The following is a 57671-nucleotide window of genomic DNA, read 5'->3' as shown; positions in this document are numbered from 1 at the left end:
ATTTTGGCCAATTTGGATTTTGTTTTTGCAAAATCCCGCTATGGGCGAAAGATAAAAGCGTCAATGCCGGCGATGAACAATGAGGGCAGAATCTCTTTATATAAGGCAAGACACCCTTTAATTCCAATCGATGAAGTGGTCGCGAACGATATTATGCTTGGCAAAGATTATACGACCATTGTCATTACCGGTCCAAACACCGGGGGAAAAACGGTTACCTTAAAAACACTCGGCCTATGTACCTTGATGGCACAGGCGGGCCTGCAGGTACCAGCCCTAGATGGCTCAGAGCTTGCCGTGTTTGGGGCTGTTTACGCGGATATTGGCGATGAACAGTCGATTGAACAGAGTTTGAGTACGTTTTCTTCACATATGGTCAATATTGTTGACATCTTAAATCGGGTTGATTATAACAGTCTTGTTCTGTTTGATGAATTGGGGGCCGGTACGGACCCGCAGGAGGGGGCCGCATTGGCCATTTCCATTCTGGACGAGGTTCATAATAGAGGAGCGAGGGTTGTAGCCACAACCCACTATCCGGAATTAAAAGCATACGGCTATAACCGTGAAGGTGTGTTAAATGCAAGTGTGGAGTTTGATGTAGAAACATTAAGCCCAACCTATAAGCTGCTCTTAGGCGTCCCAGGCCGGAGCAATGCATTTGAAATCTCGAAACGGCTCGGCCTGAATGAGCGGGTCATCGGGGCCGCGCGCTCCCATGTTAGCGAGGATACAAATCAAATTGATCAGATGATTGCCTACCTTGAAGAAAGCAGACGTCAAGCTGAAAGCGACCGTGATGAGGCACTTGATTATTTAAAGCAGGCCGAGAAGCTGCACAAAGACTTGCAAAAACAAATGATAGAGTTTTATGAGAAGAAAGACTCAATGCTTGAGAAAGCTGCGGAAAAGGCGGAGGAAATCGTCATAGAGGCGAAAAGAGAAGCGGAGCAAGTGATTCGTGACCTTCGCAAGATGCGGACCGAAAAGCATGCAGATATCAAAGAACACGAATTAATTGAAGCAAAAAGGCGCCTAGAGGGCGCGGCACCGGAGATTAAGAAATCCGATAAGCTACTCAATAAAAAAACGAAAAAGCAACCATTCACAGCTGGGGATGAAGTAAAAGTACTCACCTTTAACCAAAACGGCATATTGGTGGATAAAGTCTCGGATGACGAATGGCAGGTTCAGATCGGCATCTTAAAAATGAAGGTAAGAGAAAAGGATTTGGAATATATCGGTACCTCTCAAACAAAACAAACAGAAATGAAGCCGCTGGCGATTGTGAGAGGGCGGGATTCTAATGTGAAGCTTGAATTGGACCTAAGGGGAGAACGGTATGAGGATGCTCTTTTAAAAGTGGAAAAATATATTGATGATGCCCTGCTCGCCAATTATCCGCGTGTTTCCATCATTCACGGGAAAGGAACTGGAGCATTAAGACAAGGGGTACAGGAGTATTTACGAAACCATCGCTCCGTCAAGAAAATCCGCTTTGGAGAAGCCGGTGAAGGCGGTTCAGGTGTCACCGTTGTTGAATTTAAATGATAACTCGCCGATTGACAAGTCCGTTAAGATGAAGGCAGAGGAGTAATTGAATTTATGCGTTCGGAATTTGAAAAAATTTCGATTTGCAAAATAGATTCAGGGGAGAGTAGGCAATGGACCAGTTCTGGGAAAACGAATATATTCAAATAGCGGCCTATTACAGTGTAGTCATTTTATGTATGATTGTATTTTTAGCCGTTTTCGAAATGGTTACGAAATACAAAAATTGGGATGAAATAAAGAAGGGAAATTTGGCTGTGGCAATGGCAACTGGTGGAAAAATTTTTGGCGTTGCCAACATTTTTAGGCATACCATTGAAGACCACAGTTCATTGCTTTCCATGATTGGCTGGGGTATATACGGCTTTGTATTACTACTGGCTGGTTACTTTATCTTTGAATTTTTAACTCCAAAGTTTAAAATTGATGAGGAAATTCAAAATGATAATCGGGCTGTAGGCTTGATTTCGATGATTATTTCCATTGGGCTATCCTATGTCATCGGGGCAGGAATATCATAAGGGGAGAGAGTTTGTGGAAACATTAGCAAAAGTACTAATAGGATTATGCGGACTATTCGTGGTGCTGGGCGTTATCTATCTCTTATTTTAAATTAAGGAAAATCACCGTGTGAATTATTTCACGGTGATTTTTTATTTTATAAACATAATGATTACGAAAAAAATTAGGAATGTGAAACGTGAATAAACTAGATAAACTATTGCTAATTTAGTTGATAGACAAAAGGCAGTAATTATATCAAGATATGGAAATAGCAATTGTTTATTGTCATAATTTGTTCTATAATAGGCTTAGATGTTGGAATTTTCATAATTTAATAAACGTAAGGAGGCTTAGTATGTCGGAGTTAAAACCGTGGTTGAAAAATTATCCTAATGAGGTACCTGCCACACTGGAATACTCCACAGATCCAGTACACAAATACTTGGAAGTAACAGCCAAGAAGTTTCCGGATAAAGTATCACTTCACTTTATGGGGAAGGAGCTTACCTTTAAACAGCTCTATGAAGATGCCCAAAGTTTTGCCGGCTATCTGCAGGCGAATCTTGGAGTTCAAAAGGGTGACCGCGTTGCAATTATGCTTCCGAATAGTCCGCAAAATGTTATCTGCTTCTTCGGAATTCTGATCGCCGGCGGGGTAGTCGTGGAAACCAATCCACTATACACAGAACGAGAGCTTGAACACCAAATGAATGATTCTGGCGCAAAGGTCATTGTTACGATGGATATCCTTTACCCGCGCGTCGCAAAAGTAATGCCGCACACTGATTTAAAACACATCATTGTTACCGCTATCAAAGATTTCCTCCCATTTCCTAAAAACTTAGTTTACCCTTACATGCAGAAAAAACAATACGGAATTGTTGTAAATGTAAAACATGAGGGCAGCACCCACTTGCTGACAGAAGTTTTAAAACAAAAAAAGAAAAAATTAATGGAATATGACATCAATATTGATGAAGATATTGCCCTGCTTCAATATACCGGTGGAACGACTGGCGTGGCAAAAGGTGTCATGCTAACCCATAAAAATGTGAATGCCAATACCACTATGAACCAGGCCTGGGTCTTTAAAGCTCAGCCAGCAAAAGAAGTCATTTTGGGAATATTGCCATTCTTCCATGTCTTTGGCTTAACCACGGTTATGATTCTGTCCGTAAAGATGGCCGCTAAATTGATTTTAATGCCTAAATTTGATGCGCTTGAGACGTTGAAAACGATTCAAAAGCACCGAGTAACACTTTTTCCAGGAGCACCAACTATTTTTATCGGTCTGTTAAAACATCCAGATTTGAAAAAATATGATTTATCATCAATTGAGGCATGTATCAGCGGTTCAGCACCGCTTCCGCATGAAGTCCAGGAAAAATTTGAGGCAATTACAGGCGGTAAGCTTGTCGAAGGCTATGGTCTTTCAGAAGCATCACCAGTTACTCATTCCAACTTCTTATGGGGGGCAGTAAGAGTTAAGGGCAGTATAGGCGTTCCGTATCCTGATACAGATTCCAAAATTGTATCTTCTGAAACGGGAGAAGAGATGCCTGCTGGAGAAATTGGTGAAATTATCATTAAAGGTCCACAGGTAATAAAAAGGGCTACTGGAATCGGCCTGAGGAGACAGCGCAAACAATAAAAGACGGCTGGCTGTATACAGGTGATCTAGGATACATGGATGAAAACGGATATTTTTATGTAGTTGACCGGAAGAAAGACATGATTATTGCAGGCGGATTTAATATTTATCCGCGCGAAATAGAAGAAGTTTTATATCAGCATCCCGATGTTGTCGAAGCAGTCGTTGCGGGTGTGCCTGACCCTTATCGGGGTGAAACAGTTAAGGCATACATTGTCTTAAAAGAAGGTGTAACAGTTACAGCAGAGGAAATGAACACGTACGTCAGAAAATTTCTTACTGCTTATAAAGTGCCAAGACTTTACGAATTCAGAAGTGAACTTCCGAAAACCGCTGTAGGGAAAATACTGCGAAGAATGCTAGTCGATGAGGAAATCCAAAAATTGGAGGACGAGGCTAAAAAGCACGCGTAACTTGTCAAATATAAATTTTTAAAATATTATGAAGAAAATAGCTTGTCTTTCTTGACAGAAAGTTATATAAAAACTATTATTAAAATATGAATGATGATTCATTCATATTTTTCTTTTTAACTAATAAGAAAGTATAAACTATCTTAACACATAAATTCAATTGCGCCTCTGTCTTCGTCCTATCGGACTCGTTAATCGGCGAGTTTCCATTTAATTTTCTTGGTTTGTAAATTTTTCTTCAAAGGGGGGAATGTATGTGAAAAAAATGAAACCAAAATATATGCAAATCATCGATGCTGCGGTAGTTGTGATTGCTGAAAACGGTTACCACCAGGCTCAGGTTTCCAAGATTGCCAAACAGGCTGGAGTGGCTGACGGCACGATTTATTTGTATTTTAAAAATAAAGAAGACATCCTTATCTCACTCTTTGAAGAAAAAATGGGAAGCTTCATAGAAAAAATAGATGAAGAAATTGCAGGAAAAGAGACGGCGGCAGAGAAATTATTAGTGTTGGTTGAAACTCATTTTCAGCTTCTTTCAGAAGACTATCGATATGCAGTCGTCACACAGTTGGAATTGCGGCAATCTAACAAAGAGCTGCGCATGAGAATAAATAATGTTCTAAAGGGCTATCTTCAGGTGATTGATAAGATTATAATGGAAGGTAAAGAAACTGGTGAGTTTTCTGACGGCCTCGATGTTCGGCTTGCCCGTCAAATGGTCTTTGGTACCATTGATGAGATTGTCACATCCTGGGTTTTAAAAGAGGAGAAATTCAACTTGACAGCACTTGCACCCAAAGTCCATCGCCTTTTGATTAACGGGTTTGCAGGCTGCTAGATTACAAACTAGGGGAGGGATACATAAAATGGACTATTTAAAATGTTCAGTGGAGGGCTCCATCGCAACCATAACGTTGCAGCGACCTCCGGCAAACGCGCTTTCATCAGGCCTGTTGCGCGAACTGTCAGCCACGCTTGATGAAATAGAACCTAACCGTGAGATTAGGGTTGTCGTAATCAATGGTGAAGGGCGCTTTTTCTCAGCAGGTGCTGATATTAAAGAATTTACGACAGTAGAAAGTTCTGAAGGTTTTTCTAACTTAGGCAAATTCGGACAAGATCTAATGGAAAGAGTGGAAAAGTTTCCGAAGCCGATTATTGCGGCTATTCACGGCGCTGCCCTTGGCGGCGGGCTGGAACTGGCAATGGCATGCCATATCCGTCTTGTCAGCGAAACCGCGAAACTAGGACTTCCTGAATTACAGCTAGGCATTATTCCGGGCTTTGCTGGTACCCAGCGTCTGCCAAGATATGTGGGAACGGCAAGAGCAGCAGAAATAATGTTAACTTCCGAGCCAATCACCGGATTGGAAGCGGTTCAATATGGGTTGGCTAACCATGCTTATCCAGAAAATGAAGTCTTGGAACATGCTTATAAGCTTGCAGGGAAAATTGCCAAGAAGAGCCCTGTCTCTGTCAAAGCTGCTATTGAACTATTAAACTATGCAAAAACGAAGGAATTTAATGAAGGTGTTAAGCGGGAAGCGGAATTATTTGGCGAGGTTTTTGTTTCCAAAGATGCAAAAGAAGGCATTCAAGCTTTTATTGAAAAAAGAGAACCTCATTTTAAAGGTGAATAAACTTTCCTAGTCATCGAGCGAGTGCTCGCTAGGAAGCTTATTATATTTTTTATAAAAAATTTTCTCAATCTTTCAAACTAAACAAATGTTTGAATATTTAGGAGGGTAACCATGAACATTTTTGTGTTAATGAAAAGAACCTTTGATACAGAGGAAAAGATTGCAATTTCCGGCGGCAAAATCAACGAAGATGGTGCTGAATTCATCATTAACCCTTATGATGAATACGCGATCGAAGAAGCGATTCAGGTCCGTGATGCAAACGGCGGCGAAGTAACCGTTATTTCTGTCGGCAGCGAAGAAGCTGAAAAGCAATTGCGTACTGCGCTTGCTATGGGTGCTGATAAGGCTGTTCTAATCAATACGGAAGACGATGTAGAAAATGGCGACCAATTTACAACTGCCAAAATTCTTGCTGAATATTTAAAGGACAAAGATGCTGATTTAATCCTTGGGGGGAACGTAGCGATTGATGGCGGTTCAGGACAGGTTGGACCACGTGTTGCTGAACTTCTAAACATTCCTTACGTAACCACGATTACTAAGCTTGAAATTGACGGAACTAAGGCAACTGTTACTCGTGACGTTGAAGGGGATTCTGAAGTAATCGAAACAAGCCTTCCGCTTTTAGTAACTGCTCAGCAAGGCTTGAACGAGCCGCGCTACCCATCATTGCCAGGTATCATGAAGGCAAAGAAAAAGCCTCTTGATGAGTTGGAATTAGATGATCTGGATCTTGAAGAAGATGATGTGGAAGCAAAAACAAAAACAATTGAAATTTACCTGCCGCCAAAGAAAGAAGCAGGCAAGGTTTTATCTGGCGATTTAGCTGATCAAGTAAAAGAACTTGTTCAACTGCTCCACACTGAAGCAAAAGTAGTCTAATCGGTTTATCATAAAAATTGATTTGCAGGAGGTAAACACTAATGTCTAGAAAAGTATTAGTTTTAGGAGAAGTTCGAGACGGATCCTTACGTAATGTATCTTTTGAAGCAGTTGCTGCAGCTAAAACTGTTGCTGAAGGCGGAGAAGTAGTAGGAGTATTGCTTGGAGAAGCAGTACAAAGCCTTGGTGCAGAATTAATTCAATCCGGTGCAGACCGCGTTGTTGTTGTTGAAAATGAAAAATTAAAGCAGTATACATCAGACGGCTACTCTCAAGCACTTTTAGCAGTCATTGACCAAGAAAAGCCTGAAGGCCTTGTTTTCGGTCATACAGCACTTGGAAAAGACCTTTCCCCAAGAGTTGCTGCTAAGCTATCATCAGGTCTAATTTCTGATGCTACAGCTGTTGAAGTGGCTGGCGGTAACGTTGTCTTTACAAGACCAATCTATTCCGGTAAAGCATTCGAAAAGAAAATTGTGACTGACGGTTTAATCTTTGCAACCGTTCGTCCAAATAACATTGCTCCACTTGAGAAAGATGAATCAAGAAGCGGAGAAGTTTCTTCCCTTTCTGTAGAAATCAAAGACCTTCGCGCCATCGTTAAAGAGGTAGTCAGAAAAGCTACTGAAGGTGTAGACCTGAGCGAAGCAAAAGTCGTTATTTCTGGCGGACGAGGCGTGAAGAGTGCAGAAGGCTTTGCACCTTTAAAAGAATTGGCTGCTGTATTAGGCGGAGCAATTGGGGCTTCCCGCGGTGCATGTGACGCTGAATATTGCGATTACTCCCTGCAAATCGGCCAAACTGGTAAGGTTGTAACTCCAGACCTATATATTGCCTGCGGTATTTCCGGAGCTATCCAACACCTTGCAGGTATGTCAAACTCTAAAGTTATTGTGGCCATTAACAAAGATCCTGAAGCAAACATCTTCAAAGTGGCAGACTACGGTATCGTTGGTGACTTGTTTGAGGTTGTTCCACTTTTAACTGAAGAGTTTAAAAAACTTAAAGTTCATTCATAATAAAAGATGAGGGCGAGCGGGATGTTCCGCTCGCCTTTATCATGAGTTTGCATAGAATACTTACTAGGCAAAAAGGGAAAATTACCTGCGAAACAGATTATTAGCGTGATTTTCCAAACGATGTTATACTTTCGTTAGATTTAAGTATTAATTAGGGAGGCAATGAAAAATGGCTATTGCACACGTAACAGATCAAAACTTTGCGGCTGAAACAGGTTCAGGCCTTGTTCTTGTAGATTTCTGGGCACCATGGTGCGGACCTTGCAAAATGATTGCGCCAGTTTTAGAAGAACTTGATGCTGAAATGGGAGATAAAGTCAAAATTGCGAAACTTGACGTGGATGAAAATCCGCAGACAGCTTCTAATTTTGGAGTAATGAGCATTCCAACTTTACTAGTGTTGAAAAACGGTGAAGTTGTTGACAAAACTGTCGGCTTCCAGCCAAAAGAAGCTTTAGCTGGCTTACTTCAAAAGCACATTTAAGCTTGAAAAGAGCATCTAATAGAACCATACTAGTAATAAATCCGGACATATATGCTGCTAGCAATAGCAGCATATATGTCCGTTTTTTTGTGGGCTTTATAAAACCTGGCTCTTTTCTCAGAGATTGTTGCTTTTAACTATATTGAAAACACCGAGTGGATTGGAGCGAAAGGCGCTTGACTCCTGCGGGAAATAGAGGAAAGGTCGAGACCCCGCAGACGGAACGTCGAGGAGGCTCGACTTCCTCCCCGCGGGTTTGCTGAGCGCCTGTAGCGGAAAGGAACGGACAGTGTTATTCCCAAAAACAACAAACTTTACGAAAAGAGCCTAAAACTTTTAGCAAAGCTTTAAAGGTTTTTCATGTAGTTGTCGATGGAAATTTGTAAAAATCCGGAGATTAAGGTAAATGTAGTGTCAAACCCAGAAAAGTCAGTTAAGAATCAATTGTTTCGCAAATGAACGATGGCATAAAAAAACAGACGAAGGAGGAAGAACATTATGGATAAACAACCCATATTTACTTTTTTTGTTTTAAGTGATATTCAATTAACATTAAAAAATGAGCTTTCCCATAAAAAACTTGCAGATGCTTTGGAGGATCTTTATGTTATTGACCCGGATGCATCAGCATTGATCATTAATGGGGATTTGGTTAATGATGGAGGAGAAGAAAGTTATGGAAAATTCAAAGAAATAATAGAGCAGCACTCTCTTCCTAAGGAAGTGTGCTACACCATTGGAAATCATGAGTTTTTTAATAATGATGGTATTGAGCCATCAATTAATCGTTTTTTAGCATTTAGTCAGCTTGAAAAGGTTTATTATGAAAAGGAAATTCATGGCTATCCTTTTCTATTTTTAGGCACAGAAAGCTGGGGGCCAATCGGATCTCCGACGAAAGATTCTGCTGTGTTAAGTCACGAACAGCTAAAATGGCTGGAAAATAAGTTAGAACATTTAAAGCAAGCCACAAATCCAATTTTTGTTTTTCTGCATCATCCAATCCCCTTCACCTTAAATGGGACAGACTTGCCTTATTATAAGGATGCTGTTATTCGGGCTCGAGAATTAGTAAAAGTTTTAGCAAACGCGGAAAATGTATTCTTTTTTTCCGGACATTCACATTGGGATTTACACTTTCCAAACATGTATGTGGAGCATCCTTTTCATATGGTTAATAGCGGGGCTGTCTATGACATTTGGGGACCCGACGGAAAGGGCGGTGATGATGTCATCGATCAGGCCGGAAGCCAGGGATTGTATGTGCAGGTATTTGAAAAACATGTACTTGTTAAGGGGCGCGATTTCACTAACAGGCAGTGGATTCCGGAATTTCAATTCAGCATTGGATTAAAATAATCATTTCTGTTTTATAAATGTGATTGTTTTATAGGTAGGTAAAAATTTTGCACATTATAGTCAGAATCGTGAATCACCGCATAACTACATTTCTATTATAGTGAAAATAAAGATAAAAAAGGAGGTATCAGCCATGGAGAATAAAGTAGTTAAATCAGGTGTATCTGTGAATGCGAAACCAATTCCGGAAAAAAAGTTCTGGACAAATGGAAGAAAAGAAGGATTAGTAGGCTGGCTATTTTTATTACCAGAAGTGATTGGAATTCTATTGCTCTATATTTTTCCGCTTATTTTTTCACTAGTACTATGTTTCTCAGATTGGAATATGGTCGGTGGACTTTCAACTATCCATTTTGCCGGGTTTGATACCATTTTTACTGTTCCGATTGGGATGTTCCTTGCAATCGTTCTTGCCGTCATTATTCATACAAAAGTATATATGTCCAGTTATTTTAAGATTGCATTTTTTATCCCTTGTATATCTTCAATTATTGCTATTGGTGCTGTATGGAGTGCACTTTTCCATCCATCCCTCGGGCCAATTAATCAATTTTTAGCGAGTATGGGGATAGAGAATACACCAATGTGGCTGGCAAGCCCGAAAACCTCATTAATTTCAATTATAATCATTTCGATTTGGGCGGGCATTGGTTATCAAATTATTATTTATCTTTCTTCCCTATCAAGTATTCCGGAGGAATTATATGAAGCAGCAAGTATAGATAGAGCATCTTCGCTTCAGCAGTTTTTTAAAATCACCTTGCCATTACTTGGACCAACAAATGCTTTTCTATTTATTACACTCCTAATTGGTTCATTTAAGGTGTTTGATTTAATCGCATTTTTAACACAAGGTGGTCCAAACAATTCCTCGAATTGGATCCTATTTATTACTAAGAAAAAACCGGACAACTCCGGTTTTTCTTTTTTTCTAGAGACTCCCACTTTCCTTTATCGACGGATTGCATTAAAATTTTAAAAGACAATGATTCTAAAAAAGGCGGAGAGGAGCGGCCGGAATGAATGAGACGATAAAACAAAAGCTTACATTGCTGCCGGATCAGCCCGGCTGCTACTTGATGAAGGATCGTCAGGGCACGATTATTTATGTGGGGAAAGCAAAGGTATTAAAGAACCGAGTACGGTCATATTTTACCGGTTCCCATGATGGAAAAACATTAAGACTTGTCAATGAAATTGAAGACTTCGAATATATTGTCACCTCATCTAATATTGAGGCACTTCTGCTTGAATTAAATTTAATAAAAAAATATGACCCGAAATATAATGTCATGCTTAGGGATGATAAGACCTATCCATTTATTAAGCTGACTGCGGAAAGACATCCCAAGCTAATTATTACAAGAAAAGTAAAAAAGGATAAAGGTAAGTATTTTGGTCCATATCCCAACGTAGGGGCAGCAAACGAAACAAAGAAACTGCTTGATCGGATTTACCCGCTCCGCAAATGTTCCACGCTTCCTGACCGGGTCTGCCTGTATTATCACTTGGGTCAGTGCCTGGCGCCCTGCGTAAATGAGGTTTCAGAAGAACAGTATAAACAAATGACTGATGAAATTACCCGCTTTTTAAATGGCGGCTATAAGGAAATAAAAAAGGATTTGACAGAAAAAATGCAGGCTGCTTCGGAAGAGCTTGATTTTGAAAGAGCAAAGGAGTTCCGTGACAAAATTATTCATATTGAAACGATCATGGAAAAACAAAAGATCACGATGACTGATTTTACTGACCGTGATGTATTCGGCTATGCGGTTGACAAAGGCTGGATGTGTGTTCAAGTGTTTTTTGTGCGCCAAGGGAAGCTGATTGAACGAGACGTTTCGATGTTCCCTATCTATAATGAGCCGGAAGAAGAAATTCTCACCTTCCTTGGCCAATTTTATCAAAAGACGAACCATTTTAAACCCAAGGAAATTCTCATCCAAGACGATGTGGATTTGTACATGGCTGAGCAGTTATTGGAAGTAAAAGTCATCAAGCCGCAGCGGGGTCAGAAAAAGGACCTTGTCAAAATGGCAATTAAAAATGCGAAAATCGCCTTGAATGAAAAGTTCTCTCTTATTGAAAAAGATGAGGAAAGAACAATTAAAGCTGTTGAAAACCTCGGAGAAATGCTTGGCATATATACGCCACACCGAATTGAGGCCTTTGATAACTCTAACATTCAAGGAACAGACCCTGTTTCAGCGATGATTGTTTTTACAGATGGAAAGGCAAACAAGCGGGAATACCGGAAATATAAAATAAAGTCTGTTGAAGGCCCGGATGATTATGAATCAATGAGAGAGGTAACAAGACGAAGATACTCGAGAGCTCTAAAGGAAGAGCTTCCGCTGCCTGACTTGATCATCATTGACGGTGGAAAGGGACATGTGGAAGCTGTCCGCGATGTGCTAGAAAATGAATTGGGACTGGACATTCCTCTCGCTGGACTGGTGAAGGATGAGAAGCACCGCACATCACAGCTTATGTATGGGAATCCATTAGAAATTGTACCGCTTGCCCGGAATAGCCAGGAATTTTATTTGCTCCAGCGAATCCAGGATGAAGTGCACCGTTTTGCGATTACCTTCCACCGGCAGACACGGGGTAAAACTGCATTCCAATCCTTACTTGACGATATTCCTGGGATTGGCGAAAAACGCAAAAAACAGCTATTAAAGGAATTTGGCTCCGTTAAGAAAATGAAAGAGGCAACCCTTGAAGAATTTAGAGGAATTGGAATTCCCCAACATGTGGCAGTAGAATTAATAAAAAAACTTCAATCACAATAATTGTCACTCTAATATTACTATGCTATAATGAATAAAAATTTAATAGACTATCACTTTTATAAGTAAAGTGAAGGTAGAGGTGCGAGCTTCAATAGTAAAGGCTTGGAGAAGGATGAGCTTCAACGATGGGCTTTGAAAGGGAATGTTCGCCGAAGTAGGGAAACTCTCATTATTTTCTCCGCTGGTTCGTCATTGAAAAAATGCCGGATTGTCAAGACCGTTGTCTTGGAGCGCTATCTTTCATTGTCTACTAACGCGAAAATCTTAATTTTGTGTTTTCAAAGCAATGGGATGTGTTCCCATTGCTTTTTATTTTTTTACAAGAATGACTGAGAGAAGGGGAAGACATGGGTTTAATAGTACAGAAGTTTGGCGGGACCTCCGTTGGCAGCATTGAAAAAATTCTAAATGTCGCAGAATGTGTGCGGGAGGAAATGGAACGCGGAAACCAAGTAGTGGTGGTTGTTTCGGCGATGGGAAAATCGACGGACCAGCTGGTAAATATGGCAAAAGAAATATCCGAGCAGCCGAATAAGCGGGAAATGGATATGCTGCTCTCAACAGGTGAGCAGGTGACAATCGCCTTGCTTTCGATGGCCTTAAACCAAAAGGGGCTAGAGGCTGTTTCCTTTACTGGATGGCAAGCTGGAATTATGACAGAGCCTGTTCACGGAAAGGCAAGGATTTCGAAAATAAACACTGAAGTTGTTCAAAAACAGCTTCAGGCAGGAAAAGTCGTCATTGTTGCCGGATTCCAAGGGGTTACAGAAGAAGGGGAAATCACTACGCTCGGCCGAGGCGGTTCGGATACAACTGCTGTTGCACTTGCGGCTGCCCTAAATGCGGATAAATGTGATATCTATACTGATGTAACCGGGGTATTTACAACAGATCCCCGTTACGTCAAGAACGCTCGGAAATTATTATCTGTGTCGTATGATGAAATGCTTGAACTGGCCAATCTGGGTGCGGGAGTTCTTCATCCAAGAGCGGTCGAGTTTGCAAAAAATTATCAAGTAAGGCTGGAGGTTCGCTCTAGCATGGAGAAGGTTGAAGGAACTGTAATTGAGGAGGAAGCAACGATGGAACAAAATTTAGTCGTACGCGGTGTCGCGTTTGAGGATGGCATTACACGGGTTACTGTTTTAGGGCTTAGAAATTCATTAACAAGTTTATCTACTATTTTTACAACATTGGCCAAAAATCATATTAACGTGGATATTATTATTCAAAGCACAACAGAAGAGGGTGCTGCTAATCTATCCTTTTCTATTCATACCGATGATTGGATCCCAACCTTAAATGTACTTGAAAACAATAAAGAAGTACTTGCCTATGACCAGCTTGATGCTGAAAATAAACTGGCAAAGGTATCAATTGTTGGTTCCGGAATGATCTCTAATCCTGGTGTGGCTGCCAAAATGTTTGAGGTTCTGGCCAACAGCAATATTCCTGTAAAGATGGTCAGCACCTCAGAGATCAAAGTATCGGCTGTAGTAGAAGAAAAAAATATGCTCAAAGCAGTAGAAGCCCTGCACGAGGCCTTTGAACTTGGGCAAAACTAAGAAAAGGGGGCCTGCCCCCTTTCTTTTAGTCTTTATCCCATTTTACGGTGAAGCAAACTTTGTTTGATTTTTTGACTGGGTGTTCGAAGGTTTCAGCGATGGCCCCTTTTAGGACTTCGATTTGCTGAGCAAGAAAACCGGCTTCAAGTTGAAAGAAGTTCTCCGCTTTTGATTTAACGCGCGATACAATCATTGGACTTGCCAGCTCGAATTCCAGCTCATTTTTTGCTTCCTTTTTAATTTCTAACTCACCCCAAGAAGCTTTTGCAAAAAAATCAATTACACTTTCATAACTTTCCAAAGGAAATTTTCGGGCAAGACGTTTCCCTGCCCAGTAAAGAATTTCAGGAGTGTCCTTGCCAAAAAGCTCAGGTATAAGAACTTCTCTAATTAATTCATAGCCAAATATAGAGATTGTCCTTGGTTCCGGCATTTGTAGGTCTTGGTCCATTACTGCACTATCTTTCATTTACTTCCCCTCTTTCTATCATTCTATTATATACAAATCGAGTGCTGTTTCAGTACAGTTTTCTAATAATGTAAAGAAGTCGCAAAAAAATTATTATTTTACAATATTTGTTCTTATTTCTTATCATAATTATCGTATCCGATGCAGGAAAAAAATTCTCCCGTAAGATGTTGGTAATTACAAGCAAAAATAAAGCGCTTACAAATTAGAAGCATGCCGAAAATCATATCTGTCATAATATCAATATATTATAAAAATTTTAGTTTTCATCGCTTTTTTATGTATCCGTTTCCTTGACGCTCTATGATGTTGGGAGTAAAATGGACATGTCACATAATTGTCACAGTGATGCTAGGTTATATTAATGAAGGAAGTAAAAACTTAACATCATTTTTTAAAATTTAAAAGGGGGTAAATCAATGGCGGGGAATCGCGAATTTTTCAATCGGAGGCTGCACTCGTTGCTAGGGGTTATCCCAATCGGGGTTTTCATTGTACAGCACCTGATTGTCAACCACTTTGCAACAGAAGGAGTGGAATCCTTCAACAAGGCAGCAAATTTCATGGGGACACTTCCGTTCCGAATTGTCCTTGAGACAGTAGTAATTTATTTACCATTGCTGTTCCATGCAATCTATGGCTTGTACATTGCATTTACAGCAAGAAACAATGTTTCAAGATTTGGTTTCTTTAGAAACTGGATGTTCCTGCTTCAACGTGTATCAGGGGTAATCACTCTTATTTTTATCGCATGGCATGTCTGGGAAACACGTATTGCCGCTGCATTCGGTGCTGAGGTTAACTTCCAAATGATGCATGATATTCTTTCTTCACCAATCATGTTTGCGTTTTATGTAATTGGTATTATTTCAGCTATTTTTCACTTTGCGAACGGATTATGGTCCTTCATGGTAAGCTGGGGTATTACGCAATCCCCACGGTCACAAACTATTGCTACATATTTTACGATGGTAGTTTTCGTACTTCTATCTATCGTAGCAGTTCAAACACTTTTAGCTTTTGTTTGATAAATTAATGATTTTTGGAAAAATATTGGATTTGGATTAAGGGAGTGAGTCACGATGAGTAAAGGTAAAGTGATCATTGTCGGCGGCGGATTGGCCGGCTTGATGGCAACTATTAAGGTTGCGGAACACGGAACTCCTGTAGAATTATTTTCTCTTGTTCCTGTTAAACGCTCTCACTCTGTTTGTGCCCAAGGCGGTATTAATGGAGCAGTAAATACTAAAGGTGAAGGGGACTCCCCATGGATTCACTTTGATGATACTATTTATGGCGGAGATTTCTTGGCTAACCAGCCTCCGGTTAAGGCAATGTGTGATGCCGCGCCTGGTATTATCAATTTATTTGACCGGATGGGTGTTATGTTTAACCGTACTCCGGAAGGCTTATTAGACTTCCGCCGTTTCGGAGGAACTCAACACCACAGAACTGCATTTGCTGGTGCAACAACTGGTCAGCAGCTTTTATATGCATTGGATGAGCAAGTTCGCCGCCACGAGGTAGCGGGACTTGTTACTAAATATGAAGGCTGGGAGTTTTTGGGCGTAGTCGTTGACGAGGAAGGCGTTTGCCGTGGAATTGTTGCCCAAGACTTGAAAACAATGGAAATCAAATCATTCGTTGCGGATGCCGTCATAATGGCAACTGGCGGACCTGGTATTATTTTTGGTAAATCTACAAACTCAATAATTAACACTGGTTCTGCAGCATCGATTGTTTATCAGCAGGGTGCATATTATGCAAATGGTGAAATGATTCAGATTCACCCAACTGCCATCCCTGGCGACGATAAACTTCGCTTAATGAGTGAATCTGCACGTGGTGAAGGCGGCCGTGTTTGGACATACAAAGACGGAAAGCCTTGGTACTTCCTAGAGGAAAAATATCCTGCATATGGAAACTTGGTACCACGTGATATTGCAACACGTGAAATTTTTGATGTCTGCGTTAATCAAAAATTGGGTGTAAACGGTGAAAACATGGTATTCCTTGACCTATCTCATAAGGATCCTCATGAATTGGATGTTAAACTTGGCGGTATCATTGAAATTTATGAAAAATTCGTTGGCGATGACCCACGAAAAGTCCCAATGAAAATTTTCCCTGCCGTTCACTATTCAATGGGCGGACTTTGGGTTGATTATGACCAAATGACTAGTATTCCTGGTTTGTTTGCTGCCGGAGAATGTGATTATTCTCAGCATGGTGCGAACCGTCTTGGAGCAAACTCACTTCTTTCCGCTGTATTTGGTGGAATGGTTGCTGGACCAAATGTAGTCAAGTATATAGAAGGTCTTGAAAAGAGCTCTGATGCTGTTTCTTCTACTGTCTTTGACCGTCATGTTAAAGAGCAGGAAGAAAAGTGGAACAATGTTATGTCATTAGACGGTAATGAAAATGCCTATGTTCTTCATAAAGAGCTTGGGGAATGGATGACCGATAACGTCACAGTAGTACGTTACAATGACAAGCTATTAAAAACAGATGAAAAAATCCAAGAACTACTTGAGCGTTATAAAAAAATCAACATTAACGATACATCTAAATGGAGCAACCAGGGTGCAGCATTCACTAGACAGCTGCAAAACATGCTTCAATTGGCACGCGTTATTACACTTGGAGCATACAACCGTAATGAAAGCCGCGGCGCTCATTACAAGCCTGAATTCCCTAAACGTAACGATGAGGAGTTCTTAAAAACAACGATGGCTAAATTTGTCGATGCATCATCTGCCCCAGCGTTCCATTATGAAGATGTTGATATTTCCTTACTAAAGCCGCGGGAACGCGACTACACAACAAAACACTAAAAGGAAAGGGGAGAAGATAAAATGGCTGAAACTAAGACTGTAAAATTTATTATTCAACGTCAGGATAATGAAAATTCTGCCCCTTATGAGGAAGAATTTGAAGTTCCATACCGCCCAGGGATGAACGTTATCTCGGCGTTAATGGAAGTTCGGAGAAACCCTGTTAATGCAAAAGGACAAGCTACCAGCCCAATCACATGGGATATGAACTGTCTTGAAGAGGTTTGTGGTGCCTGTTCAATGGTTATAAATGGAAAACCGCGCCAATCCTGTTCGGCGTTAGTCGATCAGTTGGAGCAGCCGATCCGCTTAGCTCCTATGCGGACATTCCCAGTTGTGCGCGACCTTCAAGTTGACCGCAGCAGAATGTTTGATGCGTTAAAGAGAGTGAAAGCATGGATTCCAATTGATGGAACCTATGACCTTGGACCAGGACCTCGTATGCCAGAGAACAAACGCCAGTGGGCTTATGAGCTTTCAAAATGTATGACATGCGGTGTCTGCCTTGAGGCATGCCCGAATGTTAACAGCAAATCAAGCTTTATTGGGCCACAACCGTTATCACAGGTTCGCCTCTTCAATGCCCATCCAACTGGTGAAATGAATAAGGCGGAGCGTCTGGAAACCATCATGGGCGAAGGCGGTCTTGCGAACTGCGGTAACTCACAAAACTGTGTTCAATCCTGTCCAAAAGGTATTCCATTGACTACCTCCATTGCAGCATTGAATCGTGAAACAACATTCCAAGCATTCAGAAACTTCTTCGGAAGCGACAGAAGCTAACTAAAAAAGTAGAAACGCCTGGATATGAAAAAACCTTCTTTTCTCTATGAAAAGGAGGTTTTTTTTAGGCATAAACGTCGTCTTTCACTAGTCAAAAGGATATACAAGATTTAGCTTTAAATAAAAATAATTTTTAAAATTTTGTCTCAATTTACTGTAAAAATATAGTTGATTTAGGACTTGTCTGTTATACTTGGAATTAAAATGAGGAGCTTTCTGAAAAGGCGGTATTGATGTTGAAATCAAAGATTCCACTTCTAATAATTGTTGCAGGGTTAATAGTTCTGGGTGTCGGGGTATGGCAGATTGCTGATACAAAAATGCAAACAAAAGTCTCACTTCAAGAAGCAAAAAAATTAATTCGGGACCAACCAAAAAAGGCTTCAGCAAAAATAGCCAAGAGTGATGAATCCGCTCCGCTTCCGGATATGGGAGACACAGTCGGTATTCTTGCCATTCCAAAAATTAATGCAGAACTCGCCATAGTGGAAGGCACCAATCCGGATGATTTAGAAAAAGGGGTCGGGCATTATAAAGGATCTTATTTTCCCAGTGATAAAGGGCAAATAGTTTTATCGGGCCATCGGGATACGGTATTTAGAAATTTAGGTAAGCTCAAAATAGGTGACACATTAAAAATGCAAATGCCATACGGAAATTTCAGTTATGAAATTACCCATACGAAGATCGTAAAGTCAGACGATACCAGTATCATCACCTTGCAAAACAAGAAGGAAGAATTAATACTTACCACCTGTTACCCATTCCGTTACGTTGGGAACGCCCCAAAACGATATATTATATATGCAAAGCTAAAGAGCTCTTAAAAGAAGGGCTCTTGTCTGTTTTTAGAATGTTTTTTTTTTTTGGAAGTTTTTTCATAAAACTCATATATAACGAGTAAATATAGTCACTCCCCCTGACCAGTTCACATAAGATATGGTGACTAAATATATACCCACCCCCGGTGCATAACTGGCGAAGGCAAGGAGGGTTACAATACTTGAAGGAGAATGAATATACTCACAAGCCATTACTCACCAAACGAGAAAGAGAAGTATTCGAACTGTTAGTACAGGACAAAACAACAAAAGAAATCGCTAGTGAATTATTTATCAGCGAAAAAACAGTTCGGAATCATATTTCGAATGCCATGCAAAAGCTTGGTGTGAAGGGGCGATCACAGGCAGTTGTAGAACTCCTTCGTATGGGAGAGCTAGAACTTTAAACATGACCGGCATCCTTATGGGACGCCGGTTCATACATTTATATGGACAATTTTTTGTATGACATAACATTACTTTCCTTCTTTATCATCATCATAGCAGGAAATACTTTAGTTGTAAGGCTAAAGGAGGTAAGAAATATTTTATGTCAGTTACGAAAATTAAAGAAAAAAATTCTTGGCAAGAGGTCGTAAAGACGGTCAAAACTCTTGATCCGCATAAGCTTGAAATCATAAAAGCCACATTACCGATTGTGAAGGATCACGGTGAACAAATAACTAAACATTTTTATAAGCGTATGTTTAAGCAGCATCCGGAACTACTAAATATCTTCAATCAAACGCACCAAATAACAGGTCACCAGCCTAAAGCGTTGGCGGATGCTGTTTACGGGGCAGCTGCAAATATCGAAGATTTCAGCCAAATTATGCCCGTTCTCGAACGAATTGGTGAAAAACATCGAAGCCTGCAAATTAAGCCGGAGCACTATCCGATAGTTGGTGAAAATTTGCTCGGAGCCATCAAAGAAGTATTAGGTGATGCGGCAACACCTGATATTATAGATGCGTGGGCAGATGCATATGAGGTTATTGCAGATGTGTTTATTAGAATGGAAAATAAAATGTATAAAACGGCGGAGACAATGCCTGGCGGCTGGGCCGGCTACCGGAATTTTGTTGTGGAAAAAAAGGTGAAAGAAAGCGATGTCATCACCTCGTTTTACTTAAAGCCGCAAGACGGTAAGGAGATTGCAAGCTATATTCCCGGTCAATACATTACCGTAAAACTGGAGATTCCAGGTGAACAATACACCCATTTACGCCAATATAGTTTATCCGATCGTCCGGGGCAGAATTATTACCGAATCAGTGTAAAGCGGGAAGACCCAAAAGGGGATAACATTCCTGCTGGGATTGTTTCCACCTTTTTGCATACTCATCTAAAAGAGGGAGATACGATACCGATTACGGCACCTGCCGGTGATTTTTATTTAGATTTGGATACGAGTCTTCCGCTAGTATTAATTAGCGGCGGGGTTGGTCTTACTCCAATGATGGCCATGTTAAACACAACCGTAAACGAAAGCCCGAATCGAGAAATTTATTATATCCACGCGGCGATAAACAAAAATTTGCATGCTTTTAGATCACATGTAAATGATCTGGCCGCAGAACATAAAAACGTACACTCCTACGTTATCTACGAGAAACCGTCCGAAGAAGATATTGAATTGAAAAATTTCGATAAAGAAGGATATTTTACCCTGGATTGGCTGCAGCAAATTTTACCGACGAAGGATGCCGATTTCTATTTTTGCGGACCAGAGCCATTCATGAAAGTTGTTAATAAAGCTTTAAAACAATGGGGGGTACCAGAAGAACGGATCCATTACGAATTTTTTGGCTCCTTTGGAAAGCTGGAAGAGATTGACTAATCCAACTGGCAGGATGAAGCTCCTTCATCTTGCCAGTTTTTTTAGAAGCTTTAGAAAACAGTTCCGGCTTGAAATTTTCCTGAAAAAAGTAGACAATAAGTACATGCTTGAATGTATTTTAAATTTGGTCATGTCATGAGGAGAAGCCTATTTTAGGGGTGTAGAACAAATGAAACTCGAAAATTCCCAAAAAGTGACAGGGGACGTTGTCGCAAATATTGAAAAAGAACTACGGTATATATCAGGTATAATTAAGCAAAAGGGAAGAGAGATGTTGAGTAATTATAAAATTACTCCTCCTCAATTCGTTGCTTTGCAATGGCTTTTTGAAGACGGGGATATGACAATTGGCGAACTCTCTACTAAAATGTTTTTAGCCTGCAGTACTACGACTGATCTGGTCGACCGTATGGAGAAAAATCTTTTGGTAGAGCGGGTAAAAGATACAAACGATCGCCGAGTTGTGAGGATCCATCTTCTCGAAGAAGGAAAGAGAATCATTGATGAAGTGATTAAAAAACGTCAATTCTATCTTGAAGAAGTCTTAAAAAATTTCACTAAGGAAGAAGTTCAATACTTGCAAAACAATTTAATAAAACTACATCAGGAAATGAAGTAAGTTCAGCAGCCGGATTGGCGGGCCAAAGGTTCGTTTTTGAAGCGCAGTTAATATGATGCGTTCGGAATATTTAGAAGCTGCTGATAGTAAAATGAGGCGAAAAGTTTGAAGCAAGCAATTGGTGTTATAGATTCTGGTGTCGGCGGCCTGACCGTTGCAAAGGAGGTCATGAGGCAGCTGCCAAACGAGAAAATCATCTATTTGGGTGATACCGCGCGCTGTCCCTACGGCCCAAGATCGACAAAAGAAGTAAAAAGATTCACATGGGAATTGACCCATTTTTTATTAGGAAAAAAGATAAAAATGCTGGTAATTGCCTGCAATACGGCGACAGCAGCTGCGCTCGATGACATTCGCAGGGAATTATCGATACCTGTTCTAGGGGTCATAAACCCAGGAGCAAGAGCGGCAATAAAACGGACAAAAAACTATCGTGTTGGAATTATTGGGACAGATGGAACTGTTAAAAGCGGTGCCTATGAAAAGGCATTAAAATCGCTTAACAGCCGTCTTTTTGTCAAAAGTCAATCCTGCCCCAAGTTTGTGCCGCTTGTGGAAAGTGGTGAATACGATGGTCCGATTGCTGCGAAAATTGTGGATGAAGCGCTGCAGCCTTTATTGAATCAAAACTTGGATACGCTTATTTTGGGGTGTACCCACTATCCGCTGCTCGAACCGTTGATCAAAAAATTTATGGGTGAAAAGGTTAGTGTCATCAGTTCAGGTGATGAAACAGCCAGGGAGATTAGCGCTATTCTCCAATATAAAGGAATCCTTGAATCTGACGAGCAGGAACTGGGGCATGAATTCTACACTACTGGATCCACTCGGATTTTTTCAAAAATAGCTTCGCAATGGCTCGGCACAACTATTGATAATGTAAAAAACATAAAATTGTAAAATAGAGTCTCTAGTGGGCTCTATTTTTTTTGAGCTAATAAGAAAATATAAATTCCACTATCTCTCTGTCTTCGTCCTAAAAGATTCACCAATCGGCGAATTTTCATTAAAAAATTAATAAATTTGTCCTATTTTTCTTTTCGAGGCGGTCTAATTTTTTCATAGGCTCGTATACATGATAGTACAAACTGTCTTGGGGGGGAAAAATATGTTCAAAAATAAAGCAAAAATTCTTGGCCTAGCTGTGCTCACTTCCACGGTTGTGCTATCCGGCTGCGGCCTATTTGGCAGTGAAACGCAAAAGAAAATTGATCCGCCAAAAACGGTGACCACAACGAGCGATAAGAACACCAATAAGCAAACAGAGGCTGTAAAGAAGGAAAATGCAGAGAATGTCATGAAAACAGAGCTATATCTCATTGATAAGAATGGCTATGTTGTCCCGCAAACATTAAGTCTTCCAAAAACAAAATCAGTTGCTAAACAAGCGCTTGATTACTTAGTGGTGAACGGACCAGTAACGGACTTGCTGCCAAATGATTTTAGAGCCGTCTTGCCTGAGGATACAAAACCATCGGTTAATATTAAGGATGGCGTTGCAATTGTTGATTTTTCTAAGGAATTCAAAAACTATCAGCCTGAGGATGAATTGAAAATCCTTCAGTCGGTCACCTGGACCCTGACACAGTTTACTGGTGTCAATTCTGTCAAGCTGAAAATGAATGGCCATGAATTAACGGAAATGCCTGTAAATGGTACACCAATCAGCGAAAAGCTTTCCAGGGCAACAGGCATCAACTTTGATACAAAGGATGTAGTGGATATCGCGAATACGAAGCCAATTACCGTATACTTTATTGGCGGTGAAGAAGGCTCCTACTATTATGTGCCAGTTACCCGCAGGGTGAAAGCAAGTGAGAAAGATCCAATCACAGCAGCAGTCAATGAATTAATCAAGGGCCCGAGTGAAAAATCAAACCTTGTATCTGAATTTATGACTGATGTTAAACTAAATGAAGTACCAAAATACCAGGACGGAACTGTAACTTTAAACTTTAACAAAAATATTTACGGCAGCTTTGAAGAGAAAGTAATTTCGCAGAACCTGCTAGATACTCTTGTACTTTCTTTGACTGAACAGAAAGGTGTGGAAAAGGTTGCTGTTTTAGTTGACGGTAAAGCGGAATTGAAGAATGACAAGGGTAAGAAGCTATCTGCACCGGTTACCCGCCCAGAAAAAGTCAATACAGGTAGTTTTTAAAAAATAATTTTTGTTATACTATATAATGGACAATCAAAGAGGTTGGCTTACTGCCGCCTCTTTCTATTTTGTATTTAGTGTTTTGTAAGGGGAGTGCCCCCTTGCGGTGACCATGGAGGAGGAGTTTGGGATATGGCGCGTGCAGACGGAAGAGAGCCATTGCAATTAAGACCCGTACATATTGAAACGAATTATTTAATGCATCCAGAAGGATCGGTCCTTATTTCGGTAGGCAATACAAAGGTAATTTGTGCGGCCAGCATTGAGGAGAAGGTGCCTCCGTTTATGAGAGGGCAAGGGAAAGGCTGGATTACCGCGGAATACGCGATGCTTCCTAGGGCAACGGAAACTCGGAATATCCGGGAGTCCTCGAAAGGAAAGGTTACCGGCCGGACGATGGAAATCCAGCGGTTAATCGGCCGCGCCTTAAGAGCGGTAGTGGACCTTGAAGCGCTAGGCGAGCGAACTGTTTGGATTGACTGTGATGTCATTCAGGCTGACGGCGGAACAAGAACGGCTTCGATTACGGGGGCCTTTGTGGCTTTGTCTCTTGCCTTACAGTCGTTTTCCGGGAAAAAATCATTTTCGAAGTTCCCGATTACGGATTATTTAGCAGCAACGAGTGTCGGAATTTTAGAGGGCGGCCAAGTAGTGTTAGATTTAAATTACATAGAGGATTCCAAGGCACAGGTTGATATGAATGTTGTTATGACAGGCAGCGGTGAATTTGTTGAGCTGCAGGGAACGGGTGAGGAAGCAACATTTTCCTACAATGATCTCCAAGGGTTGCTTGGTGCTGCGCAAGAGGGGCTGATGGAGCTGTTTGAACAGCAAAAGGCGGCCCTTGGCGAGGCAATCATGCAAAAAATTGAAAATCGCAGAAAGAAATAGGGGAGATTCATATGAATGAAGTTATCATTGCCACGAAAAATCCCGGAAAAGCGAGGGAGTTTGAGCATATTTTCGCAAGCAGAGGAATTGCCGTGCGGACCTTGTTGGACTTTCCTGAGCTTCCGGAGGTAGAAGAAACCGGTTCAACCTTTGAGGAAAATGCCACATTAAAGGCGGAAACCATTTCGAAGGCACTTGGGAAAATGGTAATTGGCGATGATTCCGGGCTGATCGTTGACGCGCTTGAAGGCCGTCCGGGCATCTATTCCGCTCGCTATGCTGGAGAACCGAAAAATGACTTGAATAACACAAAAAAGGTACTGAGAGAGCTAGAGGTTGTTCCTGAGGAGCAGAGAACAGCACGCTTCTATTGTGCCTTGGCGATTGCCATTCCAGGTCAGGAGACGTTTACGGTGTCAGGCACCTGTGAAGGCCGGATATTGAAAGAGCCAAGGGGTACCAACGGGTTCGGCTATGACCCGGTCTTCTTTGTACCGGAAAAGGGAGTGGCAATGGCAGAGCTGTCTGCTGATGAAAAGAATAAAATCAGCCATCGGGCGAATGCGTTAAGGAAACTGGATGCGGTGCTGGATTCGAAGCTGGAAAGCGCTGAAGGCATATGAGCAAGGTATTGGTCGTGAGCGACAGCCACGGTATGACGAAAGAGCTCGAAGTGATAAGAAACAGACATTTAGTCGATGTCGATTTAATGATCCATTGCGGTGATTCCCAGTTGGACCCGGACCATAAGTCTTTAACGGGGTACTTTACAGTTGGCGGCAATTGTGATTTCGGCGGATTTCCGCTGGAGCTAGTAACCGATGTCTCTGGAAAAAAGATTTTTATTACCCATGGCCATCGTTATTCGGTCAAAACATCGTTGATGAAATTAACATACAAGGCTCAAGAAACGGGTGCTGATATTGTCTGTTTCGGGCATTCGCATATCCTGGGAGCAGAGGTGATTGACGGTACCCTTTTTCTTAACCCAGGCAGCATCCGACTCCCGCGCCAGCGTGTTGAAAAAACCTACGTGATTCTTGATTTGCAGGAGAAAGTCATCGATATGACTGTGTATGAATTAAACGGCAAAGAAATATCGGGATTGGCCCGTGAATTCAAGGTTAATTAATAATTGGGGGGGGGAGCACCCCCAATTAATTATTTCTCAGAAAAAATTTATAACCTGTTGACAATAAAATTTTAAGGTAATATAATAAATCTTGTCTTTGATTACTTAATATGTCCCAGTAGCTCAGCCGGATAGAGCATACGCCTTCTAAGCGTACGGTCGGGAGTTCGAATCTCTCCTGGGACGCCACTACTACATACCAAAATATATACTCACCTCAACAGGTGAGTTTTTTTTGTGCTTTATTTATGTTACAATTTTCCAATGATAACTTACAAGGACGGATTCTTATGAAAAAACGGGAAAGAGTGAGAAAAATAGATAACGTGATTTTTTTTCCCGGAATGGAAAAAAGATTAACGGACAAAGGCTTAGAGAGCCTGCACGATAAAAAATATGCTGAAGCCATCGAGCTTCTGGAAAAGGCGAAGGAACTGGATCAGGATAACGATGATGTTTTAATCGGCTTGGTCCTTGCCTATTTTGAAGCTGGGAATTTTCAAAAGGCAAAAGTCCTTGCTAAGGAATTGCTCCATAAAGGAATTGGCGACTATTTTCAATTGGTAGATTTATACGTAACAGTGCTTATTCAGCTTCATGAATATCAGGAAATCGTCTTAACAATTGAGGCGCTCTTGGAGGAAAAGGAGATTCCGCCGGAAAGACTGGATCATTTTTTAACCCTTCTCCAATTCAGCCGAAAAATGGCAGAGAACAAAAGCCTCGAGTTAGAGATTGATGAGCCTGAGGATACTACTCCGGATTCATTAAATCTATTTTCCTTAACTAGCCTAAATGAGCAAATGCTGGCTATTTCAAGACTTTCAGATAAAAACATCAGGCCTTATGTCTCCGAAATAGAAGACTACTTAAAAGCGGTAATAGGCCATCCCTTTTTAAAAACTATCCTATTAACTCTTTTAAAAGAGCAGGAAGTCGATAAAGACATAAAAGTGGTTAAATTTTCGGAAGAAATAACTGCAAATCCGATAGGAATACCAGATGTAAGACATCAGCCCAAAATGGCCTCTATTAAAGAACTGCTTGAGAATCGGCTTGAAAGCAGTAATCCCGTACTATTTGCCAGTATTAGTGAAATGGTAGAGCGTATTTTCTTTATCAGCTATCCATTCGAATTGGAGCCAGAGAATCCGGCCGCTTGGGCTGCGGGCTTTCAATATTTGGCGCAGGAATATATGGGAATAAACTCCGAAATAAATGAATTAGCTAAATGCTATGATGTTTCGCCGTCTGAAATCACCCTTGCTATACAGGAAATAGAAGAAATTGAGAAAATTTCTTATCCTAATCTATAGCCTTCGCTGTTGAAAGAAACAAATCCTGTGTTATAATGTAAGGGTTGCATTGTGTAAAAAATTATTTCACAGCAAAAAAAAGTGGAAAATGGCTTCGTGGACAAGACATATTCCGAATTTAAATTCGTTACGAATGAAATGAGTAATAGATGTTGGAGGGAAAAGAATGACTGCAAAATGGGAAAAGTTAGAAGGAAACCGCGGTGTCCTTACAATTGAAGTAAGTGCAGATAAAGTAAACGAAGGTTTAGACGCGGCTTTCAAAAAAGTAGTAAAACAAATTAATGTTCCAGGCTTCCGTAAAGGTAAAATGCCTCGTGGAATGTTTGAAAAGCGCTTTGGTGTAGAAGCTCTATACCAAGATGCATTAGATTTTATCTTTCCAGATGCATACATGACTGCAATCGATGAAACTGGAATCGAGCCAATTGCTCAGCCTGAAAATGTTGATTTTGACCTTGAGCAAATGGGCAAAGATAAAGACTTTACATTCAAGGCAACTGTTCAAGTAAAACCTGAAGTGACTTTAGGCGAATACAAAGGTCTAGAAATCGAAGAGCTTGACACAACTGTAACTGACGAAGATGTTCAAAAAGAATTAGAAGCTCTTCAAAACCGTCATGCTGAGCTTGTTGTGAAAGAAGAAGGAACTGCTGTACTTGGCGATACAGTTGTGATCGACTTTGAAGGCTTTGTTGATGGCGAAGCATTCGAAGGCGGAAAAGGTGAAAACTACTCTCTTGAACTAGGTTCAGGCTCTTTCATTCCTGGCTTTGAAGAACAACTTGTTGGCCTTGCTGCCGGCGAATCTAAAGATGTCGAAGTAACTTTCCCTGAAGAATACCATGCAGCAGAGCTTGCAGGTAAACCAGCTGTGTTCAAAACAACTGTTCACGAGATTAAAGGTAAAGAACTTCCTGCATTAGATGACGAGTTTGCTAAAGACGTAGACGATGAAGTTGAAACTTTAGATGCATTAAAAGAAAAAATCAAAACTCGTTTAGAAGACAGCAAAAAGCATGAAGCAGAACACCACCTGCAAGATACAATAGTGGAAAAAGCTGCTGAAAATACTCAAGTTGAACTTCCTGAAGTGATGATTGACAATGAAGTAAATCGTCTCCTTCAAGATTTTGAACAACGTCTGCAAATGCAAGGCATGAACCTTGAGCTTTACTATCAATTCTCCGGCCAAGACAAAGAAGCTCTTCGCGAACAAATGAAGGCTGATGCTGAGAAAAATGTTCGTGTAAGATTAACTTTAGAAGCTATTGCTAAGGCTGAAAACCTAGAAGTGTCTGAGGAAGATGTAACTGCTGAGCTTGAAAAAATGGCAGGAATGTACAACATGTCTGTTGACAACATCAAAAAAGCTCTTGGCGGAACAGAAGGCATCAAAGATGAACTTAAATTCAAAAAAGCAATCGACTTTCTTGTTGAAAACAAGAAGTAATACGTAAATAGTTCCAAGGCACGATTTTTATCGTGCCTTGTTTTTGCTAATATGCAGAAGGAAGCTTTCTGCTAGAAAGCTTCCTTCTGCATAACGCATAAATTCAACTACGCCTTATTGAATCGTCCTATCGGACTCGCCAATCGGCGAGTTTACATTTATACAATTTTTCAATTACATATTATAATAAGGACAGGGTAACCTTTTTTATAAACGGGTGGCAGGAATAAAATTTTTGACGGCGAATTAATTAAATCCAAGATTGATTTATAAAAATTATGGTTAAGCTGTTTGAGGTACATATTCCATTTTTAAAGCGAAGTCCAGACAAATAAAAAACATATTTTGAGAAAAGCTTTTTAGTTCCAGTCCGCCCGCTAAATGTGTTACAATGCAAAATACATACCTAATGAATTGTAGAAAAACTCGGATTTGTTTGGAATTTTCGCGAGCTTTAAATAAAGAAATAAGTCGTCTTAAGGGGTGAAAGGGTTGTTTAAATTTAATGATGAAAAAGGACAACTGAAGTGCTCATTCTGTGGGAAAACGCAGGATCAAGTCCGCAAGCTTGTTGCCGGACCTGGAGTCTATATATGTGACGAATGTATTGAACTCTGCACAGAGATTGTGGAGGAAGAGCTAGGAACAGAGGAAGAAGTAGAATTTAAAGATGTTCCGAAGCCAAAGGAAATTTGCGAAATCCTTGATGAATATGTAATCGGACAGGACAAAGCAAAGAAAGCATTATCGGTGGCTGTTTATAACCATTACAAACGGATCAATTCCAACAGCAAAATCGATGATGTCGAGCTTTCAAAAAGTAATATTTGTATGATTGGACCGACTGGAAGCGGTAAAACGTTGCTGGCGCAAACATTGGCGCGCATCTTAAATGTGCCGTTTGCAATTGCAGATGCTACATCGCTTACAGAGGCCGGCTACGTTGGTGAAGACGTTGAAAACATCTTATTAAAATTAATCCAAGCTGCTGATTACGATGTAGAGAAGGCAGAAAAAGGAATTATTTATATTGATGAAATTGATAAAATTGCCCGTAAATCTGAAAATCCTTCGATTACCCGTGACGTTTCCGGTGAAGGCGTTCAGCAGGCATTATTGAAAATTCTTGAAGGAACGGTTGCGAGCGTTCCCCCACAAGGCGGAAGAAAGCATCCGCATCAGGAATTTATCCAAATTGATACAACAAACATCTTATTTATCTGCGGCGGAGCCTTTGATGGCATTGAGCCAATCATCAAGCGCCGTTTAGGACAAAAGGTTATCGGCTTTGGTGCTGATCCGAAACAACAGCAGGAAATCAGTTCAAAAGAGTTGCTTTCCAAGGTTCTTCCTGAAGACCTTTTACGCTTCGGCTTGATTCCTGAATTTATCGGTCGTCTGCCGGTTATTGCAAGTCTTGAGCAGCTTGACGAAGGTGCGTTAATTGAAATTTTAACTAAGCCAAAGAATGCACTTGTCAAGCAATATCAAAAAATGCTTGAAATCGATGATGTAGAACTTGAGTTTGAAGAAGGAGCGCTGCAAGAAATCGCGAAAAAGGCGATTGAACGTAAAACCGGTGCCCGCGGCTTACGTTCCATCATTGAAGGCATCATGCTTGATGTCATGTTTGACCTTCCATCCCGTGATGATATTTCAAAATGTATCATCACGAAGGATACTGTCGCGGACAACAGCGTTCCAAAGCTAATCCTTGAAGATGGTACGGTTGTTAAAGAAGAGAAATCTGCATAATAGGTGAGGACCCGGACTTATTGGTTCGGGTTCTTTTTTGTATTGGTTTTAGGTTACTGTCGGATATGTTCGTCCAATTTTCGGATAGGGCATGTTAACTTGCGGTTGGGCCCAGTCAACTTGCGGATAGGGCATGTTAACTTGCGGTTGGACCCAGTCAACTTGCGGATGGGGCTTGTTAACTTGCGGATGGGTCCAGTCAACTTGCGGATACACTCTCCAACTTGCGTGTATTCCAACCCCCTTCAGTTTTTGCATTTCATGGTTTATTCCGCCAGTCTGCAGGAAATACTTATTAATATCTACAGGAGTTAATTAGATACTGGAGGGAAACGAAATGAGTTGGACGGGGATCGCCTTATTTATACAATTGTTTTTTGGAATAATTATTGGTCTTTATTTTTGGAATTTGCTCAAGAATCAGCGCACGCAGAAGGTGTCAATTGACCGGGAGTCCCGGAAGGAAATGGAGCAGCTTCGTAAAATGCGATCCATATCCCTAACCGAACCGCTTTCTGAAAAAGTTCGTCCGACAAGCTTTCAGGATATTGTCGGTCAAGAGGATGGCATTAAATCTTTAAAAGCAGCCCTTTGCGGACCGAATCCGCAGCATGTGATCATCTACGGACCGCCTGGTGTCGGTAAAACGGCAGCAGCAAGGCTCGTTCTCGAAGAGGCCAAAAAGAATGCAAAGTCTCCATTTAAAAAGGATTCAGTTTTTATTGAATTAGATGCCACAACTGCCCGCTTTGATGAAAGGGGAATTGCTGATCCGCTAATCGGATCGGTTCATGACCCAATCTATCAGGGAGCTGGAGCAATGGGTCAAGCGGGGATTCCGCAGCCAAAACAAGGGGCGGTTACAAATGCTCATGGGGGTGTCCTCTTTATTGATGAAATTGGCGAGCTGCACCCAATTCAGATGAATAAACTGCTCAAGGTCCTAGAGGATCGTAAGGTATATTTGGAAAGTGCCTATTACCACGAGGAAAATACACAAATACCTACACATATTCATGATATTTTTAAAAATGGGCTTCCTGCCGATTTCCGCTTAATCGGAGCGACCACTCGGACGCCAAGTGAAATACCGCCCGCCATCCGATCACGCTGCATGGAAGTGTTCTTTCGCGATTTAAACCAAGAGGAAATAGTAAAAGTAGCGAGAAAGGCTGCGGAAAAAGTCAATATGGAAATTAATGATACCGGAGTCCATACTCTTTCTACATATGCAAGAAATGGACGGGAAACCGTCAATATGATTCAGATTGCGGCGGGTCTGGCCATAACCGAAGATCGGCAATATATTAAGGACGAAGATATTGAATGGGTAATTCATTCAAGTCAAATGACACCGCGCATGGAGCGGATGATTAATGATGCTGCGCAGGTCGGACTCGTCAACGGCTTGGCTGTTTATGGACCAAATTCCGGCGCTCTTCTTGAAATCGAAGTGACTGTTATTCCAGCAAAGGAGAAAGGTTCCATCAACATTACTGGAATTGTCGAGGAAGAAAGTATCGGTGGACAAGGGAAATCGATCCGCCGCAAAAGCATGGCGCGGGGATCGATTGAAAATGTGATCACTGTTCTCCGATCGATGGGTGTGCCTGCGAATGATTATGATATTCATGTCAATTTCCCTGGGGGTGTGCCGATTGATGGTCCGTCCGCAGGTATCGCAATGGCGACTGGGATTTACTCCGCAATTTATAAAATTCCAATCGATAACACGGTAGCGATGACAGGTGAAATCAGTATCCATGGAAACGTCAAGCCGATCGGCGGGGTCTACCCAAAAGTAAAAGCAGCGAAAAAAGCGGGAGCAAAAACGGTCATTATCCCACAGGAAAATCTCCAAACGATTTTAAACGAAATTGACGGAATTCGAATTGTGCCGGTTACCCATTTGCATGAAGTTTTTGAGATTGCGTTTGTGAACGAATTTAAGAATAATCATGCCGTGACGGCTTCCATTGAATTAACGAAAAAAGAATCGATCTAAATTATCACTTCGGTTTGTTCTTAAAAGCAAACCGAAGTTTTTATTTTCGAATGCTGTAAATTACTTTTTCATAACTTATAGTGAAGTAATTTTTTTCGTTAGGGAGAAACTAACGTATATTGAAAAAAGCGCTGTCTCTAAAAATAGACACGTTAATTCAAATAAGATAGAATTGTACAAAGACTTATTCTGCATTAGCAGTATAAATTCATTTTTTTGCATGTGGAGGTGCTGTATTTTGGCGAAAGAGAAAGAATTGATCGTCCCCCTCCTGCCGCTTCGGGGATTGCTCGTATTTCCGACCATGGTTCTTCATTTAGATGTTGGCCGTGACAAATCGGTTCAGGCACTCGAAAAAGCGATGGTTGATGACCATATCATTTTTTTAACCACCCAAAAGGATGTTTCCATTGATGAGCCTGCTGAGGAGGATCTTTACCGATTTGGAACGTTAACAAAAGTAAAGCAAATGTTAAAGCTTCCAAATGGTACGATTCGCGTTTTGGTGGAAGGGTTAAGCAGGGCAGAAATCGTAACATTTCACGATGAGGACGATCATTATGCTGTCAGCGTTGTCACCTATGAAGATTCTGACACCAAAGATGTAGAAGACCAGGCTCTAATGAGAACCATGTTGGAATATTTTGAACAATACATAAAATTATCAAAAAAAATCTCGGCGGAGACGTTTGCTTCTGTTGCCGATATTGAAGAACCTGGAAGAATGGCGGACATTATCGCCTCCCATTTGCCGATCAAGTTGAAGGAGAAACAAGAAATCCTTGAGACAATTGAGATAAAGCAAAGAATGAACCGGGTGATTGACAGAATTTTCAACGAAAAAGAAGTCCTGAATCTTGAAAAGAAAATTGGCCAGCGGGTTAAGAGGTCAATGGAAAGAACGCAAAAGGAATATTATTTGCGCGAACAGATGAAGGCGATCCAGAAGGAATTAGGGGATAAGGAAGGCAAGACTGGCGAAATCGCCGACCTCACCAAGAAAATAGAAGAAGCGGGAATGCCGGAGCACGTTTATAAAGCAGCCATGAAGGAACTTGATCGTTATGAAAAAGTGCCAACAAGCTCTGCGGAAAGTGCGGTCATCCGTAATTATATTGAGTGGCTGATTTCGCTTCCATGGTTAAAAAAGACGGAAGACGATATTGACATAAATCGGGCAGAGAAAGTTTTAAACCAGGATCATTACGGTCTCGAAAAGGTTAAGGAGCGTGTCCTTGAATATTTAGCTGTCCAAAAGCTGACGAATTCCTTAAAAGGACCGATTCTCTGCCTGGCCGGACCTCCGGGGGTGGGAAAAACAAGCCTAGCTCGTTCGATAGCAACCTCGCTTAATAGAAATTTTGTTCGTGTCTCGCTTGGAGGCGTCCGTGATGAATCCGAGATTCGCGGCCATCGCAGAACGTACGTCGGCGCGATGCCCGGCCGGATTATTCAGGGAATGAAAAAAGCCGGCACGATTAACCCGGTTTTCTTGCTTGATGAAATTGATAAAATGTCGAGCGATTTCCGCGGCGATCCGTCCGCGGCACTTCTAGAGGTTTTAGATCCAGAGCAAAACCATAATTTTAGTGATCATTATATTGAAGAAACCTATGATTTATCGAAGGTCATGTTTATTGCTACCGCCAATAACCTTGGCACTATCCCAGGACCGCTGTTAGACAGGATGGAGATCATTACAATTGCCGGCTATACGGAATTGGAAAAGGTTCACATCACAAGGGACCATTTGCTGCCTAAGCAGATTAAGGAAAACGGACTTTCCAAGAATACCCTGCAAGTACGTGATGATGCAATCTTAAAAGTCGTCCGTTACTACACTCGCGAAGCCGGTGTTCGAAGTCTGGAACGCCAGATGGCTACTATCTGCCGGAAAACGGCGAAAATTATTGTTTCTGGAGAAAAGAAGCGGGTCGTCATTACGGATAAGAACGTTGAAGAATTTTTAGGAAAACCAAGGTTCCGTTACGGTCAGGCGGAAGCAGAGGACCAGGTAGGCGTAGCGACCGGACTCGCTTACACCACTGTTGGGGGGGACACCCTGCAAATAGAAGTCTCGCTAGCACCTGGTAAAGGCAAGCTTGTCCTGACCGGTAAGCTTGGCGATGTCATGAAGGAATCGGCACAGGCTGCATTCAGTTATGTCCGCTCTAAAGCTAAGGAACTCGGCATTGAAGAAGACTTTCACGAGAAACACGATATTCATATTCACGTACCGGAAGGCGCCGTTCCAAAAGACGGACCATCTGCAGGAATCACCATCGCTACGGCTTTGGTATCGGCTCTAACCGGAAAACCAATCCGACGTGAAGTGGGGATGACAGGTGAAATCACGCTCCGCGGCAGAGTCCTTCCGATTGGCGGACTTAAAGAGAAAACGTTAAGTGCACACCGGGCCGGACTGACGAAGGTAATTTTACCGAAGGACAATGAAAAGGATATTGATGACATTCCGGAAAGTGTCCGCGGCGAATTGGAATTTGTCCCGGTTTCCCATGTCGATGAAGTATTGAAGCATGCCCTTCTTGAAGGTGGAGCACAATGAAGGTAACAAGTTCGGATATCGTCATTAGTGCGGTAAAGCCAGAGCAGTACCCGGAAACGGATTTGCCCGAGTTTGCTCTGGCCGGCCGCTCAAATGTTGGGAAGTCTTCTTTTATAAATAAAATGCTAAATCGTAAAGGGCTGGCAAGAATCTCTTCCAAGCCTGGTAAAACACAGACACTTAACTTTTTTCTAATAAATGAAATCCTCCATTTTGTGGATGTTCCTGGCTATGGTTACGCAAAGGTTTCCAAAACTGAACGGGCCGCATGGGGGAAAATGATTGAAACCTATTTTACAACGCGAGAGCAATTAAGGGCCGTTGTCCTAATTGTTGACTTAAGACATCCGCCGACAGAAGACGATGTGATGATGTATGATTTTTTAAAGCATTATGAAATCCCGTGCATTGTCATTGCCACAAAGGCGGATAAAATTCCAAAGGGGAAATGGCAAAAGCATGCCAAGGTTACCCGCGAAACATTAGATCTTGACGAAAACGACCAGATTGTCATTTTCTCTTCTGAAACAGGTGAAGGGAAAGATAAAGCTTGGTCAATACTTGAGAGCTATATGTAGAAAATAAAACGGCCTGCGGTCTATCACCGCAGGGCGTTATTTTTTCTTTTTAAAAAGAAAGTATAAACCAATAAGAATTAGAAGGACAGGCCAAAATTTCCAAACAAGGCTCATCCCATTCTGCAATAATCCGAAATACCCGGCAATATTATCATAAAAAAGGAGCAATACAGCAACAATAAGAAAAAGGAAGGCTTGAAATAACCCTGATCCCGTTTTTTGAAAACGCAGGAAGAAGCCAATCGAAATAATCAGGATTAACATGCCAATCGTATTTTGCGGCCAAAAGGAAACGTTGCCGGCCAAATGAAAATGAAGGCCGAACCCGGTCATAATGACTCCGGGAAGAACTGCTTCGGAATCGCCGCCAGAATAGCCTTGGCCTAAAAAGGCAATCCCGACAATGACCATTAGTGTTGGCCAGGTAAAAAATGCAGGAAACATTGTCATTCCCAATTGCTGTAATAAAAAGTAAGCACCAAAACCGATTAAAATGATTCCAGGAAAAACTTTTTGACTTTTCATTGAAAAACACCACTTCCAGTAAGGTTCACTTGAAACTAGTCTGTTTTTTTGTTACTGTACATAAGGAAGTATTCCTATTTAACTAATCTTTTTATTTTTCTATATTAACATACAGTGTCATTTTATGTTCACAATTTTCGTGTTCTGACGGAAAATGTTCATGTTATAATCAGTCTAGTTATTACTGTAAACATATTGGGGGTGTCCAAAACAATGCATATACTAGTGATTGGTCTGAATTATAAGACTGCCCCTGTTGAAATCCGTGAGCGGTTGACTTTTAATGAAACCGATGTTGTGGATGCCGTTCAAAAGTTAAGCACGAAGAAAAGCATCCTTGAGAATGTTATTTTATCAACATGTAATCGTACGGAAATCTATGCGGTCGTTGATCAATTGCATACTGGCCGTTACTATATTAAGGAATTTCTCGCTGATTGGTTCGGAATGGAACAGGCGGAGTTCTCTCCATTTCTTTTCGTTTATGAAGAGGATGGCGCGGTCGAGCATTTATTTAATGTAACCTGTGGATTAAATTCCATGGTTTTAGGGGAAACACAAATCCTTGGACAGGTTCGCACAAGCTTTATGAATGCCCAAGAGCATGGAGCAACAGGTTCGGTCTTTAACCATCTGTTTAAGCAAGCCATTACATTGGCAAAGCGTGCGCACTCTGAGACAGAAATCGGTGCCAACGCTGTATCTGTCAGCTATGCAGCGGTTGAACTGGCCAAGAAAATTTTTGGCTCACTTGCCAATAAGCATGTGTTGATTTTTGGTGCTGGAAAAATGGGCGAATTGGCTGTTCAAAACCTGCACGGTAATGGCGTGAGAAAGGTGTCGGTTATTAACCGGACATATGAAAAAGCAAAGGATCTTGCCGGACGTTTCGACGGTGAAGCTAGAACCATCGATCAATTGGAGAAATTGCTTGTTGAGGCCGATATCCTAATCAGTTCAACAGGAGCGAAGGATTTTGTCATTACAAAAGAGATGATGGCAGCGGTTGAGAAGAAGCGAAAAGGCAAGCCATTATTTATGGTTGATATTGCTGTTCCGCGCGACTTGGACCCGCAAATCGCTGAACTTGAAAACGTCTTTTTATATGATATTGACGATTTAGAGGGAATTGTCGAGGCCAACCTTCAAGAACGGAAGAAAGCAGCTGAGAAAATCATGCTGATGATTGAAAAGGAAGCAGTCGACTTCAAACATTGGCTCGGCATGCTTGGTGTCATACCGGTTATTTCTGCACTCCGGGAAAAAGCACTCGCCATTCAAGCTGAAACAATGGAGAGTATTGAACGAAAGCTGCCAGATTTAACAGACCGCGATAAAAAAGTCTTAAATAAACATACAAAGAGCATCATTAATCAGCTTTTAAAAGATCCAATTTTACAGGCGAAGGAATTGGCAGCAAGACCGGATGCTGAACAGGCAATGGACTTATTCATGAAAATCTTTAATATCGAAGAGCTGGCAAAGGAACACCATTCTAAAACAGCCGAAACGAATAAATTAACGGTCGCAGAAGCACGGGCTTCTTTTTAAATGGGGGCCCTCGGCTATGTATGATGTCTTAATGACGAGGCTGCATGAATTTACGGTTGTTCTTTATGCCTTCTGTGTTCTATTATATTTTTTCGACTTTATTCACCATAACCGGAAGGCAAACCGGATTGCCTTCTGGTTACTTGCATTTGTATGGGTTTCACAAACGGTATTTCTAGTTTTCTATGTGATGAAAACAGGAAGGTTCCCGGTCCTAACCATCTTTGAGGGACTCTATTTTTATGCCTGGGTATTAATAACATTATCAATTGTTATAAATCATTTATTACGAGTTGATTTTATCGTATTTTTTACCAATATCCTTGGCTTTACGGTCATGACGATTCATACCTTTGCACCAATGCAATACCATTCTCACGTCATGGCAAACCAGTTGATTTCAGAATTGCTATTAATTCATATCACAATGGCAATACTGTCATATGGGGCGTTTTCATTATCATTTGTTTTTTCGGTGTTATACCTTCTCCAATATGATTTATTAAAAAGGAAGAAATGGGGTACTAGACTAATCCGTCTTGCCGATTTAGACAAACTTGAAAAATCATCTTACATATTAGCGATCATCGGCGTTCCAATGCTGCTGTTAAGCTTAATCCTAGGGCTGCAATGGGCGTTTCTGAAACTTCCGGGGATGCCTTGGTATGACATCAAAATTGTCGGCTCCTTTATTTTACTCACTGCATATAGCATTTATTTATATTTGCGGACAGTGAAAAATCTCTCAGGAAAGAAATTGGCAATTTGGAATGCCGCTTCTTTTCTAATTGTATTAATTAACTTTTTCTTATTTGGACAATTATCATCTTTCCATCTATGGTACTCATAATTTAGGAGGCAGACATGCGAAAAATTATCGTAGGTTCCAGACGCAGCAAGCTAGCTTTAACACAAACCAACTGGGTGATTGACCAGCTGAAAAAGATTGACCCCCGCTATGAATTCGAGGTTAAAGAAATTGTCACCAAAGGCGATAAAATTCTAGACGTTACCCTTTCCAAGGTCGGCGGTAAAGGTCTTTTTGTAAAAGAAATTGAACAAGCGATGTTAAATAAAGAGATTGATATGGCCGTCCACAGCATGAAGGATATGCCGGCTGTTTTACCTGAAGGATTGACTATCGGCTGTGTTCCGTTCCGGGAAGACCATCGCGATGCGCTGATTTCAAGAGACCATGTGAAACTGGCTGATTTAAAACCAGGTGCAATTATCGGAACAAGCAGTCTGCGCCGCAGTGCCCAGCTTTTGGCGAAACGCCCTGATTTAGAGATTAAATGGATTCGCGGCAATGTCGATACTAGATTGGCAAAATTAAAAGAAGAAGAGTACGACGCTATCATTTTGGCTGCAGCAGGCTTATCACGCCTAGGCTGGGCGTCTGATGTCGTCACCGAATTTTTAGATGCTGATGTTTGTATTCCGGCGGTTGGTCAAGGCGCACTATCCATTGAGTGCCGCGAAGATGATCGTGAACTTCATGAGCTTTTTGAAAAATTCACCTGCAAAAAAACTGAAAGAGCGGTTCGGGCTGAGCGGGCCTTCCTGCATAAAATGGAGGGCGGCTGTCAGGTGCCAATTGCCGGCTTTGCTCAGGTTGAAGATAACGATGAAATCGTCTTGAATGTGCTGGTAGGCAGACCGGAAGGCCAGGAAATATATAAAGAAGAAGTTCGCGGGCAAAATCCGGAAGAACTCGGGATTAAGGCGGCGGACCTTTTGATTGAAAAAGGAGCGAAGGACCTGATTGACAAGGTAAAGCGGGAGCTGGAAGGGCAATGATCCCCTCCCTGCCTTTATTAAATAAAAAGGTACTTGTTCCACGCGGGGAAGGACAAGCAAAGTCATTTTCTGAGCTTGTCGAGAGGTACGGCGGGATTCCCATTGAAATTCCGCTGATTGCCTTCCGCCCAATTGAAAAAAATCAGCGCCTGCAGGAAAGCCTAAAGGTGCTGGATACATACGACTGGATTATATTTACGAGCAGTGTCACAGTGGAGACGTTTTTTTCGTTTGTTGATAATGTTGGGGCTGGATTCCCAAAGGTTGCGGTGATCGGCAAAAAGACGGAAAAGGTACTGAGAGAAAAAGGCATCCGGGTAGATTTTGTTCCCTCTGTCTATGTGGCTGAAGAATTTGTTGCAGAATTTTTGCCTCATGCTAAACTGGGTATCCGGGTTTTGCTGCCAAAGGGAAACCTTGCCCGTGAATACATTGCAACTGGTTTACGAAAGGCTGGGGCCGTGGTGGACGAGTTGATTATTTATGAAAACTATATGCCTGAGGAAAGTAGAGAGAAACTTGCAAAGATGATGTCCGATCGTGAGCTGGACATCTTAACCTTTACAAGTCCATCGACGGTGGATCACCTGATGGATGTGGTTGGGGAGTATGGGCTGGCCGACCATCTAAATGAATGTATCATCGCCTGTATTGGGCCAGTCACCGAGAAAAGGCTGCTTAAATACGGGCTGCCTATACATGCCTCTCCGGAGGAGTATACCGTTGATGAGATGGTCAAGAGTGTTATTGATTTTTTGGAAAAGGCTAATGATTGAGCTGCAAAATCTGGACGCGACAGTAAATGAATGTCATGTGACAGTAATGAGCCACTATGCGACAGTAAATGAGTGTCATGCGACAGTAACGGACCATTATCCGACAGCAAACGGCTCCCATCCGATAGTAACGGAACGCTATCCGACAGTAAAATTTGTTTGCGCCACACAGCAAATTATAATAAGTAAATTTTTGGAGGTATACACAATGGAACTTCAATTTTCACGTCATCGTCGTTTACGTTCAAGTGCCAGCATGCGGGCGCTTGTTAGGGAAAATCATTTAAAAGCGGACGATTTCATCTATCCGCTGTTTATTTATGAAGGAGAAAACATCCGCAATGAGGTATCTTCCATGCCTGGAGTTTACCAAGTATCAATGGATCACCTCCATGCAGAAATGGAAGATATCGTTGCTCACGGTATCAAAGCTGTTCTATTATTTGGGATTCCAGAAACAAAGGATGAGTGCGGCACAGGAGCGTTCCATGATCATGGCATTGTTCAAGTAGCAACACGCTATATCAAAGAACACTTCCCAGAAGTGTTAGTTGTTGCAGACACCTGCTTATGTGAATATACAAGCCACGGTCACTGCGGTGTCGTTGAAGGCGAAAAAATTCTTAATGATCAATCATTAGACCTGCTTGTAAAAACAGCCATCGCTCAGGCAAAAGCAGGCGCAGATATTATTGCGCCATCTAATATGATGGATGGATTCGTGGCAGCAATTCGTGCAGGTTTAGATGAAGCAGGTTATACAGAAATCCCAGTTATGTCATACGCTGTTAAATATGCATCTGCTTTCTACGGGCCGTTCCGTGAGGCTGCTGAGGGAGCACCACAATTCGGTGACCGCAAGACCTATCAAATGGACCCTGCTAACCGGATGGAGGCATTCAGAGAAGCTGAATCAGATGTGGCGGAAGGGGCAGACTTCTTAATAGTGAAGCCGGGCATGCCATACCTTGATATTGTTCGTGATATTAAAAACAACTTTAATTTGCCGGTCGTTGTTTACAATGTCAGCGGTGAATATGCGATGATCAAAGCGGCTGCGCAAAACGGCTGGGTTGACGAGAAAAAGACCGTACTTGAAATGTTAATGGGCATGAAGCGGGCTGGTGCGGATTTAATCATTACCTATCATGCAAAAGATGCAATCCGCTGGCTGAAGGAAGAAGAATAATATTTTTTGAAAAGAGGGAAAAGGATGCGTTCGTATACCAAATCGATTGAAGCATTTAAAGAAGCCCAAACATTGATGCCAGGCGGTGTAAACAGCCCGGTTCGCGCCTTTAAATCCGTAAACATGGACCCAATTTTCATGGAACGCGGCAAAGGTTCGAAAATCTATGATATTGACGGTAATGAATATATTGATTACGTTCTTTCATGGGGACCGCTAATTCTCGGACATTCCAATGACCAAGTAGTCGAAGCATTGAAAAAAACTGCCGAGTCAGGAACAAGCTTCGGAGCGCCGACGTTATTGGAAAACAAACTGGCCAAGCTTGTGCAAGACCGCGTACCATCAATTGAAATTATCAGAATGGTCAACTCGGGTACAGAAGCTACGATGAGTGCCTTAAGGCTGGCACGAGGATTTACAGGACGCAATAAGATTTTAAAATTCGAGGGCTGCTACCACGGCCATGGCGATTCATTATTAATTAAAGCAGGGTCAGGAGTTGCTACACTTGGTTTGCCTGATAGCCCAGGTGTACCTGAAGGTGTTGCTTCAAATACAATCACAGTACAATACAATGACCTTGAAGGGGTTAAATACGCTTTTGAACAATTTGGCGATGATATTGCTTGTATCATTGTTGAACCCGTTGCGGGCAACATGGGGCTTGTTCCACCGCTGCCAGGGTTCTTGCAAGGACTACGTGATATTACCAGCGAATACGGGGCGTTGTTGATTTTTGATGAAGTCATGACAGGCTTTCGGGTGGGCTACAATTGTGCCCAAGGCTATTTTGGCATTACTCCTGACTTGACCTGTTTAGGAAAAGTAATCGGCGGCGGTCTTCCTGTCGGCGCTTACGGCGGACGTGCGGATATTATGGAACGCATCGCACCAAGCGGTCCAATTTACCAGGCAGGTACGTTATCAGGAAATCCGCTCGCAATGACAGCAGGCTATGAAACTTTAAGTCAACTGACACCAGAGCACTACAATGAGTTTATCCTCAAGGGCGATATCCTTGAAAAGGGTATCAAAGCAGCGGGTGAGAAGTACGGAGTTCCAGTGACCTTTAACCGTGCAGGTTCCATGATTGGTTTCTTCTTTACGAATGAAGATGTCATCAATTATGAAACAGCCAAATCGTCCAATTTGGAATTCTTTGCTGAGTACTATCGTCAAATGGCCGACCAAGGCGTGTTCCTGCCGCCATCCCAGTTTGAAGGATTATTCCTATCAACCGAACATTCGGATGAGGATATTGAAAAGACGGTTAAGGCCGTTGAGGTTGCTTTTTCGAAGCTTAAATAAAAATATTATCTCTCTCAGATAGTAAACGCATAAGAAAGCAAGCAGTGGAATTAGCAAAAATATTCCACTGCTTTTTTGATGGTACAATATGTTAAAGTCTAATTTTAACAGTAGAAAATATTGACCTGAAAAAATAGGCAGAAACAAACCTTTTCAGCAGGGGTGGAGCCTGGACCAAAGGAAGAATGAATCGCGAGGTAGCCAATAAGGGGTATTGGCGCCTGGACCAAAGGAAAAAAGAATCGCAGGGTAGCCAATAAGGGGTATTGGCGCCCGAACCAAAGGAAAAACGAATCGCAGGGTAGCCAATAAGGGGTATTGGCGCCCGAGCCAAAGGAAAAGTGAATCGAGTGGTAGCCAATAAGGGGTATTGGCGCCCGAACCAAAGGAAAAGTGAATCGAGTGGTAGCCAATAAGGGGTATTGGCGCCCGAGCCATAGGAAGAATGAATCGCAGGGTAGCCAAAAAGGGGTATTGGAGTCCGAACTAAAGGAAAAACGAATCGAATGGTAGCCAATAAGGGATATTGTCGCCCGAACTAAAGGAAAAACGAATCGAATGGTAGCCAATAAGGGATATTGCCACCCGAACCAAAGGAAAAAAGAATCGCAGGGTAGCCAAAAAGGGGTATTGCGCCCGAGCCAAAGAAAGAATGAATCGCAGGGTAGCCAATAAGGGGTATTGGCGCCCGAACCAAAGGAAAAACGAATCGCAGGGTAGCCAATAAGGGGTATTGGCGCCCAAACTAAAGGAAAAAAGAATCATAGGGTAGCCAATAAGGGGTATTGGCGCCTGAACCAAAGGAAAAAAGAATCGAATGGAAGCCAATAAGGGGTATTGGCGCCCGAACAAAAGGAAAAAAGAATCGAATGGTAGCCAATAAGGGAAATTGGCACCCGAACCAAAAGAAAAATAAATCGCAAGGGTAACCAATAAAGGGTATTCCCTTCCAATCCAATGAATCCCATTAAATCTACAAATTAAAACAATCGAAGACTATAGGTCTATTATAAACCAATAAACTGAAACTCCTCTTTATAGGGGAGTTTACTTTTTTACCTCTTTCCCGCACAATCCAGCTTTTTTATTCATAAATAATAATTTCCCCTCATAAAGTGTAAGTGACATAGTGATTTTGCATTAGGAAACGAAAGGAGGAGTCGCTTTGTCCCAGGAGAATCAATCGTACCTAAGATTTTCTGTGGAGGAGTCCCTGTGGTTTAGAAAAGGACAGGAAGTCGAGGAGCTTATTTCCATTTCCTTAGACCCGGATATTACCATACAGGAAAACGATCAGTACGTCACCATACGCGGTTCGCTGGAGCTTTCCGGCGAATATAAATACTACAAGGACCAAGAGGAAGGAAATGAAGAGGGTGTAGTCTCACAGAAGTTTGTGGAACGGGTGGCCGAGCGTGAAGAGGGAGTAGCTGAATTTTCACATCGATTCCCGGTTGATATCACGATTCCTAACAATCGAATTCAAAGTGTGTATGATATCGATGTCCTTGTGGAAACGTTTGATTATTCCATGCCTGAGCGTAGCTGCTTAAAGCTGTCAGCAGATTTGACCATTAGCGGCCTCTATGGAAATGAGCAGCAACAGCAGCAGGAGGAAGAGCCTGAACTTGAACTCCTGTACCGCGCCGAAGCTGAGGAAGAGGAGGAAGAATTCGAATTCTCTCAACCAACAGCTCAAAGCCCGTATCAAAACAATTTCTTATTCCAAACGGAAGCACGTAAACAGCAGGAAGAAGAACAAAGCACGGATGCAATACCAAAGTTCCCAAACTTTAGTTATCAACCGGAGGAACAAAATCAGGAGCAGCAGGCATATCGGCCGCCTTGGCAGTACCAGGAGTATAATACTGAAGCAAATGAACCTGCATGGCGTTATCAGGAGAGAAAGGAAGAAAAACAGCCTGTAGAGGTTGAAGCTGAGTTTGAGGAAGAAATCACTGTGGAGGAGTCCCCAGCGGTCGTCGTGGAATATGAAGAGGAAAGCTCGTCATCTTCATCCTCATCCGAGGAGGAACCAAAGCAAAAGAAGAAGCTGTTTGGTGCCAGTAAGAAAACGATGACTCTGACAGAATTCTTTGCCAGAAAGGACGAAGGTTCTTCACAAACAAGGTTAAAGGTTTGTATTGTTCAAAGAGGGGATACAGTAGAAAGTTTGTCTAAACGTTATGATGTATCTGTTCAGAATCTCCTTCGTGTTAACAATCTAGAATTGAATCAGGATGTTTATGAAGGTCAAGTATTATATGTTCCGGCAGCCTTTGCCAAAAAATAACCAGACCTAAGAAGGTGAGCGGGTTCATATGGGGCCTGCTCTGCTTTCTTTTTATGCCCTTTTGCTTTTCTAAATGAAAGAGAGTGAATTCTCATGAATGACTCGAACAGGCTGGAGACCCTTACGCCGATTTTGGAGAACTACCAGGTAGAGCCGTATTTTGTAGAGGATTTTGGCGGCATACAAAAAATTTATTCCAACAAAGGTACCTTTGCCTTGAAAAAAATTCCCCCAGCCTTAGGGACAGATTTCATTCGGCATGTCCATTATCTCTATCAAAAGGGCTTTAACCGGATTGTTCCTATTTATCCCACAATGGACGGCAGATATGCGGTATTGCATGATAATAATCTTTACTATCTTATGCCTTGGCTGACTAACGACCAAAGAGAAGACCACCAGTACAAAAGCCAGCAGCTTTTTCGCGAATTGGCCCGGCTTCATACTCTTTCTGCAAAGGAAATTGAAGTAAACAAGGAGGAACGGGCAGAGCATTACGAAAAAACGTTGCAGTTGCTTGATAAAAATCAAGAATTTTTGGATGGCTACATTGATGTTTGCGAAAAGAAAACCTATATGTCACCATTCGAACTGCTGTTTTGCCTGTACTACAATGAAATCAGCCAGGCGCTCCGATTTTCAAAAGCGAAGTTTGAAGAATGGTATGAGGGCACAAAGGAAAATGAGAAAGCCCGAATGGTGGTTGTCCATGGGAAGCTATCATCCGATCATTTTCTTTATGATGAACGGGGATACGGCTTTTTTATAAATTTTGAAAATGCTCGTTACGGCTCACCAATCCATGACCTGCTCCCGTATGTGTCTAGGACATTAAACACAAGTCCGAAACGAAACGATGACGTGATCGGTTTGGTCTATCATTATTTTAAATACTTTCCGTTTAAGCAGGAGGAAAAACTATTATTCAACAGCTATTTGGCCTACCCGATACCCATCATCCAAATGGCTGAAAAATATTATCGCAAGCCTCGTCCGAAAAATGAGTTAAAATATGTCCGTCAGCTGCAGCACCGCTATTGGCATTTAAAAAATACAGAATATATTGTGATGCGAATGACGGAAATTGAGAATCAGCAAAAAGCAGCCCAAGAGGCAGCCCAACAGGCAAAAGAAGGAGCCCAATAGCAGGATACATCTGCACATAGGGCTCCTTATATAATTTCAAAATAAATGGAAATCGCAATGACGATAAAAAGGGATAATAACAAGACATCAAAAATGGTTGGCAGAAAAATAGTTCGTATAAATTGAAAGATAATAAATGGGACGACCAGCTGTCCGGATAATCTCCGAAACGTTCTAAACCAGGGACGGTATTTATATTTGTGGAAATTCTTCACCCCAAACCCCCCCTTTCCCAATTTACCCTTATCATATGTATATTCGAAAATAGTGTGAATGACCTATAATATTTCCAATAAATTTTCAATTTGAATTGTTTCGTAAATAATGACATGGTAAAATTATTTAGCTATATTGTATGACTATTGGAAAATTAAACTTTTTAGAATGTCCGCTTAGAAGTCTATTGTGAGGGGTTATCAACATGTACTGGTTCATCATTCTTTTTCCACTTCTTATTTATCCCTGGGGGCCTTTTACGTATTATACATTTCCAAAGGTCTTTTATTTAGATATGTTTGTCTTGTTTACATGGTTATATATAATAATCAAAAAAAAATATTGGACAACTAACTTAACTAAATCTGAATTAACAATAGAGTTTATTGTCTTAATATTTATGAGCATAATAGGAATTTCCACAATATTTTCAGTAGATATATATACCTCTTTTTATGGTGCAAATACAAGATTTGAAGGATTAATCACATTTCTTTCATATTTAAGCATTTTACTATTCTCATATAGGATGCTTGATGTCCAAAAAACAGAAACCCTCTTTAAATGGATGGCTTTTGTTTCAATTTTAGTTTCGATATATGGGATTCTTCAACATTATTCTTTAGATTTCTTTCCGCGAAATATCTCAAAAGTTAATGAAACAAGAAGTTTCTCGTTTTTCGATAATGCAAATTTTTTTGGATCATACCTGGTTTTGGTATCTTTAATTACTATAAGTCTTTATTTAACAGCAAAGGATAAAAGATATCTCATATTCTATTTTATTTCATCAATAATAAATTTTATTGCCTTAATTTTTTCTGGGACTAGAAGTGGATGGATTGGTTTATTTATAGGTGTCCTTTTAATGACTTTCCTTGTAGTTAGAGAAAGAAAATATTTATGGAAACAATGGTCTGCATTGTTAATTTCATTTTGCTTGCTTTTTATTACAATTAACATTGTAGAGAAGGGGACTTACTCAAGTAGACTAAATTCATTTTTTTCGGATTCATATAAGATAATGGCAAAGGAAAGTACAGGTAAAGAAGGTTCTAGTCGTTTATTTATTTGGGAAAACGGATTACCATTAATTAAAAAGTATTATCTAGTAGGTTCTGGTCCTGATACATTTGAATTTGTATTTACTGCTGCACCAGAAGAAATTAAAAAGACTTTTGGTTCAAGGATGATTATTGATAAGGCTCATAATGAATATTTACAAATAGCAATTACGTTGGGGCTACCTGCACTCCTAATATATTTATCATTGTTGTTTGTTATATTAAGAAGGGCATTTGCAGTTTCAAGAAGCGTTCAAGGGAATGATCAAATAATATTATATGGGCTGATCTCTGTAATTTTTGGTTATCTCCTTCAAGCATTCTTTAATATCAGCACGGTTCCAGTTGCACCATTATTTTGGGCTATACTTGGTATTACGCTGGCTAAGTCTGAATCAATCCTAAAAAAGGGAACATTACAAAATTCAATAGATGAAAAAGTGGATACGTATAAAACAGCGTAAAAAACTGTAAGCAAGCTCCAGAACTTTAGCATATAGTATAAAAATAAAAAAATACGGTTATCCTGATTGACGAAGACTACGTTTTTTGGGTAGTATAGCTATATAATTGAAAAATTTAAGCTTTGACTGGGAAGAGTACGGTGAAAGCCAGCTTTTAGAGAGGGGAATCATTAGCTGAAAGATTTCCTAAGCTGCACATCGGAAGGTCGCCCAAGAGCTTCTTCTGTGAATAGGCCAAAAGGCCCGAGTAGCAGAAGACGGATGAAATCCGTTATCCGATGAAGTGCCAATCATATGTTTGATTGGAAAAAAGGTGGTACCGCGAAGCAACTCCATTCGTCCTTTTATGACGAATGGGGTTTTTTGTTGTTTCTAAAGGAAAAGGGGCGGAGCTCCGCAAAAGTGTAGCAGTCACTCCAATTGGAGAAAAATATATATTTCTCACATTAGAAAAGTATTGTTTAGCTATGCTCACACCACCTTTATATCTATTTGGTCTACAACATATATAGATATCCCTTTTCTTTATAAGGTTTATTTAAAGGAGGTAATTCAGATGAAAACAAAAGAAATTACAATGCCGACCAAATACGATCCGCAGACGATTGAAAAAGGTCGTTATGAATGGTGGCTAAAGGGGAAATTTTTCGAGGCTAAGGATGATGAAAGCAAACAGCCATATACAATCGTGATCCCGCCGCCGAACGTTACAGGGAAACTTCACTTAGGCCATGCTTGGGACACAACTCTTCAAGATATTATTACACGCATGAAGCGTATGCAGGGTTATGATGTTCTTTGGCTTCCTGGCATGGACCATGCTGGAATCGCGACGCAGGCAAAGGTTGAACAAAAGCTAAAAAGCGAAGGCAAAAGCCGTTATGACCTCGGCAGGGAAAAATTCGTTGAGGAAACATGGAAGTGGAAGGAAGAGTATGCTTCCCATATCCGCCAGCAATGGGCAAAGCTAGGTTTAGGACTTGACTATACCCGCGAGCGTTTCACTCTTGATGAGGGACTTTCGAAGGCAGTTCGCGAAGTATTCGTTACGCTATACAACAAAGGCTTAATCTATCGCGGTGAATATATCATCAACTGGGACCCATCTACAAAAACAGCTTTATCTGATATAGAAGTTATTTATAAGGATGTTCAAGGTGCCTTTTATCATATGAAATATCCGTTAGCTGACGGTTCCGGCTACATTGATGTAGCAACAACACGTCCTGAAACGATGCTTGGGGATACAGCCGTTGCTGTTCATCCTGAAGATGATCGTTACAAGCACCTAATCGGCAAAACAGTTATCCTGCCAATCGTTGGCCGGGAAATCCCGATTGTTGGCGATGACTATGTTGATATGGAATTCGGTTCAGGTGCTGTTAAAATTACTCCGGCCCATGACCCGAACGATTTTGAATTAGGCAACCGTCATAATCTTGAGCGTGTATTAGTCATGAATGAAGACGGATCCATGAATGAAAAAGCAGGTAAATACCAAGGACTCGACCGCTTCGAATGCCGTAAGCAGATTGTCAAAGATCTTCAAGAACAGGGCGTTCTTTTCAAAATTGAAGACCACTTGCATTCTGTTGGCCACTCCGAGCGAAGCGGAGCAGTAGTTGAGCCGTACTTATCAACACAATGGTTTGTTAAAATGCAGCCATTGGCAGACCAAGCAATTGTGCTTCAAAGCAAGGAAGAAAAAGTACACTTTGTTCCTGACCGTTTCGAAAAAACTTACCTGCACTGGATGGAGAATATCCGCGACTGGTGTATTTCCCGTCAGTTATGGTGGGGACACCGCATCCCAGCTTGGTATCATAAAGAGACTGGTGAAGTATTTGTTGGCCACGAGGCACCGGCAGACAGCCAAAATTGGGAACAGGATAAAGATGTTTTAGATACATGGTTTAGTTCAGCGTTATGGCCATTCTCAACCATGGGCTGGCCTGATACAGAATCAGCTGATTTCAAGCGATATTTCTCAACGGATGTTCTAGTAACAGGTTACGATATCATCTTCTTCTGGGTATCAAGGATGATTTTCCAAAGCTTAGAATTTACTGGCGAGCGTCCATTTAAAGATGTTCTCATCCATGGACTTGTTCGTGATGAGCAGGGTCGAAAAATGAGTAAGTCACTAGGAAACGGCGTTGACCCAATGGAGGTAATCGACAAGTACGGTGCAGATGCACTTCGTTACTTCCTATCAACCGGTACATCTCCGGGTCAGGATTTACGTTACAGCACAGATAAGGTTGAAGCAACCTGGAACTTTGCCAATAAAATTTGGAATGCATCCCGTTTTGCATTAATGAACATGAACGGCCTCACTTATGAAGAAATTGATTTCAGTGGGGAAAAATCCGTTGCGGATAAATGGATTTTAACCCGCTTAAATGAAACGATTGAACATGTGACAAAACTTTCAGAGCGCTATGAATTCGGTGAAGTTGGCCGTGCGCTATATAACTTTATCTGGGATGACTTCTGTGACTGGTATATTGAAATGGCGAAACTTCCGTTATACGGTGAAGATGAAGCGGCTAAGAAAACAACCCGATCTATCCTTGCATATGTTTTAGATCAAACAATGCGTTTATTGCATCCGTTCATGCCGTTTATCACCGAGGAAATTTGGCAGAACCTGCCTCATTCCGGTGAATCAATTACGGAAGCCCAATGGCCAGAGGTAAAACCGGAGTATACCGATGAAGAAGCAGCGCAGGAAATGAAGCTTTTGATGGAAATGATCCGCTCTGTACGGAACATTCGTGCTGAGGTCAACACACCAATGAGCAAGAAAATCAAAATGTTGGTGAAAGCTAAGGATGAGAAAATCTTAACGGCCCTTGAGAAGAACCGCAGCTATATTGAAAAGTTCTGTAACCCTGAAGAACTGCAAATGGGGTTAAATGTTGAGACACCTGAAAAAGCAATGACTGCAGTTATTACAGGTGTCGAGATTATCCTTCCGCTCCAAGGCCTGATTAATATTGACGAAGAAATTGCCCGCCTTGAGAAGGAATTGGATAAATTAAATAAAGAGGTAGAGCGCGTTCAAAAGAAATTAAGTAATGAAGGCTTTATGAAAAAAGCACCTGAAAGTGTTGTTGCCGAAGAACGTGCAAAAGAACAAGACTATCTGGAAAAACGAAACATTGTAGAAGCTCGTATTAAGGAGTTAAGAGGTTAATGAAGCTGAAGGCGAATCCAGTTTGGATTCGTCTTGGCTTATTTTTTTAACAAAAGGGGTGTCAGACATGTTTACTACTTATAAAGAAGCCCTTGATTGGATTCACGCAAGGCTCAGGCTCGGCATCAAGCCGGGGTTAAAAAGGATGGAGTGGATGATGGACAGGCTTGGCCGTCCGGAAACAATAATCAAAACCGTCCATATAGGCGGGACAAATGGAAAAGGCTCGACCGTTACATACCTTCGTTCCATTCTTCAGGAAGCAGGGTATAAAGTCGGAACCTTTACATCTCCTTATATTGAGCAGTTTAACGAGCGGATTAGCGTAAACGGCAAGCCCATAACAGACAAGGAAATTCTCGACCTAACCAATATAATACTTCCTTTGGCAAATGAATTAGAGGAAACAGAGCTGGGCGGGCCGACTGAATTTGAAGTTATCACGGCTATGTCGTTCTACTATTTTGCCAATCACCCTGAAATCGATATGGTCCTTTACGAAGTCGGGCTTGGCGGCCGATTTGATTCGACGAATATTGTGCAGCCGTTGGCTTCGATTATCACCAACATTGGCCTTGATCATACCAACATTCTAGGAAATACCCATGAGGAAATAGCGTTTGAAAAGGCAGGAATCATCAAGGAGCGGACGCCGATTTTTACAGCAGTCAAGCATCCAGGAGCACTTAAGGTTATCGAAGAACAGGCGGAGAAAAAAGAGGCACCCATTTATCGATTAAATCAGGAGTTTTCGATCGGAACTCATGAATCCATCCCAAAGGGTGAACTATTTACTCTACTAACAAACGGTGGCACCTTAGAAAAACTTGAAATCAGCATGATTGGCCAGCACCAGACTGAAAATGCGGCACTTGCTGTCAGTGCTGCACAATATTTAAATCAGCATGGCGCTATCTTGATTACGGAACAGTCAATCAGGAATGGATTAAAAAAGTCCTATTGGCCGGGCCGCTTTGAAGTTCTATCGGAAAACCCCCTTGTCATCATCGATGGTGCACATAATGATGAGGGAATTACGGCCTTGGTTCATGAATTATCGACCCGTTATGCCAATCGTAATATCCATATAATATTTGCGGCATTAAAGGATAAGAAGCTCGACAAAATGATAGCCAAGCTTGACGGGATTGCTTCGCAAATTTCCTTTGTCAGCTTTGATTTTCCTAGGGCGGCGAATGCAGAAGATTTAGTGAAAATCAGCCAAGCAGAAAACAAATTGGCAGTTGACAATTGGGAAACTTATATGAAAGAAGAAATCTCTCACCTTCCTACCAATGACGTTCTTGTCATCACGGGGTCTCTTTATTTTATCTCAGAAGCAAAACCAGTTATTTGTCAAATTTTGAAAAATAAGACGATTTATCTGTGACAGATTGGCACCTTTTTGGTAAAATAATTTTATCTTGAATTAATAATAATCGGTGGGGAGGGGGAAGACAGATGGGGGTTAAACCGCAAATCCAAATATCGATTTTTCTAATCTGGATTTTGTTGGTACCAGCAGGAATGTGGTTCACCTTTCAAACTTTCCCCCCGGACCTGACCGGAAAATGGCATGAACTTATTGCTTTTCTAGCGCTAATGTCCATAGTGGCATCGATGCCAATTATTATCAATAACGTGCACATTTCTCTCATTCAATGGGTGTCTTTGACCGTTTTTTTAATTTTCGGCATGTTTATAGAAATGGTATTTGCTCAAATAGCCTTCCTTGTTTTATTGGTGAAACTAAAAGTTTCAAAAGATCAACTATTTCGATTGCCGTTAAATTCAATCATGTTCTTTCTAGTTTCATTCTTTAGCGGTACGATCTATTACCTTCTCGGCGGTAAAACGGGCCCGAAGCTTACTGAAAATAGTGAAGCTTTTTTGTTGGCTATTTTGTATGCGGTGTTGAGTTATTTTATTAATCAGATTATTGTTTCCTTCAATCTTTATTTTATTTATAAGCGAAGGGATGCTTATTTTGGAAAAGATTTATTGGTAGAGACTCTGACAACGATTATTACCATTCCGTTTGGTGTGGTGTTATACATTCTTTATCATCAAATGGGGTTAATGGCGCTTCTTTTTGTGGGGATTCCCTTTGTCAGTCTTTCCGTTATTTTTAATCTCTATTACTCTAGTGAAAAAATTAATGAGTATCTACAAAAAGCTGCCGAAGTTGGCCATCAAATGGCGGAACGCCTTCAAATGGATGATGTTGTGACTTTGTTTATTCAAAAACTTGGGGGAATGCTCCCAGTGGATTATGCTTATATTTTTGAAGTTTCTGGTAATGAACTGAAATTGGCCCGCTACGTTGAGGATGGGCGGGTAGATCCTTATCATAGGCCGCCTTTGAAAAAAAATGAAGGAATCTCCGGAATGGTTTGGGAGGAGCAAAAGGCCTGTTTTTTTTCACGGAGAAAAGAATGGCTGCATCTAACAAATGGAGGATATCTGCCAAAGGATGCTCAAAGTATTTTAAGCGTTCCCATCATGCGCAATAAAAAAATTATTGGTGTTCTGCTGCTTGCTTCGAGGCAGGAAAAATCCTATGAAAAATATCAATTGAACATTGTGGATATTCTCTGCTCGTATTTTGCCGTGGCCATCGAGAATGCCCAGCATTACGAACGAACAAAAATGCAGAGCGAACGCTGCTCACTCACTAAATTATATAATTATCGGTACTTTGAAAATGCATTAATGGGGGAGTTTGAGCGGCTTAGGCGATTTGAGCGAAACGTGATTTCGTTGATTATTCTTGACATTGATCATTTTAAAACGGTTAATGATACATACGGCCATCAAAGTGGAAATGAAATTCTGATTGATATTGCAGGAAGAATAAGTGAATTAGTTGGAAGCAGAGGTACTGTTGCACGTTATGGCGGTGAGGAATTCGTTGTTCTTTTATCTGATGTTGCAAAAGAGGAAGCCTATCAAACCGCCGAGCTAATCCGGCAATCAATAGCCAATTGGCCGTTCATCCTCTATCAAACTATTGATCAGGATGAACAGAAACAACAGGTTAAAATTACAGCCTCAATTGGAGTGGCAACTGCACCAGAGGATGCAGAGGATGCTCTTGCCTTGATTCGGCATGCGGACAGGGCGCTGTATGTTGGGGCGAAAAGGGCAGGGCGGAATCGAGTGGCGGAGTATTCTTCGTGTTGAGGATGCCACCGTTAAAATAAAAAGGAAAAGTGCCTTCATTCAAAATGAGGGCACTTTTTTAAAAGATAATTTGACTAATAATTAATAGTGTCTACTAATGTCTTAGCATTTTCGCCCCAAATTATTGACTTTTGAGGCACGTCAAAAGTGTTTCCGCATTTACTTTGTAAGTCTGATAATTTACTTTCGTCATTTAAATCAGCATTGGTAATATATGAGATTTTATCAGTGGGAATATCTTCTAGTCCAACATGAGGTAAACCTGCCCTAACATATAATTTCCCGTAAACATCAATCTTTTTATTTGCAGTAACAGTGCCATTTATACAGACAATATTATTGCTTTGTATTTGGACCTTATCAGTAAAGGAGGCATAGCCTCTTACATAGGTGTAATAGATTTTTGTAGGATTGGTAGTTGAATTATATAATTCAAATCTATCGCTAGCAATAAGGTTTCCATTTACATAAATATTTAAACCTTCCCCATAAGAGTGACCATTTAAGGTTAGATCATTTTCTGTTTCATAAGTTGCATCGTTCATATTGTTAAGATTTCCACTCATTGTTAGGTTAAAAGCGTGAACAGTAAGGCCGCTCTTTTGTCCATTACCGGTTAAGGTTAGATTTGCAGTTGAGTAAATGGTCTTTGAGTATCCTTGAAATTTATCATTATAGGTTTTATCCATATTCAAAAAAATTCCATCACGACAACTAGAGTCAGTAAAGGTATCAGGGTTGCGGCAACTTGGGAGTACGTCCCCAGCTGTAATCTCTTCAATCTTGTCGTAATCTGGAGGAGTGACTGTCTTGTTCACAATAAGATCTTTCAAGTTAATATTCATTTCAGTCTTTAATGTTCTTTTTTCATTACCCGTAACTGAAAATTCAATTGTAATTTTTTTATTATTACTTGGATCTGTACCCACTGTATAATTATTTTCCACTTTGAAACTATTGGTGCTATCGACAGGGAATGGGGATAGTCCGTTCTGTAATCTTAATTTAATGGTACCAATAATATCATTAATAATATCGGTTTCTGTAAAGCTTGGATTTGAGTCTGTTATAATCTTATGGTTGTAATATGCTTGCTTAGCCAAAAAAATATTAGCTATAGTAACTTGATAATAGGTAAGTCCCATTTCCGCGATAGAAGTGGATTTAGTTTTGCTTTCTACAACCTGATTTTGTTTCACTGTATTGAAGGACTGGCCTGTAAATGACAGAAATAATATCATAAAGACAACAATGATAAGTAAAACAGTTACTAGTGCATAACCGTCTTCCTTTTTTATTTTATTCATAAACTTCTCCCCCCTTCAACCTATAAAGTAAAATCTTAACTGAGACTTTATTTCCTAAGTTTCTTATATCTGAAACATTAACTATCAATTGTAAGTCATTTCCTTTTTTGCTAGGTTCAAGGGTTATTGAAGAAATCTCTGAGTCATTCACTTGATTTTCAGCCTTATAACAAAAACTAGAACTGGAAAAGGATTGTATTTCTGTATGATTTTTATCTAGAACAGTTATTGTACATTCTGAACTTTTCAATGTATATTTCTCGTTAGTTTGATGAATTTTGGTTAATGTGGAGATGACAATGTTTGCTTCTTGTTGAAGCTTATTTTTTGTAACGGATATTTGAGAGTACTGGTTGCCTTGGATAAAGACTTGCCAGATAGTTACTCCGATAATGGAAAGTATCGATAACGCCGCTAAAACTTCAATTAGTGTTACTCCTTGTTCATTCCGCATATAATACTCTCCTTATTTAACTAAAACGTATCCGTATGTTTCACTTATTGGCAAATTTCTATTATTCTTCATTAATACTTGAATTTTATATACTTTAATTGAATCACTCAAGGAAAATCCATTTTCGATATTTTTCCATATTCTTATTTCGGTATTTGGATTTAAAGTGTTGAAAGTGTAATAGTCACCGCTTGATGATGTTAATCCTGAAGGAAATTCTAAAGGGTTATTTTCTTTTAAAGCTTTAATTACCTTAGGGTCGGATTTCCAACTATTTAAAACTTCTTTTGCAGAGTTGACAGCTTGCGTCTTCACCTCATTTTGCTTATTCATTAACCCCATTTGAGGGAAAAAGTTAATAAAAGAAATAAAAATCACTGATAATATCGTAATCGACAGTAACACTTCTATTAAGGTTAAACCCTTTTCATTTTTTAAAATATCCAATATAGCAATTCCTCCTGCAAGAGAAAATTTGATCTTACTAGATAAATTTTATCAGATTTGATTGGAAGAGATATAAAAAATCAGTAATTTATACCTATAAAAGATTTCCACCTTCTTTAAAACTAACAAGAAGTATTATACAATATTTAGTAGACAAATTTCGTCTGATTTTTGAAGAATAAGCAAAAAAAATAAATGATTTTGATGAAAAATGTAGTTTAATAGTATATAAGCACTAATAAAAGGGGAGTGAATAAATGCAACCAATCATTTGGGCCTTTGGGTCTATGTTTGTATTATTATTAATAGTATCTCTTTTGCCGCTTGGATTTACCCTGAAAGGCAAGTTTACCATAGTCATTGCGAGTTTAGTATTTGCCCTTGTTGGAACGGCGGCTGTTTCTTTAATTCCTTTATGGCAGACTGGGTTAATCCTTTTGGTACTTGTCTTTTTTGCGGCATATTTATTTGATAAACGAATGGCGACTGTAATTTATCAAAAATCTGAAGTACTTGATGAATTTATTGAGTTAGAACAAGAATCAATAGAAAAATTAAGTGGCGTGATTAATCAAAGGATGAAGGAGGAAGATGTATTACAAGATGTTCCTCTTCAAAGCCTAGATAAAGTGATAAAAAATGAATTTAATTTAAATGAAATTTCTATAGATCTGCAAAAGACTGAAAATCATGATCCTGAAGATTTTGATGAGGACGTATCGTTTTTACTTCACAGAGAAATTGAAGAATCCAGTGAACAAACAGATGATTTAAATCAGGATATTAATTACTTATCCGATATAGATCGTTTGCTGATGGAAGATTCGCAAAATAACTCTGTAACAACCAAGAATTTAGCACTTGAAATGAAAGAGCTGAATCCGGAATCAGGTTATTTATCTGATATAGAAAGTTTACTAGAAATGGAATCAGGGCAGCAGTTAGAAGAATCGGATGATTTAAAAGAAATAGACATTCTTTCGCCGATCGCGTCTGATAAAGAAATGTTTAACTTGTATGATGATATAGACAACCCTCTAAATGAGATTCTTCAAGCTAAAGTGGAAGCTGCTTCAACCTCTGATAAAATGCTAGAGGAAATTGTTTTTGAAAAAAGCGTGAGCTTGAAGAAATAACTAAAATCGTTTCTAGATTTTTTTAATGAAGGTTTAAGGGAGGCAGGTCTTTTTGGGGAAAAATCAACAAATGATTAAATTATTTGTTGTACTGTTAATCGGTACAGTGTTTATTTTTAGTACTTCCCATTTTGGGGCAAAGGCATTTGAGGCTTTATCAAGCGCGGATGGGAAATTTACAGAGGGAACAACAATTGGTTCATTAGATGTATCGGGCAAAACCTCTGATGATGCCCTTAAGCTGCTTGAGGAAAAGTATGTTAACTGGGTTAAGGATACTTCAATTGAATTGCAATATGGTGAAAAAACTGCTCCATTTGACCTAAACCAATTTAATTTAGATTCTACAACGACGGTAGCTTCGATTAAGGAAGGCCAAAATAACCCGGTCTATATAACAGTGGATAAATCTCAAGTAGAGGAACAGCTTCAAACCCTATTTCCGCAAATGAAAATGCGGGAAATCGATCTTGATAAGCTAACTCACAGCTTGAATGAAACAGTATTATTATTTGAAC

General features: G+C 40.7%; 49 protein-coding genes, 1 tRNA gene, 1 pseudogene, 1 riboswitch and 1 other annotated feature (2 of these 53 running past the window's edge). Of the genes and pseudogenes, 45 read left to right on the top strand and 6 right to left on the bottom strand.

Annotated elements, in window-relative coordinates; genetic code table 11:
• From ACZ5AE_RS22725 to ACZ5AE_RS22670, 12 genes and pseudogenes are all read left to right on the top strand, one after another.
• On the top strand, positions 1-1551 hold the 3' portion of the coding sequence (locus ACZ5AE_RS22725; protein WP_464566799.1) for an endonuclease MutS2. The gene continues 813 nt to the left of window position 1, outside the view; the window shows 1551 of its 2364 coding nt (coding positions 814-2364); the start codon falls outside the window, past its left edge; it ends in the stop codon at positions 1549-1551.
• Between the two features lie 113 nt (positions 1552-1664).
• On the top strand, positions 1665-2072 hold the full coding sequence (locus tag ACZ5AE_RS22720; RefSeq protein WP_423799264.1) for a DUF350 domain-containing protein: 408 nt from the start codon (positions 1665-1667) through the stop codon (positions 2070-2072).
• Between the two features lie 338 nt (positions 2073-2410).
• Positions 2411-4119: pseudogene (locus ACZ5AE_RS22715) on the top strand (AMP-binding protein).
• 256 nt (positions 4120-4375) lie between these two features.
• On the top strand, positions 4376-4960 hold the full coding sequence (locus ACZ5AE_RS22710) for a TetR/AcrR family transcriptional regulator (protein ID WP_464566798.1): 585 nt from the start codon (positions 4376-4378) through the stop codon (positions 4958-4960).
• Between the two features lie 28 nt (positions 4961-4988).
• Positions 4989-5762: an enoyl-CoA hydratase gene (locus ACZ5AE_RS22705; protein ID WP_464566797.1), complete on the top strand. Its 774-nt coding sequence runs from the start codon at positions 4989-4991 to the stop codon at positions 5760-5762.
• A 111-nt stretch (positions 5763-5873) separates the two neighbouring features.
• Positions 5874-6647, top strand: a complete 774-nt coding sequence (locus tag ACZ5AE_RS22700) for an electron transfer flavoprotein subunit beta/FixA family protein (protein ID WP_464566796.1) — start codon at positions 5874-5876, stop codon at positions 6645-6647.
• Positions 6648-6688: 41 nt separating this feature from the next.
• Positions 6689-7666 carry an electron transfer flavoprotein subunit alpha/FixB family protein gene (locus ACZ5AE_RS22695; RefSeq protein ID WP_464566795.1) on the top strand — a complete coding sequence of 326 codons (978 nt, stop codon included), beginning with the start codon at positions 6689-6691 and terminating at the stop codon, positions 7664-7666.
• A gap of 169 nt (positions 7667-7835) precedes the next feature.
• Positions 7836-8150 carry a thioredoxin gene (gene trxA / locus ACZ5AE_RS22690; RefSeq protein ID WP_464566794.1) on the top strand — a complete coding sequence of 105 codons (315 nt, stop codon included), beginning with the start codon at positions 7836-7838 and terminating at the stop codon, positions 8148-8150.
• Between the two features lie 498 nt (positions 8151-8648).
• Positions 8649-9509 (top strand): metallophosphoesterase family protein, encoded by an 861-nt coding sequence (locus ACZ5AE_RS22685; RefSeq protein ID WP_464566793.1) that lies wholly within the window; start codon positions 8649-8651, stop codon positions 9507-9509.
• Positions 9510-9642: 133 nt separating this feature from the next.
• Positions 9643-10488, top strand: a complete 846-nt coding sequence (locus ACZ5AE_RS22680; RefSeq protein WP_464566792.1) for a carbohydrate ABC transporter permease — start codon at positions 9643-9645, stop codon at positions 10486-10488.
• Positions 10489-10528: 40 nt separating this feature from the next.
• Entirely contained in the window at positions 10529-12304 is a 1776-nt protein-coding gene (gene uvrC, locus ACZ5AE_RS22675; RefSeq protein WP_464566791.1) for an excinuclease ABC subunit UvrC, read from the top strand.
• Between the two features lie 66 nt (positions 12305-12370).
• A riboswitch (Lysine riboswitch) is annotated at positions 12371-12548 on the top strand.
• A 103-nt stretch (positions 12549-12651) separates the two neighbouring features.
• Positions 12652-13869 (top strand): aspartate kinase, encoded by a 1218-nt coding sequence (locus ACZ5AE_RS22670; protein WP_464566790.1) that lies wholly within the window; start codon positions 12652-12654, stop codon positions 13867-13869.
• Positions 13870-13894: 25 nt separating this feature from the next.
• Here ACZ5AE_RS22670 and ACZ5AE_RS22665 read toward each other — a convergent pair whose 3' ends face one another.
• A complete protein-coding gene (locus ACZ5AE_RS22665) occupies positions 13895-14338 on the bottom strand; it encodes a YslB family protein (RefSeq protein WP_464566789.1) in 444 nt (147 codons plus the stop codon).
• Between the two features lie 419 nt (positions 14339-14757).
• On the opposite strand from ACZ5AE_RS22665, the gene ACZ5AE_RS22660 reads away from it, so the two are divergent.
• From ACZ5AE_RS22660 to yihA, 19 genes are all read left to right on the top strand, one after another.
• The gene (locus ACZ5AE_RS22660; protein ID WP_464566788.1) at positions 14758-15366 is read left to right on the top strand and encodes a succinate dehydrogenase cytochrome b558 subunit; all 609 of its coding nucleotides are present in this window, start codon (positions 14758-14760) and stop codon (positions 15364-15366) included.
• Between the two features lie 54 nt (positions 15367-15420).
• Positions 15421-17172, top strand: a complete 1752-nt coding sequence (sdhA, locus tag ACZ5AE_RS22655) for a succinate dehydrogenase flavoprotein subunit (RefSeq protein ID WP_464566787.1) — start codon at positions 15421-15423, stop codon at positions 17170-17172.
• 21 nt (positions 17173-17193) lie between these two features.
• Positions 17194-17955, top strand: coding sequence for a succinate dehydrogenase iron-sulfur subunit (gene sdhB, locus ACZ5AE_RS22650; RefSeq protein WP_464566786.1), 762 nt, complete (start codon positions 17194-17196; stop codon positions 17953-17955).
• A 236-nt stretch (positions 17956-18191) separates the two neighbouring features.
• Positions 18192-18782: a class D sortase gene (locus tag ACZ5AE_RS22645; RefSeq protein WP_464573712.1), complete on the top strand. Its 591-nt coding sequence runs from the start codon at positions 18192-18194 to the stop codon at positions 18780-18782.
• A 176-nt stretch (positions 18783-18958) separates the two neighbouring features.
• On the top strand, positions 18959-19183 hold the full coding sequence (gene gerE / locus ACZ5AE_RS22640) for a spore germination transcription factor GerE (RefSeq protein ID WP_019154738.1): 225 nt from the start codon (positions 18959-18961) through the stop codon (positions 19181-19183).
• Between the two features lie 143 nt (positions 19184-19326).
• Complete coding sequence (gene hmpA / locus ACZ5AE_RS22635) at positions 19327-20616, top strand: NO-inducible flavohemoprotein (RefSeq protein ID WP_464566785.1); 1290 nt, start codon at positions 19327-19329, stop codon at positions 20614-20616.
• A gap of 169 nt (positions 20617-20785) precedes the next feature.
• Positions 20786-21235 carry a MarR family winged helix-turn-helix transcriptional regulator gene (locus ACZ5AE_RS22630; RefSeq protein WP_464566784.1) on the top strand — a complete coding sequence of 150 codons (450 nt, stop codon included), beginning with the start codon at positions 20786-20788 and terminating at the stop codon, positions 21233-21235.
• Between the two features lie 105 nt (positions 21236-21340).
• Positions 21341-22135 (top strand): glutamate racemase, encoded by a 795-nt coding sequence (gene racE, locus ACZ5AE_RS22625; protein ID WP_464566783.1) that lies wholly within the window; start codon positions 21341-21343, stop codon positions 22133-22135.
• Positions 22136-22343: 208 nt separating this feature from the next.
• On the top strand, positions 22344-23396 hold the full coding sequence (locus ACZ5AE_RS22620; protein ID WP_464566782.1) for a GerMN domain-containing protein: 1053 nt from the start codon (positions 22344-22346) through the stop codon (positions 23394-23396).
• Between the two features lie 132 nt (positions 23397-23528).
• On the top strand, positions 23529-24287 hold the full coding sequence (gene rph / locus ACZ5AE_RS22615) for a ribonuclease PH (RefSeq protein WP_464566781.1): 759 nt from the start codon (positions 23529-23531) through the stop codon (positions 24285-24287).
• A gap of 11 nt (positions 24288-24298) precedes the next feature.
• Positions 24299-24910 carry an XTP/dITP diphosphatase gene (locus ACZ5AE_RS22610; protein ID WP_464566780.1) on the top strand — a complete coding sequence of 204 codons (612 nt, stop codon included), beginning with the start codon at positions 24299-24301 and terminating at the stop codon, positions 24908-24910.
• On the top strand, positions 24907-25419 hold the full coding sequence (locus ACZ5AE_RS22605; RefSeq protein WP_464566779.1) for a metallophosphoesterase family protein: 513 nt from the start codon (positions 24907-24909) through the stop codon (positions 25417-25419). Before ACZ5AE_RS22610 ends, ACZ5AE_RS22605 begins: the two co-directional genes overlap by 4 nt.
• A 112-nt stretch (positions 25420-25531) precedes the next feature.
• A tRNA-Arg gene (locus tag ACZ5AE_RS22600) sits at positions 25532-25608 on the top strand.
• Between the two features lie 101 nt (positions 25609-25709).
• Positions 25710-26735: a tetratricopeptide repeat protein gene (locus tag ACZ5AE_RS22595; protein ID WP_464566778.1), complete on the top strand. Its 1026-nt coding sequence runs from the start codon at positions 25710-25712 to the stop codon at positions 26733-26735.
• 166 nt (positions 26736-26901) lie between these two features.
• Complete coding sequence (gene tig / locus ACZ5AE_RS22590; RefSeq protein WP_464566777.1) at positions 26902-28188, top strand: trigger factor; 1287 nt, start codon at positions 26902-26904, stop codon at positions 28186-28188.
• A 492-nt stretch (positions 28189-28680) separates the two neighbouring features.
• Positions 28681-29943 (top strand): ATP-dependent protease ATP-binding subunit ClpX, encoded by a 1263-nt coding sequence (gene clpX / locus ACZ5AE_RS22585; RefSeq protein ID WP_464566776.1) that lies wholly within the window; start codon positions 28681-28683, stop codon positions 29941-29943.
• Between the two features lie 337 nt (positions 29944-30280).
• The gene (lonB, locus tag ACZ5AE_RS22580) at positions 30281-31948 is read left to right on the top strand and encodes an ATP-dependent protease LonB (RefSeq protein WP_464566775.1); all 1668 of its coding nucleotides are present in this window, start codon (positions 30281-30283) and stop codon (positions 31946-31948) included.
• 238 nt (positions 31949-32186) lie between these two features.
• Positions 32187-34514: an endopeptidase La gene (lon, locus tag ACZ5AE_RS22575; protein ID WP_464566774.1), complete on the top strand. Its 2328-nt coding sequence runs from the start codon at positions 32187-32189 to the stop codon at positions 34512-34514.
• Positions 34511-35092: a ribosome biogenesis GTP-binding protein YihA/YsxC gene (gene yihA / locus ACZ5AE_RS22570; RefSeq protein WP_464566773.1), complete on the top strand. Its 582-nt coding sequence runs from the start codon at positions 34511-34513 to the stop codon at positions 35090-35092. Before lon ends, yihA begins: the two co-directional genes overlap by 4 nt.
• A gap of 36 nt (positions 35093-35128) precedes the next feature.
• On the opposite strand, the gene ACZ5AE_RS22565 is transcribed toward yihA, so the two are convergent.
• Positions 35129-35617 (bottom strand): LiaF transmembrane domain-containing protein, encoded by a 489-nt coding sequence (locus ACZ5AE_RS22565; protein ID WP_464566772.1) that lies wholly within the window; start codon positions 35615-35617, stop codon positions 35129-35131.
• Positions 35618-35830: 213 nt separating this feature from the next.
• Here ACZ5AE_RS22565 and hemA point away from each other — a divergent pair, with 213 nt between their 5' ends.
• The 8 genes from hemA to ysxE all read left to right on the top strand — a co-directional run bounded on the left by hemA (position 35831) and on the right by ysxE (position 45683).
• Positions 35831-37168: a glutamyl-tRNA reductase gene (gene hemA, locus ACZ5AE_RS22560; protein ID WP_464566771.1), complete on the top strand. Its 1338-nt coding sequence runs from the start codon at positions 35831-35833 to the stop codon at positions 37166-37168.
• 16 nt (positions 37169-37184) lie between these two features.
• Complete coding sequence (locus ACZ5AE_RS22555; RefSeq protein ID WP_464566770.1) at positions 37185-38018, top strand: cytochrome c biogenesis protein; 834 nt, start codon at positions 37185-37187, stop codon at positions 38016-38018.
• 14 nt (positions 38019-38032) lie between these two features.
• Positions 38033-38968 (top strand): hydroxymethylbilane synthase, encoded by a 936-nt coding sequence (gene hemC, locus ACZ5AE_RS22550; RefSeq protein WP_464566769.1) that lies wholly within the window; start codon positions 38033-38035, stop codon positions 38966-38968.
• Positions 38965-39744 (top strand): uroporphyrinogen-III synthase, encoded by a 780-nt coding sequence (locus ACZ5AE_RS22545; RefSeq protein WP_464566768.1) that lies wholly within the window; start codon positions 38965-38967, stop codon positions 39742-39744. Before hemC ends, ACZ5AE_RS22545 begins: the two co-directional genes overlap by 4 nt.
• 208 nt (positions 39745-39952) lie before the next feature.
• The gene (gene hemB / locus ACZ5AE_RS22540; protein ID WP_464573711.1) at positions 39953-40933 is read left to right on the top strand and encodes a porphobilinogen synthase; all 981 of its coding nucleotides are present in this window, start codon (positions 39953-39955) and stop codon (positions 40931-40933) included.
• Positions 40934-40957: 24 nt separating this feature from the next.
• On the top strand, positions 40958-42244 hold the full coding sequence (gene hemL, locus ACZ5AE_RS22535; protein ID WP_464566767.1) for a glutamate-1-semialdehyde 2,1-aminomutase: 1287 nt from the start codon (positions 40958-40960) through the stop codon (positions 42242-42244).
• A 1165-nt stretch (positions 42245-43409) separates the two neighbouring features.
• Positions 43410-44537: a stage VI sporulation protein D gene (gene spoVID, locus ACZ5AE_RS22530; protein ID WP_464566766.1), complete on the top strand. Its 1128-nt coding sequence runs from the start codon at positions 43410-43412 to the stop codon at positions 44535-44537.
• Positions 44538-44630: 93 nt separating this feature from the next.
• Complete coding sequence (gene ysxE, locus ACZ5AE_RS22525; RefSeq protein WP_464566765.1) at positions 44631-45683, top strand: spore coat protein YsxE; 1053 nt, start codon at positions 44631-44633, stop codon at positions 45681-45683.
• A 26-nt stretch (positions 45684-45709) separates the two neighbouring features.
• On the opposite strand, the gene ACZ5AE_RS22520 is transcribed toward ysxE, so the two are convergent.
• Positions 45710-45898, bottom strand: a complete 189-nt coding sequence (locus ACZ5AE_RS22520) for a hypothetical protein (RefSeq protein WP_464566764.1) — start codon at positions 45896-45898, stop codon at positions 45710-45712.
• A 206-nt stretch (positions 45899-46104) separates the two neighbouring features.
• Here ACZ5AE_RS22520 and ACZ5AE_RS22515 point away from each other — a divergent pair, with 206 nt between their 5' ends.
• The 4 genes from ACZ5AE_RS22515 (at position 46105) to ACZ5AE_RS22500 (ending at position 53809) form a co-directional block, all read left to right on the top strand.
• Positions 46105-47427, top strand: a complete 1323-nt coding sequence (locus ACZ5AE_RS22515) for an O-antigen ligase family protein (protein WP_464566763.1) — start codon at positions 46105-46107, stop codon at positions 47425-47427.
• A 113-nt stretch (positions 47428-47540) separates the two neighbouring features.
• Positions 47541-47774 (top strand) — a binding site (T-box leader).
• A 209-nt stretch (positions 47775-47983) separates the two neighbouring features.
• A complete protein-coding gene (locus ACZ5AE_RS22510; RefSeq protein WP_464566762.1) occupies positions 47984-50626 on the top strand; it encodes a valine--tRNA ligase in 2643 nt (880 codons plus the stop codon).
• A 67-nt stretch (positions 50627-50693) separates the two neighbouring features.
• Positions 50694-52016: a bifunctional folylpolyglutamate synthase/dihydrofolate synthase gene (locus ACZ5AE_RS22505; RefSeq protein ID WP_464566761.1), complete on the top strand. Its 1323-nt coding sequence runs from the start codon at positions 50694-50696 to the stop codon at positions 52014-52016.
• 71 nt (positions 52017-52087) lie between these two features.
• Positions 52088-53809, top strand: coding sequence for a sensor domain-containing diguanylate cyclase (locus ACZ5AE_RS22500; RefSeq protein ID WP_464566760.1), 1722 nt, complete (start codon positions 52088-52090; stop codon positions 53807-53809).
• 74 nt (positions 53810-53883) lie between these two features.
• Here the strand turns inward: ACZ5AE_RS22500 and ACZ5AE_RS22495 are convergent, their stop codons facing one another.
• Genes ACZ5AE_RS22495 through ACZ5AE_RS22485 form a run of 3 tightly spaced genes read right to left on the bottom strand, consistent with a single transcriptional unit; the run spans position 53884 to position 56017 of the window.
• Positions 53884-55116 carry a hypothetical protein gene (locus ACZ5AE_RS22495; RefSeq protein ID WP_464566759.1) on the bottom strand — a complete coding sequence of 411 codons (1233 nt, stop codon included), beginning with the start codon at positions 55114-55116 and terminating at the stop codon, positions 53884-53886.
• Positions 55109-55570 (bottom strand): PulJ/GspJ family protein, encoded by a 462-nt coding sequence (locus ACZ5AE_RS22490; RefSeq protein WP_464566758.1) that lies wholly within the window; start codon positions 55568-55570, stop codon positions 55109-55111. The genes ACZ5AE_RS22495 and ACZ5AE_RS22490 overlap by 8 nt, the downstream gene beginning before the upstream one ends.
• A 12-nt stretch (positions 55571-55582) precedes the next feature.
• On the bottom strand, positions 55583-56017 hold the full coding sequence (locus ACZ5AE_RS22485; protein WP_464566757.1) for a type IV pilus modification PilV family protein: 435 nt from the start codon (positions 56015-56017) through the stop codon (positions 55583-55585).
• 257 nt (positions 56018-56274) lie between these two features.
• Between ACZ5AE_RS22485 and ACZ5AE_RS22480 the strand changes: the two genes are divergently transcribed.
• Complete coding sequence (locus ACZ5AE_RS22480) at positions 56275-57153, top strand: hypothetical protein (protein WP_464566756.1); 879 nt, start codon at positions 56275-56277, stop codon at positions 57151-57153.
• Positions 57154-57205: 52 nt separating this feature from the next.
• Positions 57206-57671, top strand: partial view of a G5 domain-containing protein gene (locus ACZ5AE_RS22475; protein WP_464566755.1) — the 5' end (the start) only. The gene runs 842 nt beyond the window's last position; only the first 466 of its 1308 coding nucleotides appear in the window; the start codon lies at positions 57206-57208; its stop codon lies beyond the right edge, outside the window.

The sequence above is a fragment of the Neobacillus sp. S1227 genome, from assembly GCF_055385255.1.
Note: the sequence above shows the minus strand (reverse complement) of the source record. Positions and strands in the feature narration are given on the sequence as shown.

Excerpts from the sequence above, each read along its gene's own strand:
- ACZ5AE_RS22720 (WP_423799264.1), top strand. The coding sequence starts at position 1,665 with ATGGACCAGTTCTGGGAAAACGAATATATTCAAATAGCGGCCTATTAC.
- ACZ5AE_RS22705 (WP_464566797.1), top strand. The coding sequence starts at position 4,989 with ATGGACTATTTAAAATGTTCAGTGGAGGGCTCCATCGCAACCATAACG.
- ACZ5AE_RS22700 (WP_464566796.1), top strand. The coding sequence starts at position 5,874 with ATGAACATTTTTGTGTTAATGAAAAGAACCTTTGATACAGAGGAAAAG.
- ACZ5AE_RS22695 (WP_464566795.1), top strand. The coding sequence starts at position 6,689 with ATGTCTAGAAAAGTATTAGTTTTAGGAGAAGTTCGAGACGGATCCTTA.
- trxA (WP_464566794.1), top strand. The coding sequence starts at position 7,836 with ATGGCTATTGCACACGTAACAGATCAAAACTTTGCGGCTGAAACAGGT.
- ACZ5AE_RS22685 (WP_464566793.1), top strand. The coding sequence starts at position 8,649 with ATGGATAAACAACCCATATTTACTTTTTTTGTTTTAAGTGATATTCAA.
- ACZ5AE_RS22680 (WP_464566792.1), top strand. The coding sequence starts at position 9,643 with ATGGAGAATAAAGTAGTTAAATCAGGTGTATCTGTGAATGCGAAACCA.
- uvrC (WP_464566791.1), top strand. The coding sequence starts at position 10,529 with ATGAATGAGACGATAAAACAAAAGCTTACATTGCTGCCGGATCAGCCC.
- ACZ5AE_RS22670 (WP_464566790.1), top strand. The coding sequence starts at position 12,652 with ATGGGTTTAATAGTACAGAAGTTTGGCGGGACCTCCGTTGGCAGCATT.
- ACZ5AE_RS22665 (WP_464566789.1), bottom strand. The coding sequence starts at position 14,338 with ATGAAAGATAGTGCAGTAATGGACCAAGACCTACAAATGCCGGAACCA.
- ACZ5AE_RS22660 (WP_464566788.1), top strand. The coding sequence starts at position 14,758 with ATGGCGGGGAATCGCGAATTTTTCAATCGGAGGCTGCACTCGTTGCTA.
- sdhA (WP_464566787.1), top strand. The coding sequence starts at position 15,421 with ATGAGTAAAGGTAAAGTGATCATTGTCGGCGGCGGATTGGCCGGCTTG.
- sdhB (WP_464566786.1), top strand. The coding sequence starts at position 17,194 with ATGGCTGAAACTAAGACTGTAAAATTTATTATTCAACGTCAGGATAAT.
- hmpA (WP_464566785.1), top strand. The coding sequence starts at position 19,327 with ATGTCAGTTACGAAAATTAAAGAAAAAAATTCTTGGCAAGAGGTCGTA.
- ACZ5AE_RS22630 (WP_464566784.1), top strand. The coding sequence starts at position 20,786 with ATGAAACTCGAAAATTCCCAAAAAGTGACAGGGGACGTTGTCGCAAAT.
- ACZ5AE_RS22620 (WP_464566782.1), top strand. The coding sequence starts at position 22,344 with ATGTTCAAAAATAAAGCAAAAATTCTTGGCCTAGCTGTGCTCACTTCC.
- rph (WP_464566781.1), top strand. The coding sequence starts at position 23,529 with ATGGCGCGTGCAGACGGAAGAGAGCCATTGCAATTAAGACCCGTACAT.
- ACZ5AE_RS22610 (WP_464566780.1), top strand. The coding sequence starts at position 24,299 with ATGAATGAAGTTATCATTGCCACGAAAAATCCCGGAAAAGCGAGGGAG.
- ACZ5AE_RS22605 (WP_464566779.1), top strand. The coding sequence starts at position 24,907 with ATGAGCAAGGTATTGGTCGTGAGCGACAGCCACGGTATGACGAAAGAG.
- ACZ5AE_RS22595 (WP_464566778.1), top strand. The coding sequence starts at position 25,710 with ATGAAAAAACGGGAAAGAGTGAGAAAAATAGATAACGTGATTTTTTTT.
- tig (WP_464566777.1), top strand. The coding sequence starts at position 26,902 with ATGACTGCAAAATGGGAAAAGTTAGAAGGAAACCGCGGTGTCCTTACA.
- lonB (WP_464566775.1), top strand. The coding sequence starts at position 30,281 with ATGAGTTGGACGGGGATCGCCTTATTTATACAATTGTTTTTTGGAATA.
- yihA (WP_464566773.1), top strand. The coding sequence starts at position 34,511 with ATGAAGGTAACAAGTTCGGATATCGTCATTAGTGCGGTAAAGCCAGAG.
- ACZ5AE_RS22565 (WP_464566772.1), bottom strand. The coding sequence starts at position 35,617 with ATGAAAAGTCAAAAAGTTTTTCCTGGAATCATTTTAATCGGTTTTGGT.
- hemA (WP_464566771.1), top strand. The coding sequence starts at position 35,831 with ATGCATATACTAGTGATTGGTCTGAATTATAAGACTGCCCCTGTTGAA.
- ACZ5AE_RS22555 (WP_464566770.1), top strand. The coding sequence starts at position 37,185 with ATGTATGATGTCTTAATGACGAGGCTGCATGAATTTACGGTTGTTCTT.
- hemC (WP_464566769.1), top strand. The coding sequence starts at position 38,033 with ATGCGAAAAATTATCGTAGGTTCCAGACGCAGCAAGCTAGCTTTAACA.
- ACZ5AE_RS22545 (WP_464566768.1), top strand. The coding sequence starts at position 38,965 with ATGATCCCCTCCCTGCCTTTATTAAATAAAAAGGTACTTGTTCCACGC.
- hemB (WP_464573711.1), top strand. The coding sequence starts at position 39,953 with ATGGAACTTCAATTTTCACGTCATCGTCGTTTACGTTCAAGTGCCAGC.
- hemL (WP_464566767.1), top strand. The coding sequence starts at position 40,958 with ATGCGTTCGTATACCAAATCGATTGAAGCATTTAAAGAAGCCCAAACA.
- ysxE (WP_464566765.1), top strand. The coding sequence starts at position 44,631 with ATGAATGACTCGAACAGGCTGGAGACCCTTACGCCGATTTTGGAGAAC.
- ACZ5AE_RS22515 (WP_464566763.1), top strand. The coding sequence starts at position 46,105 with ATGTACTGGTTCATCATTCTTTTTCCACTTCTTATTTATCCCTGGGGG.
- ACZ5AE_RS22510 (WP_464566762.1), top strand. The coding sequence starts at position 47,984 with ATGAAAACAAAAGAAATTACAATGCCGACCAAATACGATCCGCAGACG.
- ACZ5AE_RS22505 (WP_464566761.1), top strand. The coding sequence starts at position 50,694 with ATGTTTACTACTTATAAAGAAGCCCTTGATTGGATTCACGCAAGGCTC.
- ACZ5AE_RS22500 (WP_464566760.1), top strand. The coding sequence starts at position 52,088 with ATGGGGGTTAAACCGCAAATCCAAATATCGATTTTTCTAATCTGGATT.
- ACZ5AE_RS22495 (WP_464566759.1), bottom strand. The coding sequence starts at position 55,116 with ATGAATAAAATAAAAAAGGAAGACGGTTATGCACTAGTAACTGTTTTA.
- ACZ5AE_RS22490 (WP_464566758.1), bottom strand. The coding sequence starts at position 55,570 with ATGCGGAATGAACAAGGAGTAACACTAATTGAAGTTTTAGCGGCGTTA.
- ACZ5AE_RS22480 (WP_464566756.1), top strand. The coding sequence starts at position 56,275 with ATGCAACCAATCATTTGGGCCTTTGGGTCTATGTTTGTATTATTATTA.